Raw genomic sequence first — 50,664 nt, 5'->3', positions numbered from 1 at the left:
AGGGGGAGTGTTCAACTAGGTGTGTCAGCTATTTAAGTTAAGCTCTCATTTGAGCCTGCCCTCAAAATAAACAGAGAGCTGTGAGATGGTCAAGGCCCAATTTGATAAGGGCTTAGCCCATTTTTCAGTAATCTTTTGACAAGCACAATAAACCAGCTTAAAGTGAGCGCTTTCACTGGTAAAAGCGCCCTTCGTTTTACAGAACTGACATACTTTAGCGAACATTCCCGGAAACTCAATAGCAAAATCAGATACAGCCTTATCAGTTACTTCATCAACTCTGTTTTTTAAGTTAGGTTGGCGCCGGTTTTTATCAAACAGCGCCTGAATCCCACCTTCTTCCACAGCTGATTTACATTGATAAAAACTGTCTCGGGATAAGCTTATTACTTTGCATGCTTTCGAAACGTTCCCAAGCTCTTCGGCTAAATTTAACAAACCTACTTTGTTTCTGAATATAGGGTTACCTTTTATGGTTTGATGTTTACTCGACATAACTATCAAAACGGGTAACCTTACTTTTTTCAAGCCTAGTGAGAGAGTAGACCGGTTTCTCCCTCGCGGTTGTACCCCGGCCCCTCGTTAGAACCACATCGTGCTCAATTAAGGCAATGGGCTCACGATAAACCTATTTACTGGCTGTGAGTTTGAAACAATTGGTGATAAATCTTCACTTTTGGTACGGGGTTCATTTCAATAAAACATGTAAATGCCCCCCAATTAAATGATTTCTTTTGACTGCGTCGATTGAGCCAGTAGAGCATAATCCCTTTTGCGTGATGTATAAATGTCGACACACGCTCAGTATTGTGAGATACACCATAATATTGTATATGACCCTGCAATTTCTTGCAGAAGGCTCTCCATATTTCTTTACTATCTCCTTTATGCCTCACTGATTTTGCCCAGACTTTAACATTTTTGAGTTTGGCTCGCATCCGGCTACCCTGGGTTTTCATCTTCGGGATTTTGTAACCGTTATTTGACCGCCCCCAATAAAAGGTAAATCCGAGAAAATTAAACGATGCTTTCTGATTTTGACGTTTGTCAAATTTTATTAGCTTTGTCTTTTCCTCGTTCATACACAGTTTGAATCGTGCCAAACGTTTACCTAAAGACCTCTTGATGCGTTCTGCATCAGCACTTCCATGGCAACAGATGACTAATCATCACAGTACCTAAAAAGGCCAATCTTGTTCCGACAATGCTTTTTAACCACTTCTTCGAACCATTCATCTATCACATAGTGAGCAAGTATATTGGCAAGTACTGGGCTTACACAGCTACCTTGAGGTACTCCTTCATCGGATAGTATTAGTTCACTTTCTGACAATACACCTGCTTTAAACATTCGGACAATGTAGCGTATAAAACGCTCATCTTTAATTTTAAGTCTTAGAATATTTTCCAATATGGAATGGTCAATTGTGTCGAAAAACTTGGCTAAATCTACATCAATAACAGTGTCTACCTGTTCTTTATATAGATAATTATGTAGTGCTCGTATAGCATCGTGACACCCTATTCCTTGCCTAAATCCAAAAGAACATGACAGAAATATTAGCTCATATATGCTTTCCAAGATACGCTGAAACTGTTTTTGAACCAGCTTGTCTTAAAAGTTACTTATCCCCAATGGACGGTATTTACCTGGCTCTCCAGTCTTGGGTATCTCTACGCGCCTTACTGGAGATGGCCTATAGCCCATACGTTTCATTCGGGTAGTTAAATCTTCAAGATTAGCTGTAAGATATTCACCATATTGTTCTTTTGTAACTCCATCTATTCCTACTGCTTTCTTTACATCCAGTAAGTAATAGCATTCCTGCAAGGATGCGATATTGACGTGATGCATTATATTGCTAAACGTCTTTGTCGAGTCACTTGCAGACAACCAAGCTATCCTCTTAAGTTTTGTTGCCGTATCTATCTGGAATTCTGTTGTTCCCATTTACGTTTCCCTTTCGATGTCAAGTTTACCTGGAAGCCTTCCCTCCCGTGGCATTACCCACGCTCAGCGATACTATGCTTCCTCTGACTCCCTAATTATCATCTTGTGTTCCTTGCCATTCAGACTTGTCGCTCAATACGCGTCCTTTGCGAATAATTAGGGTCTCCCACGTTCACTTTATGGCTTTAACAACATGCCGTGCTCTACGACCCCGAGAGTGTTGAAAACGCATTGCCCGTAGTACGCGCTTCAATATTGCCTTCTGATATCTGAAAATCATCGGCCACTCTAATTTGACCTTAACGGAGCTCAATCACTTCAGCTTATGCTTACGGCCTGCTGTTTCCCTACCTACGCTTAACATCAGATGTTACCATATGAGGCTCAAGGCTCAGTACATAGTAAGATGGGGCTTCTTTTCTATCACGGTACTTCCAACCGTTAGTCACAAAGCGCTTCGTGGCGCACTCAGATTAGGTTAGAACTAATTCACATAAATTAATCTATGTTCGTCATTAATTCTTCTCGAGCATAGCCCTTGCAAATTTAGTTTTAAAGGTTCTAGTTTGCCAATACCTTCAAATGGATTTCTTAAAGTATCTTTTATGAGTATATTTATTCGTTTTAGCTTTTTTTATCGTGTTTTACCCAATATTGGTAATCTTCCCAAACCAGACTAGAAAATATGATAGACATTAAGATTGAGGCTCAACAAGTTTACGTTCTTGTCCTTTACCTGCTCTTAATTCTGCAGGGGATGATAGAACGTGCTGAGCATTTGTAGGATCGCTTAAAATATAAGCGGTTTCATCAAGGGCGTTATAATCTTCTAAAGACATCATGACCATATTACCTTGCTTGCGAGTAATAATCGTGGGTTCATGTCGATCCTTGATCATATCGATGATGTGCTTCATATCTTTTCTTAATTCAGAGAAACTCACGGCCTGCATCGTTCTATTTCTTTTTTAAGGTACCTTATATTGTACTTGTAATTATAAGATAAAAATAATTGTCAAGATATAACTGTACAAAAATGAAAGAATATTTTAACCGTCTCGTACCAAAAAGTATATTTTATGACACCATTCCCTTTTTCAGGCCTTATACAAGCAATAAAAAGAAAGTTTTCACTTGATATTTCCACGGGTATCATCAACTTAACTAAATAAAAGCCAAATAAAAGTGCAAACAAAGTCTTTTTTCAAATCTTAGGCACAGTAAGTCTGGTGAGTAACAGAATGCCAATTGCTCCTCGCATTCTTAAAAGTTTGTCTGTCGTTATTTGCAGATTGCTTATAACGCCCAACTTTAAATAGATTATTGATTGTCCCCTGGTACGATAAAGACGTTTGAGTTAAGAGCGGAGATTTGGAACGGCGCATCTTACGTTCCTGCTGCCGGGTAACCTGATGGGAATTCGAGAGTGTTCGCTAAAGTATGTCAGTTCTGTAAAACGAAGGGCGCTTTTACCAGTGAAAGCGCTCACTTTAAGCTGGTTTGTTGTGCTTGTCAAAAGATTGCTGAAAAATGGGCTAAGCCCTTATCAAATTGGGTCTTGACCATCTCACAGCTCTCTGTTTATTTTGAGGGCAGGCTCAAATGAGAGCTTAACTTAAATAGCTGACACACCTAGTTGAACACTCCCCTTGATACAGCTGGAGACGCAAGCGCTGACCAATAAGACGTGACGGTACACTAAACCAACATTTTTGACGAAGATGGTGCTCCAGGTTGTCACTCACGCTTTTTATAAACCGGACACTATTTCTGTCGCTATGTGCGGCTATATTAATTGGTGTTGTATAGCTTGACAATTATATTCCCAGTCTCCCTTCACTCAAGCCTTTGCTCTTACTGCTTTTTACACCTCATCCAACGACGACTAGCTAAGATGTTTGACCTAACCCTCCCAAATTACAAAGAGAGGATAAAGAGACACAATCATACAATCGCCCGTGAAATAAAAAACCATTACCCCTAAAGTTGGTCAATTCCCTTTTTGGGCACCATAGGCCCAGGACATTTGGTTGGGGACATTGGATTGCTGAAGTTGCTAGGTTCACAATAGGCCATTTATCGATATGGCAATTATGGGGGCGCGCTATAGAGTAAATCTAGCTGAAAATATGTTAAATTTCGACGGCGCTACCTAGCTACTGTAAGAAAGTGGAAGAAACTTGCCAGACAAAAATAGCAAATGAGACTAACAAAAAGGAAGAGGTAGTGAACTACCCCTTTTTTTGTGGATAAAGCATTAAAACGTATTCATATCAATGACAAAACGATAATGAACGTCGCCTTTAATCATCCGCTGATAGGCTTGTTCAATATAATCCATCGGAATGATTTCTACATCAGCCATAATGTTGTGCTTAGCACAATAATCGAGCATTTCTTGCGTTTCTTTGATCCCACCGATAAGAGAGCCGGCAATCTTGCTGCGTTTTGCAATAAGGCAATGGTGGTTGAGTTCAACAGGTTTCTCAGGTGCTCCTAAAACGACCATCACTCCATCTAATTTAAGCAGGCTTAGATAAGCATTGGTATCATGCGGGGCAGCGACAACGTTGATAATAAAGTCGAATTTATTCGCATTTTTTGCAAAAGCCCCAGGCTCAGTAGTGAGAATAAAATGGTGAGCCCCTAGCTGTTTTGCGGCCTGTTCTTTATGTTTTGAGGTGCTAAGAACGGTGACTTCTGCACCCATGGAAACTGCAAGCTTTACTGCCATATGGCCAAGCCCTCCAAGCCCCATGACGGCAACATGGTGCCCCTTGCCGATCTTCCAATAGCGAAGCGGTGAATAAGTTGTGATTCCAGCACACAGGAGCGGCGCCACACGGGGGAGATGCAGTGACTCTGGAACTTTCAATGTGTACTGTTCATCCACCACTATTAACTTTGAATAGCCACCATACGTGGGTGTTTTTAAATCATTTTCTAGACTGTTATAGGTTTGAACTGTGTGTATTTCACAGTACTGTTCGAGATGCTGATGGCAGCTATGGCAAACTCGGCAGCTATCAACAAAACAGCCAACGGCGGCACTATCACCTACCTTAAATTTTTTGACATTTGAGCCGATGCGGCTAACTTTGCCAACAATTTCATGTCCTGGAACCATTGGGTAAATTGAGCGGCCCCACTCATCCCGAGTTTGGTGAATGTCAGAATGACAGACGCCACAATAAAGGATTTCTATCTCGACGTCATTCTCGCCAGGATCGCGGCGGTCAAAATGGAAGAGAGTAAAGGGAGAGGTAGCATTGTGAACGGCATAACCTTTGGTTTTAGTCATGGAGAACTCCTACAAGTTGATAATTTAGTAGACTATGGCGCACCTGATTTCCTCAAATTTCTTGACCTATTCGAGTGAAATTTGGCATCATTTTCGACTATAAATGTCTCAAAACCATCTGTGGGCGACTTGCTTCACTATAAAAGCATAAAACTTAGCTTTTGAACTCACTATAGAAGGAAAGAATTAAGAATGACTTAAGGATAGTTGTATGGTAATTCTTAGAGCAAAATCGTCAATTTAAGAGAATCACAATAATGCAGACACTATTCAAATTTTTGGTTACCATCTTAATGGGGCAATTTATTCAACTCGCCGCAGCGGATGTATCACCCTCTATTTCTCGATTTAATCAACCAAAATATGAAAAAGATTTCAAAGCATTAGACTATGTTAATGCTAAGGCTCCTAAAGGGGGACGGATCCGTATTGGGACTATTGGGACGTTTGAAACATTGAATAAAGATGTTGCCAAGGGAACTAATGTTGCAGAAGGGGTTCCGTTGACCTTTGATCCCTTGATGAAAAAAACACAAGATGATCCCCATAGTTGGTATGGTCTTATTGCGGAAAAAGCAGATCTCGCCCCAGATTTTTCAAGTATCACTTTTTATCTTAATCCTAAAGCAAAATTTCATGATGGAAGCGCCATCACAGCAGAAGATGTTGAATTTTCAATTAATTTGTTAAAAGAAAAAGGATTGCCGCGCTATAAGCTTTATTATTCTCAGATTGAGAAAATGGAAATTCTCAATCCTCACACGATTAAATTCACCTTTAAAAAGGGGAAAGAGGGTTATGATCGGGAGCTGCCAATGATTATTGCCAGCCTTCGTGTTTTGTCAAAAAAAGATTTGAAAAATCGTGATTTCTTGAACACTGGGTTGAAACCCATCGTGGGAAGCGGCGCCTATAAGGTAGCCAAAGTTGATCAAGGAAGATCCATTGTTTTGGAGCGTGTTAAAGATTATTGGGCGGCCGAACTGCCGATTAATGTGGGCCAATTTAACTTTGATATTATTGAAATTCAATATTACAAGAATAATCACTCTCTTTTTGAATCTTTTAAAACAGGAGAATTTGATTGTTATTTTGAAGCCGATGAAAAGCAATGGAACACTGCTTATAATTTTAAAGCAATTCATCAAGGAAAAGTAAAAAAAGTTGAGTTGGAACATACGCGCCCTGTCACAGTCCGTACTCTTATCTTTAATATGAAGAAACCGTTGTTTTCCGATATTCGTTTGCGCAAAGCACTAGCTTATGCGTTTGATTTTGAAACAATGAACCGGCAGCTATTCCACAATGCCTATCACCGAATGACAAGTCTATTTGCCAATACACATTTTGATACAAAAGGGGTGGCGTCGGATGATGTCTTAAAGATTTTAGAACCTTACAAGAATGACTTAGATCCAGGTGTGTTTGAAAAAGGAGGGGAGTTACCAAAGCCAGCTGGGCATACGACTCAACGTCAGAATTTGATGAAGGCAGATGAGTTATTAAAGCAGGCTGGATGGGTGATTAAGAATGATCATGAGCGGGAAAATAAAAAAAATGAAAAACTTCAGCGGTTGAATGAAAAAACAGGAGACCCGCTTGTAGTGGAATTTATGGTGAAAGATCAACGCTTGGAAAAGGTGGTGCTTGAATATGCTCGTAGCCTTCAAAGTTTAGGGATCACGCTCAAGATACGTCGTGTCGATTCTGCACAATATGAAAGAATTGTCCTAGAGCGAGGCTTTGATATGATAGCTCATTCCTGGACCAACAGCCTTTCGCCAGGCGTGGAACAGTCATATTATTTTAGTAAAGCCGCCGCTGATATGGAGGGAAGTTCGAACTATATTGGGATAAAAAACGGGGCCATTGAAACTTTGGCAAAGAAGGTGTCGTTTGCCAAGAGTGAACAAGAACTGGAAGTGGGAGTTCAGGCTCTGGACCGGGCCGTAATGGGGATGTATTACTTTGTGCCAGCTTTTTATGACAATAAGATTTGCTTGGCTTACTGGCAGGAACGCCTCGATATGCCAAAAATTGATCCCGCGCTTGGCACTAACGCTATGGAATGGTGGTGGGCAAAATAGGAACTTTCCTGCTGAGCACGCTTAATATACCCAAGCAAACTTCATTTTCAAGTTGTTTGGGTATAGAGGCGCGCAAAAAACTACCTTATATGCATATTTCTCCCTTAAACTGCTTTATTTTTGAGCATTTGCAGCGTTTAAGTGAGGCTGCTGGCGTTTAGGTATGCCTATGTAAGTTCTATTTCTAATACATGTTCTAATACATGTTTTTTCTTCTACTTATCCTAGAAATAAGCATTTTCCCCAATCATCAAGCAAAATTTTGCAAAGTCCAATAGTTATAGTGAATCCAATTGATATACGGAAAATTATAGCACTCTAATTTGAGGTGATTTTTTGCTTGCTCGGCAAGACGAGTTGGCTCTCCCTGAGGAAGCCAAGCGGAAAAAAGAACCCAAAGATGGGATGATAGAAATTCCGAATATCAATTGAATTCACTATAAATACCAGCAATAAAAACTGACTGCTCTTTCTTTGTTTTTCTGCATCCGTGCTGAATTTCCTGCTTTTTTACATTGGACTATATAAGAAAAATTCGATATTTATGCAGAAATTCCTTAAACTTTGAGTAATTTCAGTATAGGCTTTAAGTAAGGTATCATTTTTTGTGATGACAAGAGAGATGACAGAACAAACTCATTCGCAAGCAGCGACGAAAAAGCACCCTTTCCACCTTGTAGACCCGAGCCCGTGGCCAATTGTGACATCTGGGTCTTTATTGGTTATGGCCATTGGTGGCGTTTTGCTGATGCATAACAAGGGACATATCCCCTTCTATATTGGTTTTGCAATGGTGGTCGCGTCAGCATTTTTCTGGTGGCGTGATGTAGTGCGGGAAAGTAATACGCCTGGCATCTACACGGCCAATGTAGAACATGGCTTACGAGCTGGTATGGTATTGTTTATTAGTTCAGAAATCATGTTCTTTGTTGCTTTTTTCTGGGCTTATTTTCACGCGGCTCTTTTCCCAGTGGATGCCACTGGAAATATCTGGCCACCTAAAGGAATTAAAACCTTTGATCCGTTTCATCTGCCGTACTTTAATACACTGATTTTGTTGCTTTCAGGCACAACGGTTACCTGGGCGCATCATGCTTTGTTAGAAGGGAAGCGTAAAGAATTATTGCAAGGGCTTGGCATTACGGTTTTGTTGGGAATGAGCTTTACGGTTGTTCAAGCCATTGAGTACTCGCATGCGGCTTTTGCCTTAAAAGATGGGATTTATCCCTCAACTTTTTTCCTTGCCACTGGTTTTCATGGTCTTCATGTGATCATTGGAACCATCTTTTTAGCTGTGTGTTGGTTGAGGGCCTGGAGGGGTGATTTTAGTCCCAAGCATCATATAGGTTTTGAAGCTGCCGCATGGTATTGGCATTTTGTTGACGTTGTTTGGCTTTTCCTTTTCATCTCAATCTATTGGTGGGGGTATAGACCGATCCTGCATTAGCTGTATATATTCTCTGAAATATTATTACAAAATGGCCTTTCGGAGAGCGCTAATTTTTTCTCTTGTAAATTAAAATTAAATTCTTATCTACGAGGAGTTATAATAATTTAACTGAGAATTTGTAATGAAAAAAATTAAACTGGGCGCTACAATGGGAATTATTTTTGCGCTTTCTGGGTGTGCTTGTCCGGATATCATCGAACCTACAAAGGTTACTGATCAATCATTAGATTGTGGTCAACTAAGAGCAGAGATGGAGCATTGTGAAAAAGCTCGCCGTGAAGTTCAAGCAGAAAAAGGAGCAACTGGAACCAATGTAGCTGCTGCTATTTTCTTTTGGCCAGGTCTAATTGCAACTCACATGAATGTGAATGATGCAATTAAAGCTTTAGATGAACGAAAAGCAAATTTAAATACAATTTACCAAACAAAGAAATGTAACTTAGGTTATTGATTTTTTTGTAATATGTACCTTATATGTCATCCCCAGCAATGTAATCTTTTTTATATTTCGGGGGATGACAAATTGAAAATAGGTTGCAATTCAATTTTTTTTAATGTCCTGTAGAAGCCTACCGAATTTATTTCTCTGATTTTATCTTGGAGCTAATAAAGGCAGCGTATGGTAGAAGACAAGCCGACACCCTCTCTAAACATCTACCTATCCTACTTAATCATCGTTAAACTTGTCTTAGATCTTTTATTGAGGAGAAGATGTAAAGCAAAGTCGGTAGGGCAATCAGAGGTATTTCCTGAATTCAAGCTGATTTTCTATTTTGGATATATTGGGCCGCACGAAGGATCGGCCCAGTGTAGCAATGGAAGAAATCTAAACACCTTCCAACTCTTGAATCATGGTATCAATGTCGCTATCTGATAGTTCTTTGATGGAAAAGTTTTTGGATTTGGTTGTTGTCAGATATCCCTCCAGCTTTGCTTGCAGTTCAATAATCTTCAGCGCGGTGGTCAAATTTTCATGGGATAAGGCTTGTTGATAAAGAGTACCTAAATCTTTAATCAATTTTTTTTCGAACGCATGGTCTTTTTCCTTTCCTGTTGTTTGGTGCTTACCAAGGAGAGGCAGTATAACATAGAAATAGCTAAATATGGGCTTTAAAGAAATTTTGGCAATTTTTTGGGAAAAAGGAGGGATTGAGAGAAAAAATCCAACAATCTCGATTGACCTGCATAAAGAATTAATAGACCATCTTGACAATACCTATCAATCTGCGGTACAAAATCAGCACTCCCTTTAAGTGAGTGCTGATATAAGTAATTAAAGGAGATACAGCAATGCAATTAAGACCATTACATGATCGCGTTCTTGTGAAACGTGTTGATGTTGAAGAAAAAACAAAATCTGGAATCATTATTCCCGATACAGCTAAAGAAAAGCCACAGGAAGGCGAAGTAATCGCTGTTGGCCCTGGGATTCGCCACGAAAATGGAACAGTGACACCGCTTGATGTCAAAAAGGGTGATCGTATTCTATTTGGTAAATGGTCTGGTACGGAAATCAAGATTGATGGCCAAGACTATCTCGTCATGAAAGAAACAGATATCGTTGGTATCCTTGTTTAAAGAGATCAAAATTCTCTCATCAATTTTTTAAGAGGTATAAAATGGCAGCTAAAGAAGTACGTTTTTCCGCCGATGCTCGTGAGCGTATGCTCCGTGGTGTTGACATTTTGGCAGACGCAGTGAAAGTAACATTGGGTCCTAAAGGTCGTAACGTTGTTATTGAAAAATCATTTGGATCTCCTCGTATTACAAAAGATGGTGTTACCGTTGCAAAAGAAATTGAACTAAGCGACAAGTTCGAAAACATGGGTGCGCAAATGTTGCGTGAAGTTGCTTCCAAGACATCTGACTTGGCAGGTGATGGTACGACAACAGCAACTGTTTTGGCACAAGCAATCGTTCGCGAAGGTATTAAGGCTGTGGCTGCAGGCATGAACCCAATGGATCTTCGCCGCGGCATTGATATCGCTGTTGAAACAATCGTGACTGATTTGAAATCACGCGCTAAAAAAGTTTCAACATCTGAAGAAATTGCCCAAGTCGGCACAATTTCTGCAAACGGTGAAAAAGAAATTGGCGAAATGTTGGCCAAAGCCGTTGAAAAAGTTGGTAAAGAAGGTGTGATCACCATTGAAGAAGCCAAGTCACTTCAAACTGAATTGGACGTTGTTGAAGGGATGCAGTTCGATCGTGGCTACATTTCCCCATATTTCATCACCAATCCAGAAAAAATGATTTGTGATCTCGAAAATCCATTTATCTTGATTTATGAGAAAAAGCTAACCGGTTTGCAAGCTATGTTACCAGTTTTGGAAACAGTTGTTCAATCTGGTCGTCCATTACTCATCATTGCGGAAGATGTTGAAGGCGAAGCATTAGCAACCTTGGTTGTGAACAAGCTTCGTGGTGGTTTGAAAGTGGCTGCGGTGAAGGCACCTGGTTTTGGTGATCGTCGTAAAGCAATGATTGAAGACCTCGCAATTCTTACCGGCGGTCAAGTTATTTCTGAAGATCTCGGGATTAAGCTTGAAAATGTCACGATGGACATGTTGGGAACAGCTCGCAAAGTCACAATCACCAAAGATGATACAACAATCGTGAATGGTGCTGGTGACAAAGAAATGATTCAAGCTCGTTGTGGCCAGATTCGCGCGCAAGTGGAAGAATCTTCTTCCGATTACGATCGTGAAAAACTGCAAGAACGCTTGGCAAAACTCAGTGGTGGTGTTGCTGTTATTCGCGTTGGTGGAGCAACCGAAATCGAAGTGAAAGAACGCAAAGACCGCGTTGAAGATGCAATGCATGCAACACGGGCAGCTGTTGAAGAAGGGGTTATCCCTGGTGGTGGCGTTGCGCTGCTTTATTCCATCAAGAAACTTGAAGGTTTGAAGACAGCCAACAGCGACCAAGAAGCAGGCGTTCGTATCGTTCGTCAAGCATTGTCTGCGCCTTGCCGTCAAATCGCTTTCAATGCTGGCCAAGAAGGGTCCATCATTGTTGGTAAGCTGACTGATGCTAACAATCACAGCTACGGGTACGATGCCCAACACGACCGCTTTGGCGATATGTTTGAATTCGGTATCATTGATCCAGTTAAAGTTGTGCGTACAGCCCTTCAGGATGCAGCTTCCGTTGCTAGCTTGTTGATTACAACAGAAGCAATGATTGCTGAAAAGCCTGAACCAAAACAACCTGCTGCTCCAATGGGTGGTATGGGTGGCATGGGCGGTATGGGTGGCATGGATTATTAATCCTCTACCCAACGTTTCTTTCTCAATCAAAAAAGCTCTGGTTTTCCAGAGCTTTTTTGTTTTCAACCGTAGACGCGTGTGAAGGCGTTCAGAAGAATGCGTATTTATGAGAAGCTGTTCGCGCCTCAAGTGCGGCACCAGTATTCTATAAACCCTTTGAAAAGAAGATTAGTGGTAAAGATCGAGCCTTGGTAGATGCTGGGTTTTTTGCAATGTCGCCAACTCTTTTGGGGTTGTTAGAGGCGCAAAAAATCTACCCTGGCAGAAGATATGTTGTTATCTCCATTGCCAGCGGCAATTTGGAGGAACCACGTAGGGTGACCTCAAAGGGGGCGACAGCGGGAGGTTTTCCTACCATGCTAGCGCCAACAATCTCGTCAACAATCTCGTCAACAATCGAGGGGGCGATCTGGGCTGACAGATATGATGATGAAACTTATCCCTGGTATCACTTATAATCGTCTTTCATTCAAGGTTGAAACTAAAAAATTTGATGATTTTAGTGAGAAAAACCTCACTCAAATGCGGGTTGCAGTTCAACAGTTGCTGACTAGTCCTGAATTTTATAAAGCGATTAATGATATTAAGGAAGCATTGGCAGAACGAGATGCGAAAAAAGATTTACGCCCTTTTGTCTGTAAAGCCAAAATAGATTATTATCGCCATGTTAGAAGCTTAAGTGGTAGCCAATCGCAATACACTAAAAATACAGCTTTAAGGTAATCTGTCATTGCCAACAATCAACCAAGGCCATTATCTCAGGCGGGAAGGGCACCAATAAATCTTCAACAGAGCCGGCGCCCAATTCCTCCTCAGCAGCCAACAGGACAACGGCCCCTATTACAACAACAATATCAGCCACAGCAACGGCCAATGAGCCAAAGGTAAGAGAGCAGCATGAGTGCAGTTTCTGCAGTATAAAGGAGAGCAGGCTCTCCTCATCCTTTTATAATAACTCTCATCCGAAGTGGCACGTTTTATAGCGCAGTTTTGGGCTAAGTCACTCTATATGGCTAATATCCGGTAACGCCGTTTTTGGACGACTAATTAACATATAGAAGGAGGGAACGACAAAAATTGTAAAAGTTGTTCCAATCAGCATACCCGCAACAATCACAATGCCGATGCTGAACCGACTGGCAGCACCAGCACCTGTGGCCATCAGCAATGGTACAAGGCCCACAACCATCGCCGCTGTAGTCATTAAAATTGGTCGCAGGCGAATGGTTGCAGATTCAACGATTGCTTGTTCTCGGGTTCGGCCGTGGTCAAGTTGAAGTTGATTGGCAAACTCGACAATTAAAATCCCATGTTTGGTGATGAGACCCACCAGGGTAATAAGGCCAATTTCGGAATAAATATTTAAAGATGCAGTACCTAAGAAGAGAATGAACAAAGCGCCAAAGATTGACATAGGGACACTTAGCATAATTACAAACGGATCTCGTAAACTTTCAAATTGGGCGGCAAGAACCAAGAAAATGATGACAACGGCAAAAATGAATATCGCATAAAGGGCATTTCCTTCCTGAACATATTGACGCGATTCGGACAAAAAGTCATAGGTAAACCCAGCGGGTAGATTTTGTTTTCCATAGGAAATCAAATAGCTGATTGCGTCGCCCATCTTCGCATGAGGCATTAACATAGCTTGGAAAGTGGCAGAGTTAATTTGGTTAAATTGATAGAGCTGATTGGCCTGGGTTTCAATTCTCAAATCAGCTATCGTATTGAGGGGGAATTGGCGCCCATTGGACATATTAATGTAAAAGTCACCCACACTTTCAGGAGTAAGGCGAAAGCCTCGTTCTGACATCGGGATGACTTTATAGCTCCGTCCATAGAGATTGAAAAAGTTGACATAGTTTTCTCCCATCATCAGCGCCAAAGTAGAGCCAATATCTTGCATGCTAGCATTCATTTGGGTGGCTTTGGAATGGTTAATGTCAATTTTAAGGGTTGGATTGTTGAAGTTTAAATCACTGTCCACCACCATGAAGTGCCCACTTTTCATAGCATCAGCTTTGAGCTTTTCCATAACTTGGAAAATTACCCGGTGGTCAGCCATACTGTTGATCACAAACTGAATGGGAAGGCCACCAGCACTACCTGGAAGAGGAGCAGGCTCAAAAGCAAATGCTTGTATCCCAGTGATGCCGCCAAATTTCCCTTGCATCTCAGCTAATATTTGGTGGGATGAGCGTTTTCTTTTACTCCAAGGTTTTAAAATCAGCCCTCCAAACCCATCATTATAAGTTGTAAGACCTGCAAAGGTGAAGATCATATGCCGTTCATGGTTTTCCTTTAAGATATCATAAAGACGATCAGTATAATAGGAAGTGTAGTCAATGTTGGCATATTGAGGCGCCTTGGTTGACACCATCACAATCCCTTGATCCTCGTGTGGAGCAAGTTCTGATGGAATAAAGAGAGTGAAAAACCAGCTTGTCCCTAAAATCAAAACGAAGACGAAGATAACAACATGGCGCTTTTGAATGACGTTTTTTAAGATTCTTTGATATTTCATACTTAATTCATGAAATAGATGTTCAATCTTCAAAGCAAAGCTGCCACTGAGGGCTTCTTTTGTAAGGATCTTAGAACACATCATTGGCGAGAGAGTTAACGCCACAATCCCTGAAATAACCACAGATCCTGCTAGGGTGAGAGCAAATTCGCGAAACAATGTTCCAGTAACTCCCCCCATAAAAGCAATTGGCGTATAGACGGCAACAAGAGTAATCGTCATCGTGATGACAGGAACGGCAATTTCACGTGATCCAATAATGGCGGCTTCAAAGGGTGTTTTTCCCGTCGCAATATGACGGTAGACATTTTCGACCACCACAATCGCATCATCCACCACCAAACCTATGGCCAATACCATCGCCAAAAGAGTCAACAGATTAATACTAAAGCCAAGGGTAAGTAGAACCGTAGCAACCCCAATAATCGAGAGTGGAATAGTCACAACAGGAATGGTAACGGCGCGGAAACTTCCTAAGAATAAGAAGATGACGACAATCACAATCAAAATCGCTTCGCCGAGAGTTTGGATTACTTCACCGATAGATTCAACAATAAATTCTGTTGAGTCATACGCAACGGTGTAAGTAAAATGAGGGGGAAGGTTGGGTTTATACTCTTCCAGCATTTTTAAAACATTGCTAACGACCGTGAGAGGATTTGATGTTGGGGTATTTTTAATACCGATAAATACGGATTGTTGCCCATTCATTTTCACAATAGAATCATAGTTTTCAGAAGAGAGCTCAATATAAGCAATATCACCCATGCGAACTACACTTAAGCCATCACTTTTGATGATCATATCTTTGAATTGTTCCACACTTTCAAGATCTGTGTTGGCTTGAACATGGTAGGTGACAAAATGCCCTTTTGTCTGCCCGGGGGCCGATTGATAATTGTTTTTGAGGAGGGCATTATAAATGTCTGTTGCTGAGACATCACGGGCACTCATTTTGTTTGGGTCAATCCACAGGCGCATCGCGAATGTTTGTGCTCCAATTAAATCGATACCCGCCACTCCTGAAATCGTTGAGACGCGTGGTTGAATCTGCCGTTTAATATAGTCAGTGATTTGTTCGTCCGTCATATCAGGGCAACTAAAACCCACATAAAGAATATCATAGGTTTCCCCCGTTGATTTAGAAATCACAGGAGATTGAATTTCTTTTGGCAAGATACTGTTGACTTCTTGGACTTTGGCCATGATTTCGGTCATCGCCACATCAGGAGGAAAGTTAAGTCGAATGTAGGCGGTAATCGTGCTGGTCCCTTGCTTGCTTGCAGAAGTGAGATATTCCACCCCATCGGCTGAGGCGACCGATTGTTGGATTGGTGTTGTCACAAATCCCTGCATAAGTTCTGCAGTGGCCCCTGGATAAATAGTCGTGATGGTAACCACTGTATTGGTGAGTTCTGGATATTGTCTGACAGTAAGAGAGTTAAGTGAACTCAACCCAATCAGTAAAATCAAGACATTTACAACCCCAGCAAGAATAGGTCGGCGGACAAAAATATCTGTGAAACGCATTTTATTACCTAATAAATCGTTAGTTTCTCTGGTGGTGTGAGGGGTGGCGCCCCTTTATCAACCACAACGTTAGTTCCATCATCAAGTTTTAATTGTCCCGAAACCACAACAAGGTCACCTGCCTTAATTCCTTTAAGAATAGAGGCTTTACCTTTCTGGTGTTCACCAACCTCAACGTAATGGCGTTTGACGATTGTGCGCGGAGTCCCTTTTTTATCTTTTCCATCTTCCACGATGACATAAACAGCATTCCCGTACAGGGAGAAATCGACAGCTGTCTCTGGGACAGTGACGACATGATCTTCTGTGGGAAGGATGAGTTTCAGTGAGGCAAACATGCCAGGAGACAATAATAAGTCATCATTATCCATGGTGGCTTGAATTTTAATGTTGCGGGTTTCAGCACTTATCTGTGGCTCAATGGTCGTGACAATTGACTCAAATTTTTTATTAGGAAAGGCATCAACCTTGACCATCACTTTTTGACCAACTGAAATAATAGCCCGATCCCGTTCGGGGCGAGTAAAGTTAACAAAAAGTTTTTTGGCATTTGTTAACGTGACAACAGTTGTTCCTGGTTGCAAATATTGACCCAGATCAACCTGGCGGATTCCTAAAATACCGTCAAAAGGAGCCCGTACATTTTTTTTGTCAATAACAGCTTTTGCCTGCATCACTTGCGCTTCGTTTTGCAACTCTGTTGCCGATTTTTGGTCAAGATCTGCTTGTGATTCAAAACTGCTTTTGATCAATTTTTTCGAACGATTGACGGTAGCTTGAGCGTAGGTTAACTGAGCCGCAAAGCGGGTAAGATCAGCTTGTTCTGTTGCATCGTTGAGTTGAATGATTGGATCACCTGCTATCACTGTTTGCCCAGCTTTAAAGTGGATAGCGGTGATGCGCCCTTCCACTTCAGGAGCAATGGTGACAGACTGGACTGCCTGCAATGTGCCAATGGCGGGGAGTTCTCTATGCCACGTTTCTTCTACAGCTGGGATTGCTGCCACTGCAACCGGGGGAGGTGTAAAATCCATAAAGAGGGATGGAACTATTTTGGCGGCAATAATAAGTGCAATCACGGTAACCATAATTGCCAGTGGCTTCCAGAATTTTTTTAAATATAGCCAAGCTCTTTTTAATTGATGAAAAACGAAGTGTTTAAGGCCAGACATTTAAAAATCCTGTAAGGCAAATTCATATTAGTCTATTAAATCAATTTTTGATAAATTTGTATATGATAATTTATTCATTTTTATAATAGTCAGCTTTTTTCTTTGCGGAGGCGGTATTTTGGGAAGGATGGCGCGCGGTTTATAAAAGCAGGGGTTGGGAGATTTAAGAGGATGTCCCCTTGCCCAAGGGGATGCACATTGTACCCTCTGTTTACTATAACGGGGCTGATATAGCTTTAGATAATAATCAAAAAGCGACTAAAATGGTGTTAGTCTTATTTTTTTAACCATTGGATGATTGTCATGATCTGCTCATCATCCATTAAGGCTGGAGCATGAGCAACACCTTCGAATTCTGCCAAAGCAACGTGGGGTTTTTCCAGCATCTTCATTGCTGTTTCTTTTGTGAGAATCTCTGAATTTTTTCCCCGTAATATCAGAATGGGGCATTCAATCGGCTCCCAAAATGGCCAAAGATTGGCTTCTTCTGCTTGAAAAGTGCTTAGGATTTTTGGGTCATAGGCGAGTTGATATTCCCCTTGATCATTTACGAAAAAACTGTAAGTGGTGAGGTGGTCTAGATGCTCGTCTGTTTTTACGCCAAACGGGGCGAGAATTTGGCTCAAAAAATGTTTGGCAAGATCCCGGGTTTTAAAGGTCGGCATTAAACTCAAGTATTGCACGATTTTTTTTAAAGGTTCCGCATTAAGATGGGGCCCCACGTCGTTGAGGATTAGTTTTTTAATAGGCGTATTAGCACGGGAGGCCATCAGCATCCCAAGTAATCCACCCATAGAGGTACCAATCCATAACAATTCATCGCTGGGAAAAACGTTAATGAAAGTGGTCAGAATAGTGGCCATCAGCGGCATGTTATAATCAAGAGCAAGGGGCAGCCAATCACTTTTACCACGCCCCGGCATATCTGGACAAATGACTCGGTAACCATCCGCCGCTAATGCACGCGCTAAGTAATCAAAATCGCGACCATTACGCGACACTCCATGGACACAAATTGCAATTTTCTGGGAGTCAAGGCTCCCCCAATCCGTATAACTTACCTTATGAAATCCGTCGGTTGCTAGGCAAAGGAGTGCGTTTTGTTTAGGTTCTATCATGGTGCCATTTTTCATTGAGTTTAAGTATAAATAAAATTTAACTTATTTTTATTCGTTTTAAAAACAAAACGTGGAGTCAGCGTAACATTCCCTCCACCTTTTTAAATAGAGTAGAAAATTTTAACTAAATTGTGTCATTATCAAAGGACATGAACGTGTATTAAAAATAAACGATAAAGTATTTACAAAAATGACGGTTACATTTGACGCAATAAAGCAAGCGGCTGAGGCAATTAAAGGTAATCTCATTCGCACACCAACAGTAGAGTGTTTGGAGCTAGGTAAGCTTATTCAAGGTAAAGTGTATCTGAAGTTAGAAAGTCTTCAGGTAACAAATTCCTTTAAGCCGCGGGGAGCGTTGATCAAAATGAGGCAATTGACTGCCACCCAACAACAGCGTGGAGTGGTGGCAATGTCGGCAGGTAATCATGCCCAAGGAGTGGCCTATCATGCCCACAAATTGGGGATTCCGGCAACAATTATTATGCCAACCAATACGCCGGTGGCGAAGATTGAGCGTACGCAGGCGCTTGGCGCGACGGTTGTATTGTCGGGTGAAAATTTGAGTGAAGCCGGGGTAAAAGCGCAAGAATTGATTGCTGAAGCAGGCTTCACTTTGATTCATCCCTATGATGATCCAGCAATTATTGCAGGCCAAGGGACGGTGGCACTGGAAATGTTAGAGGATATACCAGCGCTGGATACTCTGATTATCCCAGTTGGCGGTGGTGGTTTGGCTGCAGGGATGTCAATTGTGGCAAAAACGTTGAAACCTGACATGCATATCTACGGTGTGCAGTCGACCTACTGCCCGGCAATGATTCAGGCCATTTATCCGGAACGTTGGTTTATGCCACCGGATGCAGGAACTTTGCCACTCGCTGAAGGTATCGCTGTGAAGCAACCCGGGGTGCTGACGCAAAGCATTTTAAAAGAAAAACTACATGACATGATTGGGGTCAGCGAGGACCACATTGAAGCAGCGATTGACTATCTCTTAACCCACGTCAAGGTTGTGGCAGAAGGGGCAGGGGCTTCTGGGATTGCGGCATTGTTGACGGAACCTGAACTTTTTAGTGGCAAGACAGTAGGAGTTGTGATTTGTGGCGCGAATGTTGATGCGCGGATTCTATCGTCAGTGGTCCTGCGATCTTTAGTGCGCCAAGGGAAAATGGTGAGGTTGAAAATTCAAATTTACGATGCGCCTGGTGTATTATCAAAACTCTCAAAAATTATTGGTGAGAATGGTGGTAATATTTTTGAGATCAATCATCAGCGTTTATTTTCGTTGATTGGCGCAAAGATGGCTGAGGTGGATGCTGTTATTGAGACAAGAAATGTTGAGCATGCACAAAAAATTATTGAAAAGTTGCAAGAAGGTGGCTTTCCCACGCGTCTTCTTGATTAACATCACCCCTGCATAAAAAATCTTCCGCCTCCTTAAAGCTTTAAAAAGGGCTGACTATTAGCATCGTTTCACTATAAAAGCTTCCCGCTATCGGAGGGCATAATTTTGCATACTTAAAGTGTTTGAGGATAAAAAGTAATCTTAAAAAAATTTCCTAGATGCGCCGGCGCCTTTCGTAAATCACCCTAATTTTTAAGCTATTTTTAGCTAAATTGAATTTAAATTTAGAGGGAATAGTTTATCTAGTTCGCCAAAGTTGCCAACAAAAAACAAAATAGATCAAGGAATTTAGGGTGCAAGAAAGCCTCGCTCCTCTTAATTTTTTCTATATTAGACTTTTTGGTATAGAATAAGGAGCGAGCTTACTTATCTCACGAAAACTTTAAACGAGCTTAAATGAAGTTGTTAAATCCTCTTGTTTCTTGTGCATAATAAAGGCACAATGTTTTTGATAGATTTTTAATTAAACTGAATTTTAAGGGTCGACAATGTCCGTTGCAAATGGAGTCATTCATTTAATTTCGTTGCTCAGTCAAAATGCCAATGCCGCTGTACCGCAGCCTTGGCAGATAGGGTTTCAGTCAGCTGCCTCTCCAATTATGGAGGGGATCAACGAAATGCATCACCTGCTATTGGTAATTATTACGTGTATCGCCATATTTGTTACAGCGCTTCTGGTTTATGTATTGTATCGATTCCGCGCCTCTCGAAATCCTGTTCCCTCCCAGACAGCCCATCATACATTGCTTGAGGTTGTGTGGACCTTACTTCCTGTGTTGATTCTGGTTGTAATTGGGATTCCGTCACTCAAGCTGATGTTTTTTGCTAGTAAAATCGAAAATGCTGATTTAACTGTTAAGGCAATTGGGCATCAATGGTATTGGACGTATGAATATCCTGAGCAAAAAGTTCAGTTTGATAGTTTAATGATTGAAGAAAAAGACCTAAAACCAGGGCAACTTCGATTGCTGGATGTGGATAATCCAATTGTTGTTCCTGCGGGGAAAACGGTGCGTGTGGTCGTGACGTCAGAAGACGTTTTGCATAGCTTTGCTGTTCCCTCTTTAGGCATTAAAAAAGACGCTGTTCCAGGCCGTCTTAATGAAACTTGGTTCCGCATCGAAAAAGAGGGGACCTATTATGGTCAATGCTCGGAGTTATGCGGTGTTAAACACGGGTTTATGCCTATTGCAGTCAAAGTTGTCTCTGAACAACACTATGACGAATGGCTCAATTCAAAAAAAGCAAAATAAATTAGAGGTAGACACTCATGTCGAATACTTTGGCATATGCCGATCATCATGATCCCCATGACCATCATCCAACAGGATGGCGTCGTTGGCTTCTTTCTACTAACCATAAAGATATCGGAACACTTTACATTATTTTTGCGATGTTTGCAGGAGTGTTAGGTGGTGGTTTATCGATGGTTATTCGTTGGCAGCTCATGCATCCAGGCGGTATGGTTTTGGGAGGGGATCATCAACTTTATAATGTGATCATCTCAGCTCATGGCTTGTTAATGATCTTCTTTATGGTGATGCCAGCCCTCATTGGTGGCTTTGGTAACTGGTTTGTTCCCATTATGATTGGGGCTCCAGATATGGCTTTTCCTCGCCTTAATAACATCAGTTTTTGGCTGATGGTCCCCTCTCTTACTCTGTTAATTTTATCAGGAATGACAGAGGCAGGAGCTGGCACAGGTTGGACCTTTTATCCGCCGTTAAGCTCTGTTTTAGGGCATAGTGGGCCAGCGGTTGACTACATGCTCTTGAGTTTACACTTAGCTGGAGCGTCCTCAATTTTGGGGGCGATAAACTTTATTACGACTATTTTTAATATGCGTGCGCCTGGGATGAGTCTTCACAAAATGCCCTTATTTGTTTGGGCGATGTTAGTGACAGCATTTTTGCTGTTGTTAGCCGTTCCTGTTTTGGCAGGGGCCATCACTATGCTCCTAACTGATAGAAATTTCGCGACCACGTTTTTTGATCCAGCTGGTGGTGGTGACCCGGTCTTGTTCCAACATTTGTTCTGGTTTTTTGGTCACCCCGAAGTGTACATTATGATTTTGCCAGCGTTTGGCATTGTCAGCCACGTTATAGCAACCTTTGCCCGCAAACCGGTTTTTGGTTACTTAGGGATGGCTTATGCTATGGTGTCAATTGGTGTTCTTGGGTTTGTGGTGTGGGCTCACCATATGTTTACTGTTGGGTTAGATACATCAACTCGGGCGTACTTTACCATTGCCACCTTGGTGATTGCAGTACCCACCGGCATTAAAGTTTTCAGCTGGATTGCAACTATGTGGGGCGGGGCGATTCGTTTTGCTGTCCCCATGATGTTTGCTGCTGGTTTCGTTTTGCTCTTTACTATTGGTGGGTTAACGGGGATTGTATTGGCCAACGGTGAAGTTGATATCGTTTTACATGATACTTATTATGTTGTTGCTCACTTCCATTATGTGCTGTCCATGGGGGCGGTCTTTGGTCTATTCTCTGGGTTTTATTACTGGATTGGCAAAATGTCTGGCTATCAATACAATGAAACTTTAGGCAAAATTCATTTTTGGCTAACTTTTATCGGTGTCAATATTTTGTTCTTCCCAATGCACTTTTTGGGATTGGCAGGGATGCCACGTCGTATTCCTGATTATCCAGATGCGTTTTCGGGATGGAACTATGTTGCGTCGCTTGGCGGTTTTTTGTCTGGCTTTGCTGCTTTGTTCTTTTTCTACGTTGTGTTCCGCGTTTTTTATGACAAAGTGAAGTGTCCTGCTAATCCATGGGGTGAGGGAGCTACAACGCTTGAATGGCAGGTAAGTTCACCGCCAGCATTCCATACATTTGAAGAACAGCCACTTGTTAAATAGAAATAATTTTTCAGCTAAGTGAAAAAGACGCTTTATATATACCCTAAATACTTTAATAGAAAGAATGAGGGGGGGGATAAAGCGTCTTTTTCAACTATATTTTTTCAACAAATTACCGTAAATCTAATGATATGTATTTTTAACGGTGCAGAGGAATTTGCATGATTGATAAGGCGATAGCTTTTGATGAGATAGATGATCCATCTGAGGAGTTGGGCGATTACATTGCGTTGCTAAAACCGCGGGTGATGTCATTGTCCATTTTTACTGCAATCTGTGGTATTTTGATGGCGCCTGGTCACATCCATCCTTTGTTGGGATTTATCACCGTGCTATGCATTAGCGTGGGCGCGGGCGCCTCTGGTTGTCTCAATATGTGGTATGACCGCGATATTGACGCCATCATGCAACGCACCAAAGATAGGCCCTTGCCGGCAGGTCGTATTGCGCCGGATAATGCTTTAGCCTTTGGCATGATTTTGAGCGCTGCATCTGTTATGGTTTTGGGAATTGCAGTCAATTGGCTGAGTGCGGCGTTGCTTGCCTTTACCATTTTCTTTTATGTGGTGATTTATACTGTTTGGCTAAAACGATGGACAGCACAAAATATTGTCATTGGTGGTGCTGCAGGTGCTTTGCCACCGGTCATTGGTTGGGCGGCCGTGACGAATCATGTTGGCATAGAAGCCTGGATTCTTTTTACCATTATCTTTTTATGGACACCTCCGCATTTTTGGGCACTTTCTCTTTATCGCCATGATGATTACCTCAAAGCAAAAGTGCCCGTCATGCCTGTCGTTGCAGGGGAAGCCTCCACAAAACGTCAAATCATTGGGTATACACTTTTGACAATTTTGGCAACCGCAGCACCCTACTTTGTGGGTATGGGATCTGTGATTTATTTGAGTATTGCACTAGTTCTTGGGGGAAGTTTTCTACTGTTGGCAGTACAACTATACTTCCTGGCGGGATCCCAAAAGTCGATGCGACTTTTTGGCTATTCCATTACTTATTTATTTTTGATATTTTCAAGCTTAACAATCGACATTTGGATATTCTCATGACCCATCAAAAGCTAAAAAAGCGCAACCAAGCCATGCTCGTCGTATTAGTGAGTTTATCTATTCTTTTCTATTTTCTTTCTTTTGTTCGCCTGGGCGGGATGTCGCACTAAGTGCCTCAAAATATTCTCTATATAGAAAATTCCACAGAACCTAAATGAAGCGACCAACTCAAAATACAACCGGTATTTTATTAGCCTTTTTGGCGACTGGAATGTTAGGTATGGCCTTTGCTGCGGTACCGATTTACCAGATGTTTTGCCAAAAAACAGGGTTTGGGGGCACCACGCAGCGCGCTGAAGTGCCGTCTGGACAAACGGTCGAACGGACATTAAATGTGCGCTTTAATGCGGACGTACACCGTGATTTGCCTTGGCGATTTCGCCCCACGGAAGTGCAAATTCAAATTAAAGTTGGCGAAAATGCGATGACGCATTATGAATCAGAAAATTATTCTAGAGAGCCCATCGTGGGGATGGCAACCTATAATGTGACGCCGGATAAGGCAGGGATTTATTTTCGCAAAGTCCATTGCTTTTGTTTTGATGAGCAAACGCTGATGCCAGGACAAAAGGTCGACATGCCGGTTTTGTTTTATATTGATCCCGAATTTGCCACTGACCCTAATATGGCCGATGTTCAAACTATAACGTTGTCTTACACTTTCTTTAAATTTAAGAAATAAAACGATTCTATCTATTTCTTGCTCACTAGGCTCAGTAGGAATAAGTGTTTAATTTTTTCTGTGGGGATAAAGTTTTTTAAAAACGCCTCTTCTCAAAATTATTCAACTCGCTATAATAGAACATAGATATCCCTTTAAGAATAATCGATAAATGCTAAAAAAACTCATTAAAACTACAGTTCTTTTGCTTGGTGGAATGATGTGTGCCTATGCAAACGGATTCCATATCACCTGTCCTCTTAATCTCAATACTGATGATCATCTTTATCGTGACTTTGTGCAAAATTGTGGCGCAAGAGTTGAGGATATTGAGCCAAACCAATTTCAAATTACTTTTGCGGGTCTTCATAATTTGGAGGCAGCCGATGCGGCGCATATGAGGAATATCGTCACCGATTGGGTGGCGCATTATCGGGGTCAATTTGGGGAGATCAAACTGGATTTAAGCGATGTTCGGTATGACGCAGGCAAAATTTATCTCACCACGAGCTTTTTGGAAAATGGGCTTTATCATTTACGTGATTCATTACAGCAAGCTATTCATGGTGCCAAGTTTCCCTCTGGTAAGACGTATGATCTAGATGCTAATTCCAGAGGTTTTCACCTCTTTTCAATGGCGGTGGGGGATACGAATGGCTTGAAAGCAAAACGCATTCAACGCGCGACTGAAACCTTGAGAGATAGGGTAAGTCAGGCCAAACTTGTTTATCCTGAAGCCTATACTCAAGTTCTTATTGAAGAACCGGTATTGGTGATGAATTAAAAGGTAACTCTATTTCTCGACTTTCAAACTCCAGTTTCGTTACTACGAGTCTTCAAACAAGGCATAATGACGATTCTGGGGAGTGACTTATTCTCTGCTTCCCTGCGCGCTCTTTTTTTCCCGAGTTAACATCTTTTTAACTGCTAGAATGTTACAGATTGAAGGAGAAGTTAGAAATTTCGGGAGAATAATTTATGTTTGCAAAGATAATGACATTATTAACTGCCGTGCCGTTGACTCTGGCACTGTGTAGTGGAGCGGGCGCCATTGGCGTTTCCAATGCAGCAAAAGAACGAAAAAGCATTTGTGCTGAGCTTGCTGGGGTTAATGATAAAAATGACCCTCGCTATGTATTAAAAGAATTTTGTGATCGAACAACATTTCATTGTACTAGCCACGGTCGTGGCGGTGTTGGGCTTTTTGGAAAAGTAAAGGGTGTTTGTGATGATCCTCGCCTTTGTACAAATGAGCAGATTAAAAAGGCTTGCCAAGAACAATGTGTGGATGCAAGAAGTGGGAAATTTGGGATTAAAGACAAAAAGTCTGAAGACATCGAAAAAAAGCTTAATCAATGCCCTATGAAACCCGGGATGGCAGCAGTGGTAGAGCCAGTTGCACCTCGCCGTAACAGTATGATTAATCAACCTCGTGGCTCTATGATGATGCAACGACCATCGATTACTCCGCCTCAAGCACCATCGGTTTTGATGGATATGCCCGGTAGTGAAGTGCAGATGCAACCAGGCCAACCAGTTGTTCAAGAAGCCCCAGTTATGCCTTCACGCAGAGATAGCATTGGACGCCGTGGTTCTGTAATGATGCCATCTCCATATGTGCCTGCCCAAAAAACTGTCGAAGACAGTGTGGTCTCGGAAATGGAATCCCAGCCATCCTTAGATTTTGTGCCTCCCCCACCACCTGTAATGCAACAAGTTGCACCTCTTGCACCTCCACCTCCTCCTATGGGGTATAAACCAGCACGTCAAGGTGGTAGCTCTATTGCAGCAAACCAAGCATATCCTCAAGTGCCCCAAGCCAACCAACAGATGATGAGTCAGCCAGATAACCTATTGTCTCAGATTCGCGGTGGAAAGCAATTGCGGAAACCAGCAGAGCAACCAATTGGAGCTCCTCAAGCAGGAAATTCCAGGGATGACTTGCTAGCTGCAATTCGCCAAGGCAAAAAATTGAATAGCTCCCAAGAAAGACAATTGAAAGAACAACCTCAGACTGCTGGCGAGTTCGATTTAGGATCAGCTCTGAAGAAAAGATTTGAGGGCGTTAATGGAAATTATGAAGATGATGCAGCAGAGGATGATGAAGACGGAAAGTGGGATTAATAGTCCTTTCTCTCGCCTCCCATAAAAAAAACCTCTCATCGTAAGATTGAGAGGTTTTTTATTAATCAAGGTTTAATAATTTTTTTTATACTAGAAGATGAAAACCTCGAAGAGTATGACAAAAATATGGATCACGTATGGCGCTTCTTTAGAAATATTTTTGTGAAGCTAATCCGGAATCGGAATCTTAGGTTCGATATTCTTTCAAGCTTTTTTATTCTTCAAGTTTTAACGGCAAGTTCGATCATCTATTATACCTACAGCCATAACTCCGATACGATGGTGGACTTTTCATTAAAGATGATCGACGATACTAGTCGCTCAAAAATTGATCGGATTACTAATCGTTTTGGATCAGTTCAGTCAGATATCCAAATGGGATCATATATTATTCGGGACATTTCAGATATTACCATCAATAACAAGATTCTGTTAGATTACTGCATTGCCGTTGTCAAAAATAATCCTTTTTTAGAAAGTGTTTTTATTGCGACAGAAACAGGGATGTTCTTTCAAGTTAAAAGATTGTCGCCAGGGTCAACCTATCGTTCTTCGCCTAACAAGCTATTGCCCAAGCGTGCTGCCTACGCGGTGCGGGTGTTAGAGAGATCGGAAGGCTCGGGAACTGAAGTCTGGAATTATTTAGACCAGGATTCCAACATTTTGGAAAGTGAACAGCTTCCTCAGTTTCAGGTCACCTATGATCCGCGTGTGAGAGACTGGTATCAACGGGCAATGCAAACCAGAAGTAATTCTTGGTCGGATATTTATATCTTTAGCACCACCAAACAACCCGGTATTGCGAATTCTTATCCCCTCCAAAGCAATCAAGGTAAAGAATTTGGCGTGATTGGTGCGGATATTCCTCTAGAAGGATTTAAGGAAATTCTAGGTGACATTCATTTTAATGGATTATCCATGATATTAACCGGTAAAGGTGAAGTCGTCGCCAGTCCGTATAACGAAGAAACAGCTAGGGTGTTAGGAAATGAAACTCAGCTCGTCAATGTCGCCGATTTATCGGAAAAAATTCCTGGGGCTGCCTTTAAACAATATTTATCAACAGGTGAGAAAAAAACTGTCTTTCCTTATAATGGCAAAGAATATGTCGCCATTTTTAAATCTTTTGAAGGGCTGTTATTTAAAAACTGGTTATTTATGATTGTTATGCCAGAAGATGAGCTGGTGGGAGCCATTAAAACAACCCAGCATCAAACGATGCTTATTAGCTTATTTATTCTTATTGTCTCAATATTTCTCATCTCCTATATGGCACATAGAATTGCCAGACCTATTGTATGGTTAGCAAGACAGGCTAATAGCATTACTCAATTTGATCTCTCTGACCCGCGGGAAGTACATTCAGGAATTTTAGAAATTCAGCTTTTGCAATCATCAATCACTGCCATGCGGCGAAGTCTTGTTTCCTTTGGAAAGTTTGTGCCACGGAGCCTTGTCCGAAAACTTATCGACAAAGGGGGCGAAGTTAAAATTGGTGGGCGTAATAAAAGGGTAACAATCTTTTTTAGTGATATTGCAGGTTTTACAACGGTTAGTGAAACGTATCCACCCGATAAATTAATGGTTCATCTTTCAGAGTATTTAGAAGCGCTCACCAGTATTATTATTAAAGAGCAGGGGACAATCGATAAATATATTGGGGATGCGATTATGGCCTTTTGGGGCGCGCCACAATCGGATCGCGATCATGCGCTCCATGCTTGTAAGGCAGCACTGCATTGTCAAAAAAGATTAGCTGATCTTAATCGTAAATGGAATTTTGAGAAAAAACCTATTCTAGAAACTCGGATTGGAATTCACACAGGAGATGTTATCGTTGGCAACATGGGGTCATCTGAACGTTTAAACTATACAATTCTGGGAGATAACGTGAACTTGGCCGCAAGGTTGGAAGGAGTTAATAAAGTCTTCCATACGCACATTATTATTAGCGAAGAAACACTGCATTTAGTGCGTGATGTAGCCATTGTTCGCCCGCTGGATGTTGTGGCCGTCAAAGGGAAAAATATCGGGATCAAAATTTACGAGTTAATCGCTCTTACTGCATCAGATCCCATGCTGGTGCCCACGGATGAGCAGATTGACTTTTCGCGACAATTTGATAAAGCCTTCAACCTTTATCATGAGCAACGTTGGGAAGAGGCAATTGCTGGGTTTGAGCGAATCAATCAACTCTTTGGCAAGGATGTGACAGCGGATATGTATATTAAACGTTGTAAGGTATTTCAAGAACATCCCCCTGGCCCAGATTGGGATGGTGTTTTCCACCTCGAAACGAAGTAATTCGTTGTTCCATATTATAGTTTCGAGAGAACTTAGTGAGGAGCTGTAAAAATTACTTACAGCCGTTGAAAATTGCTTGACCTTAGGGAATAGAATCGGTAGATATTAGATGTACTAGATGTGGCGGGAATAGCTCAGTTGGTTAGAGCGCAAGTTTGTGGCACTTGAGGCCGCCGGTTCGATCCCGGTTTCTCGCCCCACGTTTCAAAAATTCAATTTAGATTCTTTTCCACGATAAATCCTTCAAAAAATAGACAACTTCTTTCGCTTCTGTTTTAGTAGACGAGAGTAAAAGCAGAAAATACCCTTTTTAAGCTCTCATACTGGGCGTACTATAATATAATTGTAATTCCTCAAAACTTTCTTTCTTGGCCAGATAGAAGCCTTTTTATGTTGGCGCGGTGAGTCCAGGCCATTAGGAAATAGATAGCCATTGTAAAGACAACAATATCGGTTCTGCCAACCAGGAAAACTGCATAAATTGCTGCCATAAATAAAGCGATCAAGGCGGAAAGGGACGAAATTCGCGCTACTTTTGCGGCAATAATCCAGGTGAAGAGTGTAAGCAAGCCAACGATTGGGCAAAGGGTAAGATAAACGCCAAGGGTTGTGGCCACCCCTTTGCCGCCTTTAAACTTTAACCAGACGGGGAAAATATGTCCAAGAATGGCAGCGCCCCCTACCAAGCACTGAATTGTTTCATCAGCGACCAAATATTTAGCGATGACCACGGGGACCGCACCTTTTAAGGCATCAGCGATAAGAGTTGCTGCAGCTAATGATTTAGACCCAGTCCTCAGAACGTTCGTTGTGCCGATATTGCCAGAACCGAGATTACGAATATCACCTTTTCCTGCCATTTTAACAAAGAGTAAGCCAAAAGGAATTGATCCCAAAAGGTAGGCAATGGCATAAAGGTAAAGGTGTTCCACGGTTTATCCTCGGGTAAAATTTATCTTAATAAGGTATGCCTCAAAACACTAGCTCTTGTAAATAGGGCTATGCTCCAGCAATCTGAAAATGCTTAACCACAGATTCATATCGTCAAAAAAAATAAGTCGGAGTAATTTATCGCATTTAAAATTTTGTTTGCAAGTAGAATTAGCTTGAAAAAAAAATGGTAATTCTTATCTCTGAAACAGTAAACAATTAATTTGCGATAATTATAAAAATGACCATGAAAAAAGCTAACCTTCTGGCTACCTTTTCTGCTTTCCTGCTTTTCTCCACCACCCTGAATGCAATGGAGAAAACCGCTGTTGAGCCTGAAACTAACTCACCGTTTATACCCAAACAAGAAATGAGTTTGCTGGAAGTAAGCAGTGATGTCGAAACTCTTACCACCCAATCTATTTTGATCAATAGCCTTGCTTATGGTGTTGTTGAGGAAGTTGTTAACACAACTTGTCGAAACTTTGAAAATATCTTGCATAATTTACTGGTCACTAACGGAACCGATGGGATTGCCTTATTTTTTGAAAAGATGGGCAAGAAAACAGGTGAGGTTGCCACTAAACAACTCGTCAATATGGCAGTGCAACAGCTAATCGATACAGTAACAGGGCCAGTGGATACGGCTAGTCTTCCCCTAAAAGCGCTTAATGCCATTGCAATTCTTGATGGTTTATTGGTTCATACACTTTTTGATCATCTGCAACATCAAGTTGAAAATAAAACAGCTAAGTTGGTTGAGTTAGCCTTTAAGAAAATATTTTCTTCTCCAGAAGAAGGAGATGCAGGCCTTGAGATTAAAAAAATGATGAAATCATCAATCTGATAGTCCCAGCTATTACTCAACAGCTATCCCAACAGCTATCCCAACTCTTCGCCTCAAAGTTAAAGTCAACCGTTAGGGGGGTTATTGAAGAAAGCTCTTATACGTCAGACTATAATAATATCATCCTGCCTTTGTTTGACCTGATAACCACAGGGACGGGATATGACCTTCATAATACGACGTCTCAGCATATTTTGGCAAACTATCCGCTGGCCGAGCTCAAAAGTGAGTTTAGTAAAGCTGCAAAAGCAAAAATGCAAGAGCAAACAGGGGTTCTTCATTACCTTGGAAGCGAAGTCGGTGGCCTTTTAGGTAAGATTACAGGTCGTGTGATGGGAACCTATGTAACGAATGAAATTGCCGATCGCTTTATTGCAGGCAGAGGAACTACCCTTGCTCAGAGTATTCTCACAATTCCAATTCTGGTAGAAATGAAGCAATTGAGTCTGATGTCGGAGGTTGACTATCAACAAATCTTGACTGCCGAAAAAGAAGTGATACGATTACGTCTTGAAAATGAAAGAGTTGAAAAAGAAGCAGCAAACCAATTGGCGTCAAAAGAACTGGCTGAGTCGGAATTCACTGTTCAGGAAACTTTAAGGTTGCAAGCAGAACAAGAAGCAACAGAAACGCAAAAAATCGACCAGGAAATGGCAGACCTGAAGCGTCAATTTGCGCTCGAATTACAACAAACTTCATCCCCTCAAGGAACAGATTTGCCGGAAACTCGCGAAGAAGTACAAGTTATAGAACAACCGGCCACTGGTTTCTTTCGAACGTACTTTGTTAACCCAATTTCAAATGGGGCGACAACGGTAGCAAAGAGTACTTATAACGCTGCGTCTGTTGTGGCAAGTAGTGCTTATAATATGGTTGGTAGTCTTGCCAATAATACTTATAAGGCTTCCATTGTTGTGAAAGATAATGTGGTCTGGCTTGGTGAAAAGGCTATTCAAATTTCCCGTGAAAGTGCTGACTATATCGGCAAATTAGCCAATGCAGCTTACCAGGAGGCTTATGATAGCCTTACGCCCCATCACATAACAAAATTAGGGAATGTTATAGGGAAAGAGATTACTAAGAGCATTTTTGAAAGAGGATCAAAAGAGTTTGGTAATTCAGCCGAGATTACCCCAGATTTCTATACTAAAAAATTAGATACAAAATCAACGACAAGCTATCTTGTTGGTAAATATGCACTTACTACAGGAAATATTGCTTGGACAACGAGCAAGTTGACGAGTAATGGTATTTATAACGCTTCTCAATATCTCTATGAATTACCCCACACTATTCATACCGAGATAGAAGAAGCGGCAATGCAGGGATGGGCTACTCCATTCTACCCAGAAGAAGATTAATAGAGGTTCTACGGTACCACCACTCCCTCTATAACTGTAAGTTTTTTATAGAAGTGATTAGAAGAGAGTTAAGGATAACACCGATAGTCTTACAATATTATGGAGCAGAAACTTTGGTTTCTCTCCATTATACCCTGCAACAGCCATAAGCTCTGTAATGTTGGTCTGGTTTACTTGTTTCAGTTGATTTTCTAAACAGCCTCTATCGTTTGTTGGAGAATCACTCATTGACCGAGCAATGATCAAACTATCTTTAATTCAAAACCATTCCCGGTTTTAAGGCGCGAGAAATATTAAAGTTAAAAATAAGCACTGGGGAAGAAAGATTTTTGGAAAATAATGAATGGTAGCGGAGAAGGGACTTGAACCCCCGACACGCGGATTATGATTCCGCTGCTCTAACCAACTGAGCTACTCCGCCCCAATTGCACCTATAACATACCCAGCTTTGGCGTAAATGTCAAAGCTGTTTTTGTGAGTGTTGTTAATATTTTTATGGTAGGGTGAAGTTGATTTCTATTTTTTCACGAAAGCAATTTTTTCATGGATCAGCCTTGGCGTCAAGTAGATGGTTTTGTTGAGCTATTTGTCAAACTCACTCCTAAAGCCTCCAAAAATGCAATAATAGGGATGATGGCAGAGGCGGATGGGACGAGTGTATTAAAAATCTCAGTCACTGCCATTCCTGAAAACAATAAGGCAAATCTTGCTTTAATCGTCCTGCTGAGTAAAAAGCTTCATATCCCCAAAAGTAATATTCATATCAAGATGGGACTCACCAATACTCGGAAAATAATTCAGATTTATGGGGTGGAGGTTGAGAAAGTAGAGGAAAAGTTATTTGGACGAGAGTTATAGTAAATTTAATCTCAGTACGCGACAATAGAACAAATCATTCCTCCGGCGCTGGCTAAGGATAACTGTGGCCTGTGGGCGAACAGCATGATGACTATAGAAGAGCAAACTAGCTATACTTATCTAGCTCATTCTTCAAGTTTATAATTGATTTATTGAGCGTTGGTGATTGCTCAGCTATTCCCTGAAATATATAACTTAAAGCTTCCAGAGAAATAACGCAAATATTTAAAGCCAGCGCTGTTGTTGGATCCCACGTAGGGATTGTCGAAATAGGAATCATAACAAGGTTTCCAACGCTAAAAAGCAATTCCAAAATTTTACTCACAATATAGGTGTTAGGTAAACAGCATTTTGAGAATGAAAAATACCAGCTTTCTAAACTAGTAAGACTGGTTAAATGCTCATAGCGAGCTTGTAAGTTCTCATATTCTTTTTGAATGTTTGGTGATAGTTTATGGCGTATTCCCTTAAGATTAGGGGAGGCGGACGCGGTTTGACTTTGAGCTATAATTTCGGCAATTCGTTCTTCAATTTGCTTTAGTGCTTTTTGGTTTTCAACCGCCCAATCGGACGCGATATCGGCCAATTGCCCAGAGATAATCGTTATTACGCTGACGATAGTTGATGTGATACCAAGCCATTTTTTTGCCTCTGGGGAATACTCACCCAAAGTAGAAAGAGACACAAGCCCTGTTCGACAAGCACTACCGATCCCTTTAGTGAACCCACTCACACCTGCTGTGATGCTCCCTAAGCTTCGCCCGGTTCTCAGGCAACAAATACCACAACCAGCATTTTCAACATCATCCATATTGTTAATCGGCAGAATGCCACCATTTTCGAGGTCTTTTTCCTCATTGTCAGTAGCTTTGTTGCTGGATTGGAGTCTTTCTGCTTTGATACCCCGTGGTGTTGTTTCGGAAGAGTACTCATCAAATACAGAAGGATGGTTGTCTTCATCTGGCGTGTCGATGATGATGTGATCGAGCCCTGATTTATTGCTGTCCAAAATTCCATCGTTGTTATGCTGCGACTGAGCTTCCAAAGTGTCGCTATAATCTCGGGGCGTGGTGGTAGGCGGAGATAGCTTAAGCACAACTGCACCGCTATGCTCACTTGGTATTTTGATAATAGTATGTGGGTTGTCAGAAAGAATATCATGTTCTGGTTTTTCTGCAGCAAATGTAGAGGAAATGGTTAGCAAGATAACTAAAGCGTTCAAAATAATGGATGGCATGGGGGCTTCTCCAATGGAAGATCGATGAGGATCAAACTTTTTAAAGTATAGGGGGAAAGTATTAATTTTTGTTAAAAAAGAGAAGTTTATGAAAAAAAGCCTTTGTTATTATTTAAAAAAACTAACCATGAGGAGAAAAAATGATAAAAATATAGCCAATCTTCTATACTAGATTGGCTATATCAGTGTACTTGCGGAAGAGTGTTGTGGAGAATAACACTGTTGACCAGATTGCTGTTGCAAAAGCCTGGGTAAAAGCGAATCCCAAGGACGAGCTCGGCCATTATTTGAATAGTTTTTTATTGTTCCCCTCTGCGCAGGGATAACGATTTTTAAAGGGGCAATTTCCTGGGGAATAACCCAGGAGGGGAATAACTCAGAAAATTGCTATAGTTCGTATTGTTCTTGCAAGGATAAGTTATCAAAATAACTCTATTTATTATCACCCATTTTGAGGGCGGCAATAAAGGCGCTTTGTGGGATTTCAACATTCCCGTATTGGCGCATTTTTTTCTTACCTTCTTTTTGCTTATCGAGAAGTTTGCGTTTACGGCTGATGTCGCCACCATAACATTTAGCAGTGACGTCTTTGCGCATGGCTGAAACGGTTTCTCGGGCAATTACTTTGCCACCAATGGCGGCTTGAATAGCAATTTTAAACAATTGCCTTGGAATGAGATTTTTCAAGCGCTCACAAATCATTCGGCCTCGGGATTCGGCTCTGCCATGGTGAACCATCAATGAAAGGGCATCTACTGGCTCGCCATTCACAAGAATTGCCACCTTCACAATATCACTTTCTTCATACCCATCCATCACATAATCAAAGGACGCATAGCCACGGCTGATGGATTTCAGGCGATCGTAAAAGTCAAAGACGACTTCGTTGAGCGGCAGACGATAAACCGCCATGGCACGGTTGCCTGCATAGGTCAAATCAATCTGTACACCGCGGCGTTCCGAACAGAGAGTCAGTATGGATCCCAAATATTCATCGGGCACCATAATGGTAGCTTTGATCCACGGCTCTTCAATAAAATCAATTTTGACGACATCCGGCATGTCAGCTGGATTGTGCATCTCCATAATTGTGCCGTTGGTCATGTGCATTTTATAGACAACGCTCGGCGCCGTTGTAATCAGATCAAGATCAAACTCACGTTCTAAACGTTCTTGAATAATTTCCAGGTGCAGCAATCCTAAGAAACCACAGCGGAACCCATAACCAAGAGCTGCAGAACTTTCTGCCTCGTAGTGGAAGCTCGCATCGTTCAAGCGAAGCTTACCTAAACACTCACGAAGCCGTTCAAAGTCAGCTGCGTCCACGGGGAACAGGCCGCAAAAAACAACAGGAATCGAAGGCTTAAACCCAGCCAACGGTTCAGTTGCTGGACGGCGTTCTTCAGTGATCGTATCACCAACGTTACAGTCAGCGACATGCTTGATACTTGCGGTGATAAAACCCATTTCACCCGGATAAAGCTTGTCAACCATTACCTGTTTGGGTGTGAAATATCCAACTCGTTCCACCTCATAAGTAGCCTTGTTGGACATCATGCGAATCTTTGAACCTTTACTCAGCACCCCGTTTTTAACGCGGACCAAAATCATCACACCCAAGTACGGATCGTACCAGCTGTCAACAAGCATCGCCTGAAGCGGGGCTGCCTCGTCACCATTTGGAGACGGCAGACGTGTGACGATGGCTTCCAGCACATCTTGGATGCCAATTCCCGACTTGGCGGAGGCTAAAACCGCATCGCTTGCATCCAGGCCAATCACTTCTTCGATTTGGGCACGGACACGTTCGGGTTCAGCCGCTGGCAAGTCAATTTTATTTAAGACTGGAATAATTTCGTGATTGTTGTCAATTGCTTGATAGACGTTAGCCAGCGTTTGTGCTTCAACCCCTTGGCTAGCATCTACAATCAACAATGACCCTTCACATGCCGCAAGGGACCGGCTTACTTCATAGGCAAAGTCTACGTGGCCGGGTGTATCCATCAAGTTAAGATGATAGGTCTCGCCATCTTTAGCTTTATAGTGGAGCCGGACTGTTTGTGCTTTAATGGTGATGCCGCGTTCGCGTTCAATATCCATGGAATCGAGGATTTGTTCTTTCATATCCCGTGATTCAATGGCTCCACAAAATTCGATCAAGCGGTCAGCCATAGTAGATTTACCATGATCGATATGGGCAATAATCGCAAAGTTTCTAATTTTTTTTAAGTCGTGTTTGTTCATTGGAGCTACTGTCTCAAACTTGCGCCAGTTGCTTTGGCAACAGCGTTAATAATGCGGTCGCTGAGATCATTGATTTCAGCCTCCGTAAGGGTTGCTTTTGTTGGTTCTAATTTAACTTCAACCGCGATAGATTTTAGGTTATCACCAATTTTATCGCCCGTATAGACGTCAAAAATCTGTACGCTGGAAATAAGAGGTCTATCGACCTTTTGGATGGTGCGCACGATCGCATCAGCTTTGACATCTGACGCTACTACAAAAGCAAAGTCACGCGTTACACTTTGATAGGGTGACAAATTAAGGCTCGTTTTCTTCGCCTTTGGTTGATGAATGTTATCCAAGAAAATTTCAAACGCCACCATGGGGATGTCCGTCTCAAAAGCGGCTAACGTCTTAGGGTGAATTTCCCCAAAGTAGGCAAGCGTCTTATTGCCTTGCTTCACGGAGCCGCTGCGGCCAGGATGGTAATATTTTGGAGCAGATGCCTCTATTTGGTAGGCAGAATCACTAACTCCAAGGGTTGTGAGAATGGCCTGAACATCGGCTTTAGCATCATAAACATCGACGGAGCGGGGGGCTTCTAACCAATGACGGGCGTGGCTTTTGCCGCTGCGTATACCGGACGCGACCAACTGCTGTTGCTTCAAGGTATAATGGGGTCCAACTTCGAAGAGTTTAACATTTTCTAAGCCCCGATTAGCATTACGTACTACAGCGTCAATATGATTAGCAAGGGCCGTCGGCCGCATGATGGCAAGATCTTGGCTAATTGGATTTGTGAGTTTGAGGCCTGGCTCAATGTCACCAAATAAGGCGGCTCTATCTTCACTTAAGAAGGACCAGCTGACAGTTTCAAAAAATCCCCGCGCGGCTAAAATCCGACGGCTAACATCAGCTTTGGTTTTTGGTAAAACGGTAACGTCTACCTGGGGCAAGGGGACTTCAGGAATATTGTCGTAGCCGTAAAGGCGCAAAATTTCTTCAATCAGATCCATTGAATTGGTGACATCCATCCGGTGTGAAGGAACTTTAGCTTCTAGTTGCGCCGCCGTATGCGTTACCTTAAAACCAAGCTTTGTTAATATCTGCGCCGCCTCATCCATGGAGATATCGCAGCCACCCACGCGCAATAACCTCTCATGGGTGAGACGAATAATCGGTGCTTGCCACGGCACTAGTGTGCCCGGAGTATGGAACGCGCTGACCACGTGGCTGGGTTGCCCACCGCACCAGTCAAGAATGAGATTTAAAGCAGCACTCAAGCCATAAGCTTGACTTTCCGGATCAACACCGCGTTCAAAACGGGTGCGTGCATCGCTGGGTAGATTAAGCGTGCGGCCAGTGTTAGCCGTGCGGATGGGGTCAAACAACGCACATTCAAGAAACACATCGGTTGTGGTGTCGGTACAGCTTGAATCCTCACCACCCATAACACCAGCCAGGGCGAGAATGTCCGTGGCAAGAATGTTAGTCTGTGCAGCAATCACCGTCATCTGGTCATTGAGTTCATAGGTTTTGCCATTAAGCGCATTGAAAGTTTCGCCCGTTTGAGAGAGGCGAACGGTGAGATTTCCTTTAATTTTAGCGGCATCAAACACATGGAGCGGGCGACACAAATCATAACTGAGATAATTTGTTACATCAACAAGGGCGCTGATGGGACGAAGACCAATGGCTTCGAGTCGGCGTTGTACCCACTCGGGGCTGGGACCATTGGTGACCCCTTTAATGTAGACACCACGAAAATCAGAACACGCTTCAGAATTCTCAATCACCACTTGAAGGGGAGAATCAAACGTCCCCACTACTGGCTTGTAAGGAAGGGGGCGCAGCGTGCCAATTCCGGAGGCAGCAAGGTCACGTGCAATGCCGCGAACCCCAAAACAATCGGCGCGATTCGGGGTAATGGAGACATCAATCACGGAATCATTCAGGTTCAATACGTCGATAATAGGGGTGCCTGGCAAAGCGTCTGTCACCAGGTCCATAATACCATCGCGATCTTCGCCAAGGAGCAACTCCCCTGCAGAACACATCATACCAAAGCTTTCAACGTCCCGAATTTTACCCTTTTTCAGAGCCTCTCCCGTGACCGGAATAACAGTACCGATGCCAGCAAAAACAACTTTCATTCCTTGGCGGACATTCGTTGCGCCACAAACAACTTGTACCAACTCACTCTTGCCAATATCAACTTGACAGAGGCTAAGGCGATCAGCATTTGGATGTTTGCCATGGACGCTGACCTGACCGACAACAAATCCTTTTAATTTGTCTGCAGGGTTATCTACTCCTTCAACTTCAAGGCCGAGTTCAACAAGTTTAACGCAAATTTCTTCTAAAGATGCATCAGTTTCTAGGTGGTCTTTCAACCAGGATAATGTGAATTTCATTTTTTTAGACTCTGCCTTACGAACCGGTGAAGGGGGAAAAACCGTAATGGCTTAACCAGCGTGTATCTGATTCATAGAAAAGGCGAATGTCAGGAATACCATATTTCAACATCGCCACTCGTTCGACACCCATTCCAAAGGCAAATCCCTGGTAGACATCGGAGTCAATCCCACAGTTTTTTAACACATTAGGGTGAACCATGCCGCACCCTAAAATCTCAAGCCAATCACGGCCTTCCCCAATTTTCATGGTACCATTGCTACGATCACACCCAATATCCATTTCAGCGGAAGGTTCCGTGAAGGGGAAAAAGCTTGGTCGAAAGCGCACAGGGAGTTTATCGACCTCAAAAAAGTGACGGCAAAAATCAATCAGGCAGCTTTTTAAATGACCCATGTGAATATTTTTTTCAATCACAAGACCTTCAATTTGATGGAACATCGGTGTGTGCGTTGCATCATGGTCGCAACGATAGGTGCGTCCTGGCGCCAGGATGCGAAGCGGCAATGATTCATTCTTCATTGTGCGGATTTGCACGGGCGATGTATGGGTGCGCAGCAACTTCACAATACCATCTTGATTTGGCAAATAAAAAGTATCGTGGGACTGACGTGCTGGGTGATGCGCTGGGATATTGAGGGCGTTGAAGTTGTGCTCTTCATCCTCAATGTCCGGTCCTGTGGCAACGGTAAAGCCAAACTGTGAAAAGTACGCGACAATCTCATCAATCGTTCGGGAGACAGGGTGAATCGTACCCAGGTGCTCTGGGCGCGGGGAAAGGGTGACATCAACACTTTCGTGCTTTAAACGTTGCTGCAACTCAAACTCAACCAGATCAGTTTTCTTTACCTCTAGCAATGCTTGAACACTGTCTTTGAGTTGGTTGATTTCAGCGCCTTTTTCCCGGCGTTCTTCAAAGCTGAGCGCACCCAACCCTTTCAAAAGGCCGGTAATAACACCCGTCTTTCCAATAAGATGAACGCGTAAGTCATCCAGCTGTTTTAGTGATTGGCACGCTGCAATTTGCTGTTGCCAATGGTTCAGGTCTTGCGACATGGAACCTGTTTACTCCCATTCATTATTTGGTTTTTTGTCTCTCACAAGGAATGAGATGACTCAAAAATCAACTTATATCAGTTGTCATATACTCAAAATACTTGAAAATTCGAGATTATGGCAAGCAGATTTAAGGTGACTTTTATTTTGACGCGACGCGAATAGTAGCCCTCTTTAAGGAGTGCCAAGATAAAAGTGAGCCCAAAGATGCGAAGTCAGAAATCGATTTCTTCTCGTATTTTGAGTACGAACCTAACATGATTTAAATTTGACTATCAAGGCATAAAGTCCCATAGCACAAAACAAAAGCATATTCCAGATGGTGGCTGAAACGTCGAAGATAACCCAGGTGATTTGATCACAACGCACAACGGGCTTTTGCATGAACTGTGCCTCAAAATCTTCAAAATTCCCCGCAGAAATGCCACTAATGCCAACGCAAGAACTGGGCGCTTGCCACCAATGAAGTTCCACCCCTACGTGGTAGAAACTCAATCCAATGCCACCTAGAATGACAACCAGGACCAAGTAAAAAAGGGCGGGATGATACCAGAAACTATCTATAATACCCAGAATTATAAGGGCGGCATAGACATAGCGTTCATAAAGGCAAAGAGGGCAAGGCTGGATACCAAAAGCGTATTCAGCAATAAAGGCAGTGAGGAGAGCGAGAGTGGCAATGCTTTCTATAGTTTTAAGAAAAAATTGCCGACTCAATATTTTTTGTAGCATTAGAATACTAACTTAAAAGCGAGGAATCCTAAAAATAGTGTAACAAAAAATCCAATAAAAACAAGGGTTAGGTTTTTGCTAATAAAATCTTTTGCTTTATCGCCTAGGAAATAAAAACAGGTTGCCAGCATAAAGAAGCGAATCGAGCGACTGATGATGGAGGCTAAGACAAACTGCCACAGGCTAAGACCAGTTGCGCCCCCGGCAATAGCGACAAGTTTATAAGGAATTGGGGTTGCGCCTTTAAGGAGGATAATCCAAAAGCCATATTCTTGAAATAAAGTTTGGAAGTTAGCGAAGGCACTTTCCAATGAATATTTTTGAATAATCCACATGCCAATGGTCTCAAATAAATAAAACCCAATTGCATAACCAACAAGACCACCAACCACAGATGAAACCGTACAGGTAAAAGCTAAAAGCCACGCCTTGGCCCGGTCAGCAATGATCATCGGGATCAGCATGATATCCGGGGGAATTGGGAAAACGGAGCTTTCTAAAAATGAAACAATGTTTAATAACCAGGTGGCATAAGGGGATTGCGTTTTAGCCAAAAACCATTGATAAAACCGAGGTGTTAATTGAGTATTCACTTGTTCCAATGCTGTTTCCTTATTTTCGTTGGATCTCTATCGGATGAGCTTTAACAAGAGATCATCCCTCATCACTACTCTACTTATGTAATATGGATAAGTTCTTTTTACAATAAAGATGAAAAATAGTATGCCTCAAAATTTTATAAAAAGCATAATTTTTATGTTGACCTTAGGCCGACTTATCGATATACCCATAGATATGCTTTTTAGTTTAAGTGCCCTTGTGGCGGAATTGGTAGACGCGGCAGACTCAAAATCTGTTGTCTGTACAGACGTGGGAGTTCGAGTCTCCCCGAGGGCACCAAATCGCTTTTAAAAAATCCTTTTAAGTTAATTTACCCAACCAATCATCACTGATTAGATTCTGTCGTGGTATCTGAGATTGTCGAACCCCTATCTAGATAAGTCTATTTTGTCTTTTTAGCCTGGCAAATTTCCCTCTCTCTTTTTCAAAGAAGATAAGCCCTGACGTCAGATGACAATAAACAAGAAAAGAGCAACCCCCTGGCTGGGCTCAAGAGGTTGAGAGCAGAAGGGGGCTAAGATTTACTTTAAGGTGGTTTCAGAGGTAACCTTTTTCAGGCAAATTTAAATAAATCAAAGTCGAGAAAACCTAAAAATATAAAAAACTAGAAAAACAATCCCATCTCGTTTAAGAATGTGTTTCTCAATTTGTCACAGAGTTTATCTTGATGTCCGGTTTCGAGGAGTTCATAAGCTGTCTTATTTTTTTCAAGAAAAGTCTCTACCGATGCGTCATCAATATTCAAACTATTTGGTTCAACAATATTCTGAAGAAATAGCTCTTCTAATCTTACATAAATTTGATGAGTAATTTCCTCGTCTAACCTACGTCTTAATATAGCTATATTATTGTTATTCTTATCATTTTTTATGTAATATTCAGGAATTGTACTTAAGAAAGCAGGTCGGACACCTTCTGTAGCTCTTTTTAGATGTTTCATAGCTGCAATACAGTTTTCAAGCCATTTTTTCTCAGAAATACTATCAGAAACATTAAAGGTTATAAGCTTATTAATGACCGTGAAATACCCTGCCAAATGAGTTGCCTGATCAACATTTTCTAAGGAGGAGACAGAGCCTTTTTCATAATAGCCCTCTGCTTCGTCGTGGAGATCCTTTAAGGTCTTTGAAATATTCTCTTTTTGAGAGTGATATTGCCGGTTTTGACGAGAGAAAGACGCCTTCTGCTGTGTCAATTCATTTGTATTGCCCGCTCTTAAAATCAGCAAGCTGAAAATAAAAATGGTAAGTAGTTGGGACCACAGTTTGGTCATATTTTTCTCCCGTTTAATAGATATATGCTTGTTGGTACTTGTCGGAAAAGACTATCGCATTGTTTCATTTCTCACCGAGTGAGGCAACAACACGAATATCCACCAAAATATACATACTAATATGAAATAAGGAAAATTTGGAAGAGAAAAGTGGTGGCTATCAGAGGAGATAGCCACTTAAAATTAGCGCGGACTAACGCTTAACTTTGACTGGACTGAAGCATTTTCAGACACCATCATTTTGATGTTCTTGCTGACAGAGGTAAGCAGGCTCATCCCTTCAAAGAAACCTGCAAAAAGGCTGCAGCTGAGACTCGGCTCATTCATAAGCCTAATTTCAACCAATGAGTCTTCTGGAATATTAACAAGCCCTTTTGCCACATTAATTGCTTTGAGGAACCCGCCAAGCTCATCCACAAGACCAAACTCCTTGGCTTGCTTTCCTGTCCACACCTGGCCTTTGGCGACTTTGCGGATAGCTTCCACAGGTATGTGCCTTCCATCAGAGACTTTTTTCAAGAATATATCATAATAATGATCAAGACTTTCCTGAATTTTAGCCCATTCCTCAGAGGTGAACTCTTCAGCGGCAGACCACATGCCAGAATGCTTAGCCGTCATGATTTGACGTAAGTTGATTCCAAAATCCGATGCTGCCTCCCCAATGGCGAACTTGCCGGTTGCCACCCCGATTGACCCAGTAATCGTTCCCGGATTAGCGATAATTTTGGTGGCGGGGGCGGCGATTTCATATCCCGCTGACGCTGCCAATGTTCCCATAGACACAATCACGGGTTTGCCTAGTTTATTGGCAATGCGGTCAACTTCGTACCAGATTGTCTCTGCCCCTGTGACTGTTCCGCCGGGGGAGTTAATGCGTAAGATAATTGCTTCGACCTCATTATCTTCAGCAGCCTTCTTAAGTTGCTGTGCGATTCGGGAGGGGGTACTTTGAGTTTGTCCATAAGGGCTATTAACTACTGGTGAGGTAATTTCACCATCCACAGAAACTAAAGCAAATTTATGTTTTATTTTTTGGAGAGGAATGCTCTTCTTATAGGTTCTCAACGTAGCAAAAGTTGGTTTGGTTTCAAGCTCTTGCTCAACCAATTCTTTTACTTCTTCTTTGTGCAGTAACTGGGTGATGAGCTTTTTATCAACTGCCTGCGTGTCAAGATAAGGGGCAGCATTCACAAGATGTTTGGCGTCTACCTCTTTAATGTTGTGCCTATTTGCAATAGACTCTTCAACTTGACCAAGCATGTCACTTAAAAGGTTAGTAAGATTTTCTTTCGTTTCGGGACTGAAATCTTTGTTAGTATAGGGTTCGATAAACCCCTTATAGCTTTCACGGCGATCAAGCTGAGGTTTAACTTTGTATTTATCCAATAAATCTCGCATGAAGTAGGACTCAATGGCATATCCAGTTAATTCCACCATCCCTTGCGGTTGCATAAAAATACCATCGGCGATGGTCGCTAGATAATAAGGCGAGGTGCCACCTCCCCCTTCACCATACGAATAAGCATAGGCATAGACTTTTTTCTGAGATTTTTTGAAATAACTGAGAGCTTCACGAAGCTCTTGCGCCTCAGCCAGAGTGATATTTGATCCTTCGATACTCAGGAGAATTCCTTTGATCCGCTGATCGTTAGCGGCGTGCTTAATCGCTGTTACCGTTTCGTATAAAGAAATAGGTCGCATATTTTGCAACATCGAAAAAATGTCGCTATCTGCATTGACATCTACAAAAGGAATACTGCCAACTTTTAAATCCAGAATGGTCGTCTGGCTAACTTCTTCTTGTTCCAATTCAGGTATGTTTAAATAGGAGCTGATTAAAAAATAAATACCCGCAATGGCAAGGATAGTTAAAAAGCCGACAGAGGCTAAAAATGCTAAAATAACTTTAATAATTTTTTTCATGAAAGTAACTTTAAATTGTTTGGTCTCGATCGAATGACCCTATTGGACCACATTGTCCGCGCCAACGCAACAGATGATCTGCAAGGGTAAAGGCAACCATGCTTTGCGCGATAGGAACGGCTCGAATGCCAACGCAAGGATCGTGTCGTCCGTGAATGCCAAGGGTAGTAGGGATAAGCTCTTTTGTAAGAGTAGTGCGTACCTGTTTGGTTGAGCTTGTCGGCTTGAGAGCTATTCGACAAACGATGGGTTGACCCGTGGAAATGCCCCCCAGAATACCACCCGCTTTATTACTGGTAAAAGTAACTTTTGAGTCCGGCGAAAGTCCCATTTCATCAAAGCCAGTTTCGGCAGTAGCACTTCCAAAGCCATCCCCAATTTCAACAGCTTTAACAGCATTAATACTCATGAGGGCCTTAGCAAGGTCAGCATCCAATTTATCATAGACTGGCTCCCCTAACCCTGCCGGGATGCCACTCGCCTGGATCTCAATGAGGGCCCCCACCGATTTTCCAGCTTCGCGTACCTCCGTCAGGTAATTCCCCCATTCCCCAACAACAGAGGGATCTGGGCAAAAAAATGGATTGGTGGAGATGCTTTCCTCCACCCATCGTCCGGAAGTTTTTTTGTGACCCAACTGAACTAAGGCAGCCAATATTTTAACAGTAGGGCCAATCATGTGGTTAAGAAGCTGCGTGGCAACCGCCCCGGCGACAACACGGATAGCTGTTTCTCGGGCAGAAGCTCTGCCGCCACCCCGGTGGTCCACATGGCCATACTTTTGTTGATAAGTGTAATCAGCGTGGCCGGGACGAAAAACATCCTTCAGAACTGTATAATCCGAGGATTTTTGATTTTGATTGTGGATGATAAACGCAAGAGGAGTACCCAGCGTTTTGCCCCCAAAAAAGCCAGATAAGACTTGGATATGGTCCAGTTCATTTCTGGGCGTCACGAAAGATGATTGCCCGGGGCGTCGTCGATCTAGCTGCTGCTGAATAAGGCTCATGTCAAGGGGAATGCCAGGAGGTAAGCCATCAATAACCCCGCCAATGGCGGGGCCATGACTTTCGCCCCAACTGGTTAATGTTAAGGATCTGCCTAGGTGATTGCCTGGCATCTGGTAAGATTAACCCTTCACAGTCGAGATATCAGGAACATTCAGTCCTTTCATGCCGACCACATGATAACCGCAATCGACATGGTGAACTTCACCCGTAACCCCAGAAGCAAGGTTGCTGAGAAGGTACACACCCGCACCCCCTACATCTTCGAGGCTTGTGTCGCGTGCAAGGGGTGAGTTCGCTTTTGTCCATTGAGAGATGTACCTAAAGTCACCAATTCCAGCCGAAGCAAGTGTTCTAACTGGGCCTGCAGAAATCGCGTTGACGCGGATGTTGTATTCACCCATATCAGCGGCCAAATAACGGACGCTTGCTTCAAGAGCGGCTTTGGCAACGCCCATCACATTATAATGAGGGATGACTTTTTCGGCACCATAATAGGTGAGCGTAATAATGGAACCACCCCTTTTTTCCATTAAGGGAAGGGCTGCTTTACAGGTTTCTGTGAAAGAAAAACAAGAAATATCTAAGGCCATGGAGAAGTTTCCACGGGTGGTTTCAAAGTATTTACCACGTAGTTCTGTTTTGTCGGCAAAAGCGATAGCGTGAACCACGAAATCGATAGAATCCCATGTTTTCCCCACCGTCTCAAAGGCTTCCATAATGCCATTGTCTTTACTGACGTCACATTCAATAAGGAGCTCAGCATCCAGAGCTTGGGCCAATGGTTCAACTCTTTTTAAAAGGGCTTCATTTTGATAAGTAAAGGCAATTTGAGCACCTTGTTCTGCAAGAGCTTTGCTAACCCCCCAAGCGATTGAGTGATCATTTGCAACTCCCATAATGACGCCGCGCTTTCCGGCCATTAACCCATTTTTTGACATTCTTAAGATTGCTCCGTAATAAATATGTACCTCTTTTTTGGCGAAAAATGGAGCAAGATTCAACTAAATCTTTTCGAAGTTAAGTATTTTTACTCAACGAATTTTATTGAAATTATCACCAAAGCCGATTACAAAAGTTTAATCTATTGAATTATAATATTAATGTATATGCCAGATCAAACGTTTGTTGTTGTTCAGAATTTAACAAAAACATACCCTGCCGCAACAGTTCCTGTTTTGCAGAAGGTAAGTTTTGAAGTTCATCAAGGGGAAATTTGTAGTATTATTGGCCGCAGTGGCGCGGGCAAAAGTACTTTGTTGCGGTGTTTAAATGCTTTAGAATCCTTTGACTCTGGAAGCATTCAAATTGGAGCCGCTCATCTTGATCAGGCAAGTGAAAAAGAACGTCGGGCAATTTTAAAAGAAATAGGCACTGTTTTTCAAACCTTTAATTTGTTGTCCCGTCGGACAGTGCTGGAGAATATTTTATTGCCAGCAGAGTGGTCTGGAATTCCCAAGGACAAGGCGATAAAAAAAGCAGTTTTCTTGAGCGAAAAAGTAGGTCTTGGCGATAAAATGTCTGCCTATCCCAGTAGTTTAAGCGGTGGTCAACGCCAACGGATAGCGATTGCCCGCGCTCTTATTACCGATACCAAATTATTATTATGTGATGAGTTTACCTCAGCCCTTGATCCTGAAACAAGCTTAGAAATTTTATCCTTATTGCGCCAATTAAATCGTGAGCTAGGGGTGACGGTTGTGTTGGTTACCCATGATATGTCGGTGGTGCGTGAAGTCAGTGATCACGTAATTGTTATGGAAAAAGGCGAAATTGTTGAAAAAGGCAAGGTAGAAGAGATCCTGCTCCAACCGCGCCATGAAGTGACTCATACGCTTGTTCGGGGACTGTTTATAAAGCAGTTGCCCAATGATATTTTAAAGCGTCTGGTGCCAGGTTCCTTTCCGGGTCATGTCCTGATTCAGTTGGTCTTTTCTGGCTCTTCAGCAAGACAACCGGTGATTGCCAATTTAATTCGCCAATATGATGTACCAGTGACTATTTTGGCCGGAAGTCTTGATCATTTGAAAGAAACATCGCTTGGTGTCCTCACAATTTCTATTCCTAATGAGCTTGCCAAGGTGGCACAAACACTCGACCACTTTAAAGTGCATCAAGTGGCGGCTGAAATCCTGGGTTATTTGCCGGAGTCAATATGCTAGATTTATTGCTGAACTCATTGTATGAAACCCTCCTTATGGTGAGTGCCTCCAGTTTTTTTTCCATTCTCCTGGGTGTTCCCTTGGCTCTGTTGTTGGTGGTGACCTCAAAAGGAGGGCTTTATCCCCACGCCTTTTTATGCCACATGGCAAATTTTATGGTGAATGCGGTGCGTTCCATCCCTTATATCATTCTGACAGTGCTAATAATGCCGTTCACAAGGCTCTTGGTTGGAACCTCGATTGGCACTTGGGCGGCAATTGTGCCGCTTTCCATCGCCGGATTGCTTCTGGTTGCCAGAGTTGCTGAAGAAGCGATGCGCCAGGTGCCACGGGGGCTGATAGAGGTAGGGCTTGCAGCAGGCGCAAGTCGTTGGCAAATTATCCAGAGTATTCTATTGTCTGAAGCTATGCCAAGCTTGATGGCAGGTGTGACAACTGTGATTGTTAATATTATCGGTTTTTCAGCAATGGCTGGCGCTGTAGGCGGGGGTGGGCTTGGTGATTTGGCTATCCGCTATGGCTATCAACGTTATGACTTGCAGTTAGTTTTGATTATTGTGCTTATTCTTATTGCTATGGTACAGCTAGTGCAAGTTGTAGGAAATAGGATTGTCCGTCGGATGAGTAAGTAGTTAACTTTCTCACTGATGGACAACTAGCCGTTTACATTTTTTGCTGGTAAAATTAAAAGGATAATAAAATGATTTCTCCCTTTTTTAGCGCTGTTTTATTGACTTGCTTACTTGGATCTTCTGCCTTTGCTTTTAAGGTGGGCGTGACGGCGGGACCCCATGCAATGATCATACAACAGGTTAAAGAAAAAGCCGCTAAAAAAGGTCTGAATCTGGATATTCAAATCGTTGAATTTAATGATTTTATTTTACCTAATGAAGCTTTAAATGAAGGTGAACTTGATGCGAACTCTTATCAACATCAACCGTTTTTAGATGAGCAAAGCAAGCTTAAAGGCTATCAACTCACTTCAGTTGCCAAAACAGTTTTGATGCCGATGGGACTTTATTCGGACAAGCTGAAAGGGCTTTCTGAAATGAAAGAGGGCGCTAAGATTGCGATTCCCAATGACCCAACCAATGGCGGACGTGCCTTAAAATTGTTAGAAGCCAATGGATTTTTAAAGTTGAAACCTGATGTGGCACTGCCCTCCCTGCTTGATATCACCGACAATCCAAAAAAACTTAAGATTATTGAACTTGAAGCGCCGCAATTGCCACGCTGTTTGCCGGATGTGGACGCAGCTGTGATCAATACGGATTGGATATTGCTGGCAGGCATGGATCCAAAAACAGCGCTTGCTGTAGAATCAGAAGACAGCCCTTATACTAATATTATTGTCGTTCAAACGGCGAAAAAAGACGATAAAGATGTCAAAGAATTTGTTGACCTTTATCAGTCAAAAGAGATCAAAGATTATATTGATAAAGAATTTAAGGGAGCTGTTCTTGTGGCTTGGTGATCATTGCAGTATTTCTTGACAATTTTTTTCAAAAGCTCTAATTAAATAAAGTGCCCAAATGGCGGAATTGGTAGACGCGCCAGTTTCAGGTATTGGTGGGCGAAAGCCCTTGGAAGTTCGAGTCTTCTTTTGGGCACCAGACTCTCTTTTCAGCATTTGGATTAAAATAGATGGCTAGGCTGAGTGCTACCTAAATGACTAAGTTTAGGGGGCAAGAGATTTACGAGATTGGCGGCGATTTTTTTGCATCGACGACGCAAAAAGCAGAATGTTTTACTTGAAAAGTGGCCATTTATAGCACATGTTTGAACGACACTTCTAGTACTTTAAAAATCGCGCATATTAGGCTCTGTCAACAAGATTTAATACAGACGATCGCCAAAATCAGCTTAGAAAATGAACATTTTTGGGCTAAAGTTATTAATATGTTTTCTTTTAAGATGGAATGCAGAAAAAGGAACCCAAAGATATGACGACAGTAATTAGCCATGCGGGTGGTAGTCAGTCTCTATACTTACATCATAATGATTTGCCTGATGGCTTGGAGTTGGGGAAATTTGTTGCAATTGACACCGAAACAATGGGGCTTGTGCATGGGCGCGACCGATTGTGCTTGGTTCAGTTGTCCGCTGGCGATGGCGTATGTCATCTGGTTCAAATTCAAAAGGGGGAAAAAGAGTCAGCACCCAATCTTAAAAAACTTTTAACCGATCCTGAGGTTACCAAAATTTTTCACTTTGCCAGATTTGATGTGGCAGCGTTATATCAGCATTTTAACGTTTTAACAGAACCGATTTATTGCACAAAGATTGCCTCAAAACTCGTCCGTACCTATACAGATCGTCATGGGTTAAAGGAGTTATGTAAAGAGCTATTGGGCGTTGATATTTCTAAGCAAGAACAAACATCAGATTGGGGCGCGCCGAGTTTACGGGATGAGCAGCTAAAATATGCAGCAAGTGATGTTCTTTACTTGCATCAGTTGAAAGCTATTTTAGATCAACGGTTACTGCGGGAAGAACGTACTGACTTGGCCAAAAAATGCTTTAACTTTTTACCAACGCGCGCCATGATTGATTTAATGTCTGGTGAAGAGTTCGACATTTTCCACCACTAAGATATACGGTAATAATGACAAACGTACTCAACCTTCCAATACGGCAAGATTATCAAGGCTCAGCGAGAAAAGTGCTGCAGACAGAAGCAGCAGCTATTGCGAGAATGGCTGAAATATTGAATGATTCCTTTAATGAAGTCATCGACCTTATTTTAAAGTCCCGGGGGCGCATTATTGTTACAGGAATGGGGAAAAGTGGCCATATCGCCCGCAAAATTGCCGCCACCTTTGCTTCTACCGGGCAACCATCGATTTTTGTGCATCCAGCAGAGGCTAGCCATGGTGATATGGGGATGATCACCTCCCAAGATGTGGTGATTGCCTTGTCAAACTCCGGGGAAACGGCCGAACTTGCGGATCTTATTGAATATACCAGACTTTATCAAATCCCTCTTATTGCATTGACGCGACGTCCTAAAAGTACGCTTGCCCTTCATGCAGAATTTGCTTTTATTTTACCAGACTCACCAGAGGCATGTCCGATGAATTTGGCGCCTACGACCTCGACCACGATGATGTTGGTGTTTGGTGATGCATTGGCGGTTGCTTTGTTAGAGGCGCGCCAGTTTACGCCAGCTGACTTTAAA

General features: G+C 42.3%; 46 protein-coding genes, 4 tRNA genes and 3 pseudogenes. 28 read left to right on the top strand and 25 right to left on the bottom strand.

The window, feature by feature from the left end:
* Nucleotides 1-45 precede the first annotated feature (45 nt).
* The 7 genes and pseudogenes from IG80_RS17155 to IG80_RS0102275 form a co-directional block, all read right to left on the bottom strand.
* A pseudogene (locus IG80_RS17155) lies at nucleotides 46-198 on the bottom strand (IS256 family transposase); the annotation flags it as partial.
* 30 nt (nucleotides 199-228) lie between these two features.
* Nucleotides 229-495 (bottom strand): annotated as a pseudogene (locus tag IG80_RS16100) (helix-turn-helix domain-containing protein); the annotation flags it as partial.
* A gap of 667 nt (nucleotides 496-1,162) precedes the next feature.
* Nucleotides 1,163-1,582, bottom strand: coding sequence for a reverse transcriptase domain-containing protein (locus tag IG80_RS14920; RefSeq protein ID WP_198027110.1), 420 nt, complete (start codon nucleotides 1,580-1,582; stop codon nucleotides 1,163-1,165).
* A gap of 33 nt (nucleotides 1,583-1,615) precedes the next feature.
* Complete coding sequence (locus IG80_RS14915; RefSeq protein ID WP_052046212.1) at nucleotides 1,616-1,951, bottom strand: reverse transcriptase family protein; 336 nt, start codon at nucleotides 1,949-1,951, stop codon at nucleotides 1,616-1,618.
* A gap of 484 nt (nucleotides 1,952-2,435) precedes the next feature.
* Nucleotides 2,436-2,647 (bottom strand): annotated as a pseudogene (locus IG80_RS16680) (Txe/YoeB family addiction module toxin).
* Nucleotides 2,647-2,904: a type II toxin-antitoxin system Phd/YefM family antitoxin gene (locus IG80_RS0102280; protein ID WP_032112413.1), complete on the bottom strand. Its 258-nt coding sequence runs from the start codon at nucleotides 2,902-2,904 to the stop codon at nucleotides 2,647-2,649. The pseudogene IG80_RS16680 and the gene IG80_RS0102280 overlap by 1 nt, the downstream one beginning before the upstream one ends.
* A 1,304-nt stretch (nucleotides 2,905-4,208) precedes the next feature.
* Nucleotides 4,209-5,252, bottom strand: coding sequence for an NAD(P)-dependent alcohol dehydrogenase (locus IG80_RS0102275; RefSeq protein ID WP_032112412.1), 1,044 nt, complete (start codon nucleotides 5,250-5,252; stop codon nucleotides 4,209-4,211).
* A 257-nt stretch (nucleotides 5,253-5,509) separates the two neighbouring features.
* Here IG80_RS0102275 and IG80_RS0102270 point away from each other — a divergent pair, with 257 nt between their 5' ends.
* From IG80_RS0102270 to IG80_RS0102255, 3 genes are all read left to right on the top strand, one after another.
* Nucleotides 5,510-7,339 (top strand): extracellular solute-binding protein, encoded by a 1,830-nt coding sequence (locus tag IG80_RS0102270; protein WP_052045893.1) that lies wholly within the window; start codon nucleotides 5,510-5,512, stop codon nucleotides 7,337-7,339.
* Between the two features lie 622 nt (nucleotides 7,340-7,961).
* Nucleotides 7,962-8,786: a cytochrome c oxidase subunit 3 gene (locus tag IG80_RS0102260; RefSeq protein WP_032112410.1), complete on the top strand. Its 825-nt coding sequence runs from the start codon at nucleotides 7,962-7,964 to the stop codon at nucleotides 8,784-8,786.
* Nucleotides 8,787-8,910: 124 nt separating this feature from the next.
* Nucleotides 8,911-9,240 (top strand): hypothetical protein, encoded by a 330-nt coding sequence (locus IG80_RS0102255; protein ID WP_032112409.1) that lies wholly within the window; start codon nucleotides 8,911-8,913, stop codon nucleotides 9,238-9,240.
* 375 nt (nucleotides 9,241-9,615) lie between these two features.
* Here the strand turns inward: IG80_RS0102255 and IG80_RS15510 are convergent, their stop codons facing one another.
* The gene (locus IG80_RS15510; protein WP_198027105.1) at nucleotides 9,616-9,807 is read right to left on the bottom strand and encodes a hypothetical protein; all 192 of its coding nucleotides are present in this window, start codon (nucleotides 9,805-9,807) and stop codon (nucleotides 9,616-9,618) included.
* Nucleotides 9,808-9,892: 85 nt separating this feature from the next.
* Between IG80_RS15510 and IG80_RS15505 the strand changes: the two genes are divergently transcribed.
* The 5 genes from IG80_RS15505 to IG80_RS0102230 all read left to right on the top strand — a co-directional run bounded on the left by IG80_RS15505 (nucleotide 9,893) and on the right by IG80_RS0102230 (nucleotide 12,781).
* On the top strand, nucleotides 9,893-10,042 hold the full coding sequence (locus IG80_RS15505; RefSeq protein ID WP_198027101.1) for a hypothetical protein: 150 nt from the start codon (nucleotides 9,893-9,895) through the stop codon (nucleotides 10,040-10,042).
* Nucleotides 10,043-10,079: 37 nt separating this feature from the next.
* The gene (gene groES, locus IG80_RS0102245; protein ID WP_032112407.1) at nucleotides 10,080-10,367 is read left to right on the top strand and encodes a co-chaperone GroES; all 288 of its coding nucleotides are present in this window, start codon (nucleotides 10,080-10,082) and stop codon (nucleotides 10,365-10,367) included.
* Between the two features lie 41 nt (nucleotides 10,368-10,408).
* Entirely contained in the window at nucleotides 10,409-12,058 is a 1,650-nt protein-coding gene (gene groL, locus IG80_RS0102240; RefSeq protein ID WP_032112406.1) for a chaperonin GroEL, read from the top strand.
* Nucleotides 12,059-12,270: 212 nt separating this feature from the next.
* On the top strand, nucleotides 12,271-12,516 hold the full coding sequence (locus IG80_RS0102235) for a hypothetical protein (protein ID WP_198027100.1): 246 nt from the start codon (nucleotides 12,271-12,273) through the stop codon (nucleotides 12,514-12,516).
* Entirely contained in the window at nucleotides 12,482-12,781 is a 300-nt protein-coding gene (locus tag IG80_RS0102230) for a hypothetical protein (protein WP_156962002.1), read from the top strand. The genes IG80_RS0102235 and IG80_RS0102230 overlap by 35 nt, the downstream gene beginning before the upstream one ends.
* 4 nt (nucleotides 12,782-12,785) lie before the next feature.
* On the opposite strand, the gene IG80_RS16095 is transcribed toward IG80_RS0102230, so the two are convergent.
* The 4 genes from IG80_RS16095 to IG80_RS0102215 all read right to left on the bottom strand — a co-directional run bounded on the left by IG80_RS16095 (nucleotide 12,786) and on the right by IG80_RS0102215 (nucleotide 18,405).
* Nucleotides 12,786-12,932 carry a hypothetical protein gene (locus IG80_RS16095; RefSeq protein ID WP_156962001.1) on the bottom strand — a complete coding sequence of 49 codons (147 nt, stop codon included), beginning with the start codon at nucleotides 12,930-12,932 and terminating at the stop codon, nucleotides 12,786-12,788.
* 126 nt (nucleotides 12,933-13,058) lie between these two features.
* Nucleotides 13,059-16,115 carry an efflux RND transporter permease subunit gene (locus IG80_RS0102225; RefSeq protein WP_032112403.1) on the bottom strand — a complete coding sequence of 1,019 codons (3,057 nt, stop codon included), beginning with the start codon at nucleotides 16,113-16,115 and terminating at the stop codon, nucleotides 13,059-13,061.
* Nucleotides 16,116-16,123: 8 nt separating this feature from the next.
* Nucleotides 16,124-17,287, bottom strand: coding sequence for an efflux RND transporter periplasmic adaptor subunit (locus IG80_RS0102220; RefSeq protein WP_052045892.1), 1,164 nt, complete (start codon nucleotides 17,285-17,287; stop codon nucleotides 16,124-16,126).
* A gap of 275 nt (nucleotides 17,288-17,562) precedes the next feature.
* On the bottom strand, nucleotides 17,563-18,405 hold the full coding sequence (locus IG80_RS0102215) for an alpha/beta fold hydrolase (protein ID WP_198027098.1): 843 nt from the start codon (nucleotides 18,403-18,405) through the stop codon (nucleotides 17,563-17,565).
* Between the two features lie 190 nt (nucleotides 18,406-18,595).
* Here IG80_RS0102215 and IG80_RS0102210 point away from each other — a divergent pair, with 190 nt between their 5' ends.
* From IG80_RS0102210 to IG80_RS0102170, 9 genes are all read left to right on the top strand, one after another.
* Complete coding sequence (locus tag IG80_RS0102210; protein ID WP_032112401.1) at nucleotides 18,596-19,813, top strand: threonine ammonia-lyase; 1,218 nt, start codon at nucleotides 18,596-18,598, stop codon at nucleotides 19,811-19,813.
* Nucleotides 19,814-20,301: 488 nt separating this feature from the next.
* Nucleotides 20,302-21,066 (top strand): cytochrome c oxidase subunit II, encoded by a 765-nt coding sequence (gene coxB / locus IG80_RS0102205; protein ID WP_032112400.1) that lies wholly within the window; start codon nucleotides 20,302-20,304, stop codon nucleotides 21,064-21,066.
* Nucleotides 21,067-21,083: 17 nt separating this feature from the next.
* A complete protein-coding gene (gene ctaD, locus IG80_RS0102200; protein ID WP_032112399.1) occupies nucleotides 21,084-22,685 on the top strand; it encodes a cytochrome c oxidase subunit I in 1,602 nt (533 codons plus the stop codon).
* 161 nt (nucleotides 22,686-22,846) lie between these two features.
* On the top strand, nucleotides 22,847-23,749 hold the full coding sequence (locus IG80_RS0102195) for a heme o synthase (RefSeq protein ID WP_156962000.1): 903 nt from the start codon (nucleotides 22,847-22,849) through the stop codon (nucleotides 23,747-23,749).
* 154 nt (nucleotides 23,750-23,903) lie between these two features.
* Nucleotides 23,904-24,431: a cytochrome c oxidase assembly protein gene (locus tag IG80_RS0102190; RefSeq protein ID WP_032112397.1), complete on the top strand. Its 528-nt coding sequence runs from the start codon at nucleotides 23,904-23,906 to the stop codon at nucleotides 24,429-24,431.
* 151 nt (nucleotides 24,432-24,582) lie between these two features.
* Nucleotides 24,583-25,194 (top strand): hypothetical protein, encoded by a 612-nt coding sequence (locus tag IG80_RS0102185; protein WP_032112396.1) that lies wholly within the window; start codon nucleotides 24,583-24,585, stop codon nucleotides 25,192-25,194.
* 209 nt (nucleotides 25,195-25,403) lie between these two features.
* On the top strand, nucleotides 25,404-26,534 hold the full coding sequence (locus tag IG80_RS0102180) for a WH2 domain-containing protein (protein WP_198027097.1): 1,131 nt from the start codon (nucleotides 25,404-25,406) through the stop codon (nucleotides 26,532-26,534).
* 126 nt (nucleotides 26,535-26,660) lie between these two features.
* Nucleotides 26,661-28,838, top strand: coding sequence for an adenylate/guanylate cyclase domain-containing protein (locus IG80_RS0102175; protein ID WP_032112394.1), 2,178 nt, complete (start codon nucleotides 26,661-26,663; stop codon nucleotides 28,836-28,838).
* 123 nt (nucleotides 28,839-28,961) lie between these two features.
* Nucleotides 28,962-29,038: transfer RNA gene (locus IG80_RS0102170), tRNA-His, on the top strand.
* A 153-nt stretch (nucleotides 29,039-29,191) separates the two neighbouring features.
* Here the strand turns inward: IG80_RS0102170 and plsY are convergent.
* Nucleotides 29,192-29,770, bottom strand: coding sequence for a glycerol-3-phosphate 1-O-acyltransferase PlsY (gene plsY, locus IG80_RS0102165; RefSeq protein ID WP_032112393.1), 579 nt, complete (start codon nucleotides 29,768-29,770; stop codon nucleotides 29,192-29,194).
* 245 nt (nucleotides 29,771-30,015) lie between these two features.
* Here plsY and IG80_RS0102160 point away from each other — a divergent pair, with 245 nt between their 5' ends.
* On the top strand, nucleotides 30,016-30,615 hold the full coding sequence (locus IG80_RS0102160) for a hypothetical protein (protein ID WP_032112392.1): 600 nt from the start codon (nucleotides 30,016-30,018) through the stop codon (nucleotides 30,613-30,615).
* 131 nt (nucleotides 30,616-30,746) lie between these two features.
* The gene (locus IG80_RS0102155; protein ID WP_032112391.1) at nucleotides 30,747-31,976 is read left to right on the top strand and encodes a hypothetical protein; all 1,230 of its coding nucleotides are present in this window, start codon (nucleotides 30,747-30,749) and stop codon (nucleotides 31,974-31,976) included.
* A gap of 57 nt (nucleotides 31,977-32,033) precedes the next feature.
* On the opposite strand, the gene IG80_RS15500 is transcribed toward IG80_RS0102155, so the two are convergent.
* Both IG80_RS15500 and IG80_RS0102150 read right to left on the bottom strand, forming a co-directional pair.
* A complete protein-coding gene (locus IG80_RS15500) occupies nucleotides 32,034-32,204 on the bottom strand; it encodes a hypothetical protein (RefSeq protein WP_198027095.1) in 171 nt (56 codons plus the stop codon).
* 116 nt (nucleotides 32,205-32,320) lie between these two features.
* Nucleotides 32,321-32,397 (bottom strand) — tRNA-Met (locus IG80_RS0102150).
* Between the two features lie 122 nt (nucleotides 32,398-32,519).
* Here IG80_RS0102150 and IG80_RS0102145 point away from each other — a divergent pair.
* Entirely contained in the window at nucleotides 32,520-32,834 is a 315-nt protein-coding gene (locus tag IG80_RS0102145; protein ID WP_032112390.1) for a DUF167 domain-containing protein, read from the top strand.
* A 106-nt stretch (nucleotides 32,835-32,940) separates the two neighbouring features.
* Here IG80_RS0102145 and IG80_RS0102140 read toward each other — a convergent pair whose 3' ends face one another.
* On the bottom strand, nucleotides 32,941-34,071 hold the full coding sequence (locus tag IG80_RS0102140; protein WP_032112389.1) for a hypothetical protein: 1,131 nt from the start codon (nucleotides 34,069-34,071) through the stop codon (nucleotides 32,941-32,943).
* A gap of 173 nt (nucleotides 34,072-34,244) precedes the next feature.
* Here IG80_RS0102140 and IG80_RS15495 point away from each other — a divergent pair, with 173 nt between their 5' ends.
* The gene (locus IG80_RS15495; protein ID WP_198027093.1) at nucleotides 34,245-34,397 is read left to right on the top strand and encodes a hypothetical protein; all 153 of its coding nucleotides are present in this window, start codon (nucleotides 34,245-34,247) and stop codon (nucleotides 34,395-34,397) included.
* A 106-nt stretch (nucleotides 34,398-34,503) separates the two neighbouring features.
* On the opposite strand, the gene lepA is transcribed toward IG80_RS15495, so the two are convergent.
* From lepA to IG80_RS0102115, 5 genes are all read right to left on the bottom strand, one after another.
* Nucleotides 34,504-36,315 carry a translation elongation factor 4 gene (gene lepA / locus IG80_RS0102135; RefSeq protein WP_032112388.1) on the bottom strand — a complete coding sequence of 604 codons (1,812 nt, stop codon included), beginning with the start codon at nucleotides 36,313-36,315 and terminating at the stop codon, nucleotides 34,504-34,506.
* A gap of 5 nt (nucleotides 36,316-36,320) precedes the next feature.
* Nucleotides 36,321-38,708 carry a phenylalanine--tRNA ligase subunit beta gene (gene pheT / locus IG80_RS0102130; protein WP_032112387.1) on the bottom strand — a complete coding sequence of 796 codons (2,388 nt, stop codon included), beginning with the start codon at nucleotides 38,706-38,708 and terminating at the stop codon, nucleotides 36,321-36,323.
* 16 nt (nucleotides 38,709-38,724) lie between these two features.
* On the bottom strand, nucleotides 38,725-39,765 hold the full coding sequence (gene pheS, locus IG80_RS0102125; protein WP_032112386.1) for a phenylalanine--tRNA ligase subunit alpha: 1,041 nt from the start codon (nucleotides 39,763-39,765) through the stop codon (nucleotides 38,725-38,727).
* A gap of 252 nt (nucleotides 39,766-40,017) precedes the next feature.
* The gene (locus IG80_RS0102120) at nucleotides 40,018-40,482 is read right to left on the bottom strand and encodes a disulfide bond formation protein B (protein ID WP_198027091.1); all 465 of its coding nucleotides are present in this window, start codon (nucleotides 40,480-40,482) and stop codon (nucleotides 40,018-40,020) included.
* A 14-nt stretch (nucleotides 40,483-40,496) separates the two neighbouring features.
* A complete protein-coding gene (locus tag IG80_RS0102115; RefSeq protein ID WP_032113275.1) occupies nucleotides 40,497-41,090 on the bottom strand; it encodes a YqaA family protein in 594 nt (197 codons plus the stop codon).
* Between the two features lie 220 nt (nucleotides 41,091-41,310).
* On the opposite strand from IG80_RS0102115, the gene IG80_RS0102110 reads away from it, so the two are divergent.
* Nucleotides 41,311-41,397, top strand: a tRNA-Leu gene (locus IG80_RS0102110).
* Between the two features lie 325 nt (nucleotides 41,398-41,722).
* On the opposite strand, the gene IG80_RS0102105 is transcribed toward IG80_RS0102110, so the two are convergent.
* From IG80_RS0102105 to IG80_RS0102090, 4 genes are all read right to left on the bottom strand, one after another.
* Nucleotides 41,723-42,391 carry a hypothetical protein gene (locus tag IG80_RS0102105; RefSeq protein ID WP_032112384.1) on the bottom strand — a complete coding sequence of 223 codons (669 nt, stop codon included), beginning with the start codon at nucleotides 42,389-42,391 and terminating at the stop codon, nucleotides 41,723-41,725.
* 183 nt (nucleotides 42,392-42,574) lie between these two features.
* A complete protein-coding gene (sppA, locus tag IG80_RS0102100) occupies nucleotides 42,575-44,317 on the bottom strand; it encodes a signal peptide peptidase SppA (RefSeq protein ID WP_032112383.1) in 1,743 nt (580 codons plus the stop codon).
* Nucleotides 44,318-44,327: 10 nt separating this feature from the next.
* Nucleotides 44,328-45,437, bottom strand: a complete 1,110-nt coding sequence (gene aroC / locus IG80_RS0102095; RefSeq protein WP_032112382.1) for a chorismate synthase — start codon at nucleotides 45,435-45,437, stop codon at nucleotides 44,328-44,330.
* A 9-nt stretch (nucleotides 45,438-45,446) separates the two neighbouring features.
* Nucleotides 45,447-46,265 carry an enoyl-ACP reductase FabI gene (locus IG80_RS0102090; RefSeq protein ID WP_032113274.1) on the bottom strand — a complete coding sequence of 273 codons (819 nt, stop codon included), beginning with the start codon at nucleotides 46,263-46,265 and terminating at the stop codon, nucleotides 45,447-45,449.
* A gap of 162 nt (nucleotides 46,266-46,427) precedes the next feature.
* Here IG80_RS0102090 and IG80_RS0102085 point away from each other — a divergent pair, with 162 nt between their 5' ends.
* From IG80_RS0102085 to IG80_RS12285, 6 genes are all read left to right on the top strand, one after another.
* Entirely contained in the window at nucleotides 46,428-47,486 is a 1,059-nt protein-coding gene (locus IG80_RS0102085) for a methionine ABC transporter ATP-binding protein (RefSeq protein WP_084756058.1), read from the top strand.
* Nucleotides 47,480-48,118: a methionine ABC transporter permease gene (locus IG80_RS0102080; protein WP_032112380.1), complete on the top strand. Its 639-nt coding sequence runs from the start codon at nucleotides 47,480-47,482 to the stop codon at nucleotides 48,116-48,118. Before IG80_RS0102085 ends, IG80_RS0102080 begins: the two co-directional genes overlap by 7 nt.
* Nucleotides 48,119-48,186: 68 nt before the next feature.
* Complete coding sequence (locus tag IG80_RS0102075) at nucleotides 48,187-48,960, top strand: MetQ/NlpA family ABC transporter substrate-binding protein (protein WP_032112379.1); 774 nt, start codon at nucleotides 48,187-48,189, stop codon at nucleotides 48,958-48,960.
* 52 nt (nucleotides 48,961-49,012) lie between these two features.
* Nucleotides 49,013-49,099, top strand: a tRNA-Leu gene (locus IG80_RS0102070).
* Nucleotides 49,100-49,429: 330 nt separating this feature from the next.
* Nucleotides 49,430-50,077 carry a ribonuclease D gene (locus IG80_RS0102065; protein WP_052046227.1) on the top strand — a complete coding sequence of 216 codons (648 nt, stop codon included), beginning with the start codon at nucleotides 49,430-49,432 and terminating at the stop codon, nucleotides 50,075-50,077.
* Nucleotides 50,078-50,091: 14 nt separating this feature from the next.
* Nucleotides 50,092-50,664: KpsF/GutQ family sugar-phosphate isomerase (locus IG80_RS12285; protein ID WP_156962098.1), on the top strand; the 573-nt coding region annotated here is incomplete at its 3' end.

This window comes from Candidatus Paracaedibacter symbiosus, from assembly GCF_000757605.1.
GTDB lineage: Bacteria > Pseudomonadota > Alphaproteobacteria > Paracaedibacterales > Paracaedibacteraceae > Paracaedibacter_A > Paracaedibacter_A symbiosus.
Note: the sequence above shows the minus strand (reverse complement) of the source record. Positions and strands in the feature narration are given on the sequence as shown.

Excerpts from the sequence above, each read along its gene's own strand:
- groES (WP_032112407.1), top strand. The coding sequence starts at position 10,080 with ATGCAATTAAGACCATTACATGATCGCGTTCTTGTGAAACGTGTTGAT.
- IG80_RS0102235 (WP_198027100.1), top strand. The coding sequence starts at position 12,271 with ATGTCGCCAACTCTTTTGGGGTTGTTAGAGGCGCAAAAAATCTACCCT.
- IG80_RS0102225 (WP_032112403.1), bottom strand. The coding sequence starts at position 16,115 with ATGCGTTTCACAGATATTTTTGTCCGCCGACCTATTCTTGCTGGGGTT.
- IG80_RS0102175 (WP_032112394.1), top strand. The coding sequence starts at position 26,661 with ATGGATCACGTATGGCGCTTCTTTAGAAATATTTTTGTGAAGCTAATC.
- IG80_RS0102190 (WP_032112397.1), top strand. The coding sequence starts at position 23,904 with ATGAAGCGACCAACTCAAAATACAACCGGTATTTTATTAGCCTTTTTG.
- IG80_RS0102140 (WP_032112389.1), bottom strand. The coding sequence starts at position 34,071 with ATGCCATCCATTATTTTGAACGCTTTAGTTATCTTGCTAACCATTTCC.
- IG80_RS0102210 (WP_032112401.1), top strand. The coding sequence starts at position 18,596 with ATGACGGTTACATTTGACGCAATAAAGCAAGCGGCTGAGGCAATTAAA.
- pheT (WP_032112387.1), bottom strand. The coding sequence starts at position 38,708 with ATGAAATTCACATTATCCTGGTTGAAAGACCACCTAGAAACTGATGCA.
- IG80_RS0102195 (WP_156962000.1), top strand. The coding sequence starts at position 22,847 with ATGATTGATAAGGCGATAGCTTTTGATGAGATAGATGATCCATCTGAG.
- IG80_RS14915 (WP_052046212.1), bottom strand. The coding sequence starts at position 1,951 with ATGGGAACAACAGAATTCCAGATAGATACGGCAACAAAACTTAAGAGG.
- IG80_RS15500 (WP_198027095.1), bottom strand. The coding sequence starts at position 32,204 with ATGAGTGATTCTCCAACAAACGATAGAGGCTGTTTAGAAAATCAACTG.
- IG80_RS0102065 (WP_052046227.1), top strand. The coding sequence starts at position 49,430 with ATGACGACAGTAATTAGCCATGCGGGTGGTAGTCAGTCTCTATACTTA.
- ctaD (WP_032112399.1), top strand. The coding sequence starts at position 21,084 with ATGTCGAATACTTTGGCATATGCCGATCATCATGATCCCCATGACCAT.
- IG80_RS0102075 (WP_032112379.1), top strand. The coding sequence starts at position 48,187 with ATGATTTCTCCCTTTTTTAGCGCTGTTTTATTGACTTGCTTACTTGGA.
- IG80_RS0102160 (WP_032112392.1), top strand. The coding sequence starts at position 30,016 with ATGAAAAAAGCTAACCTTCTGGCTACCTTTTCTGCTTTCCTGCTTTTC.
- IG80_RS0102215 (WP_198027098.1), bottom strand. The coding sequence starts at position 18,405 with ATGATAGAACCTAAACAAAACGCACTCCTTTGCCTAGCAACCGACGGA.
- IG80_RS0102105 (WP_032112384.1), bottom strand. The coding sequence starts at position 42,391 with ATGACCAAACTGTGGTCCCAACTACTTACCATTTTTATTTTCAGCTTG.
- IG80_RS0102080 (WP_032112380.1), top strand. The coding sequence starts at position 47,480 with ATGCTAGATTTATTGCTGAACTCATTGTATGAAACCCTCCTTATGGTG.
- pheS (WP_032112386.1), bottom strand. The coding sequence starts at position 39,765 with ATGTCGCAAGACCTGAACCATTGGCAACAGCAAATTGCAGCGTGCCAA.
- lepA (WP_032112388.1), bottom strand. The coding sequence starts at position 36,315 with ATGAACAAACACGACTTAAAAAAAATTAGAAACTTTGCGATTATTGCC.
- aroC (WP_032112382.1), bottom strand. The coding sequence starts at position 45,437 with ATGCCAGGCAATCACCTAGGCAGATCCTTAACATTAACCAGTTGGGGC.
- IG80_RS0102275 (WP_032112412.1), bottom strand. The coding sequence starts at position 5,252 with ATGACTAAAACCAAAGGTTATGCCGTTCACAATGCTACCTCTCCCTTT.
- IG80_RS0102180 (WP_198027097.1), top strand. The coding sequence starts at position 25,404 with ATGACATTATTAACTGCCGTGCCGTTGACTCTGGCACTGTGTAGTGGA.
- IG80_RS0102145 (WP_032112390.1), top strand. The coding sequence starts at position 32,520 with ATGGATCAGCCTTGGCGTCAAGTAGATGGTTTTGTTGAGCTATTTGTC.
- IG80_RS0102260 (WP_032112410.1), top strand. The coding sequence starts at position 7,962 with ATGACAGAACAAACTCATTCGCAAGCAGCGACGAAAAAGCACCCTTTC.
- IG80_RS0102270 (WP_052045893.1), top strand. The coding sequence starts at position 5,510 with ATGCAGACACTATTCAAATTTTTGGTTACCATCTTAATGGGGCAATTT.
- IG80_RS0102085 (WP_084756058.1), top strand. The coding sequence starts at position 46,428 with ATGTATATGCCAGATCAAACGTTTGTTGTTGTTCAGAATTTAACAAAA.
- IG80_RS15505 (WP_198027101.1), top strand. The coding sequence starts at position 9,893 with ATGGGCTTTAAAGAAATTTTGGCAATTTTTTGGGAAAAAGGAGGGATT.
- IG80_RS0102255 (WP_032112409.1), top strand. The coding sequence starts at position 8,911 with ATGAAAAAAATTAAACTGGGCGCTACAATGGGAATTATTTTTGCGCTT.
- sppA (WP_032112383.1), bottom strand. The coding sequence starts at position 44,317 with ATGAAAAAAATTATTAAAGTTATTTTAGCATTTTTAGCCTCTGTCGGC.
- IG80_RS0102230 (WP_156962002.1), top strand. The coding sequence starts at position 12,482 with ATGATGATGAAACTTATCCCTGGTATCACTTATAATCGTCTTTCATTC.
- IG80_RS0102220 (WP_052045892.1), bottom strand. The coding sequence starts at position 17,287 with ATGTCTGGCCTTAAACACTTCGTTTTTCATCAATTAAAAAGAGCTTGG.
- IG80_RS0102090 (WP_032113274.1), bottom strand. The coding sequence starts at position 46,265 with ATGTCAAAAAATGGGTTAATGGCCGGAAAGCGCGGCGTCATTATGGGA.
- IG80_RS0102280 (WP_032112413.1), bottom strand. The coding sequence starts at position 2,904 with ATGCAGGCCGTGAGTTTCTCTGAATTAAGAAAAGATATGAAGCACATC.
- IG80_RS0102185 (WP_032112396.1), top strand. The coding sequence starts at position 24,583 with ATGCTAAAAAAACTCATTAAAACTACAGTTCTTTTGCTTGGTGGAATG.
- coxB (WP_032112400.1), top strand. The coding sequence starts at position 20,302 with ATGTCCGTTGCAAATGGAGTCATTCATTTAATTTCGTTGCTCAGTCAA.
- groL (WP_032112406.1), top strand. The coding sequence starts at position 10,409 with ATGGCAGCTAAAGAAGTACGTTTTTCCGCCGATGCTCGTGAGCGTATG.